Annotated in this window: 55 protein-coding genes, 2 tRNA genes, 3 rRNA genes and 1 pseudogene (2 of these 61 only partly in view); 33 read left to right on the forward strand and 28 right to left on the reverse strand. The window is 52.8% G+C overall.

Annotated elements, in window-relative coordinates; translation table 11 throughout:
• A protein-coding gene (locus SynROS8604_RS13470) for a hypothetical protein (protein WP_186544369.1) crosses the window boundary here: on the forward strand, nucleotides 1-462 show its final stretch. It extends 648 nt beyond the left edge of the window; 462 of the gene's 1110 nt are visible here — the last part of the coding sequence; the start codon falls outside the window, past its left edge; its stop codon occupies nucleotides 460-462.
• Between the two features lie 173 nt (nucleotides 463-635).
• On the opposite strand, the gene SynROS8604_RS13475 is transcribed toward SynROS8604_RS13470, so the two are convergent.
• Nucleotides 636-1277 (reverse strand): hypothetical protein, encoded by a 642-nt coding sequence (locus SynROS8604_RS13475; RefSeq protein WP_186544370.1) that lies wholly within the window; start codon nucleotides 1275-1277, stop codon nucleotides 636-638.
• A 115-nt stretch (nucleotides 1278-1392) separates the two neighbouring features.
• Between SynROS8604_RS13475 and SynROS8604_RS13480 the strand changes: the two genes are divergently transcribed.
• Together SynROS8604_RS13480 and SynROS8604_RS13485 are read left to right on the forward strand one after the other, a co-directional pair.
• Nucleotides 1393-1857, forward strand: a complete 465-nt coding sequence (locus tag SynROS8604_RS13480) for a hypothetical protein (protein ID WP_186544371.1) — start codon at nucleotides 1393-1395, stop codon at nucleotides 1855-1857.
• A gap of 76 nt (nucleotides 1858-1933) precedes the next feature.
• A complete protein-coding gene (locus SynROS8604_RS13485) occupies nucleotides 1934-2269 on the forward strand; it encodes a tetratricopeptide repeat protein (protein WP_255445075.1) in 336 nt (111 codons plus the stop codon).
• Between the two features lie 619 nt (nucleotides 2270-2888).
• On the opposite strand, the gene SynROS8604_RS13490 is transcribed toward SynROS8604_RS13485, so the two are convergent.
• Entirely contained in the window at nucleotides 2889-3296 is a 408-nt protein-coding gene (locus SynROS8604_RS13490; protein ID WP_186544373.1) for a hypothetical protein, read from the reverse strand.
• 282 nt (nucleotides 3297-3578) lie between these two features.
• Nucleotides 3579-4268 (reverse strand): hypothetical protein, encoded by a 690-nt coding sequence (locus SynROS8604_RS13495; RefSeq protein WP_186544374.1) that lies wholly within the window; start codon nucleotides 4266-4268, stop codon nucleotides 3579-3581.
• 305 nt (nucleotides 4269-4573) lie between these two features.
• Here SynROS8604_RS13495 and SynROS8604_RS13500 point away from each other — a divergent pair, with 305 nt between their 5' ends.
• From SynROS8604_RS13500 to SynROS8604_RS13510, 3 genes are all read left to right on the forward strand, one after another.
• Nucleotides 4574-5038, forward strand: a complete 465-nt coding sequence (locus SynROS8604_RS13500; RefSeq protein WP_186544375.1) for a hypothetical protein — start codon at nucleotides 4574-4576, stop codon at nucleotides 5036-5038.
• A 958-nt stretch (nucleotides 5039-5996) separates the two neighbouring features.
• Complete coding sequence (locus tag SynROS8604_RS13505; protein WP_186544376.1) at nucleotides 5997-6578, forward strand: hypothetical protein; 582 nt, start codon at nucleotides 5997-5999, stop codon at nucleotides 6576-6578.
• Between the two features lie 97 nt (nucleotides 6579-6675).
• Nucleotides 6676-7134, forward strand: coding sequence for a hypothetical protein (locus tag SynROS8604_RS13510; protein WP_186544377.1), 459 nt, complete (start codon nucleotides 6676-6678; stop codon nucleotides 7132-7134).
• On the opposite strand, the gene SynROS8604_RS13515 is transcribed toward SynROS8604_RS13510, so the two are convergent.
• The gene (locus tag SynROS8604_RS13515) at nucleotides 7135-8151 is read right to left on the reverse strand and encodes a site-specific integrase (RefSeq protein WP_186545992.1); all 1017 of its coding nucleotides are present in this window, start codon (nucleotides 8149-8151) and stop codon (nucleotides 7135-7137) included.
• 224 nt (nucleotides 8152-8375) lie between these two features.
• Here SynROS8604_RS13515 and SynROS8604_RS13520 point away from each other — a divergent pair.
• Nucleotides 8376-8651: pseudogene (locus SynROS8604_RS13520) on the forward strand (phospholipase D-like domain-containing protein); the annotation flags it as partial.
• 20 nt (nucleotides 8652-8671) lie between these two features.
• Here SynROS8604_RS13520 and SynROS8604_RS13525 read toward each other — a convergent pair.
• Nucleotides 8672-10108, reverse strand: a complete 1437-nt coding sequence (locus SynROS8604_RS13525; RefSeq protein WP_186544378.1) for an MFS transporter — start codon at nucleotides 10106-10108, stop codon at nucleotides 8672-8674.
• An 84-nt stretch (nucleotides 10109-10192) separates the two neighbouring features.
• Between SynROS8604_RS13525 and SynROS8604_RS13530 the strand changes: the two genes are divergently transcribed.
• Entirely contained in the window at nucleotides 10193-10603 is a 411-nt protein-coding gene (locus tag SynROS8604_RS13530) for a hypothetical protein (protein WP_186544379.1), read from the forward strand.
• A gap of 175 nt (nucleotides 10604-10778) precedes the next feature.
• Nucleotides 10779-12437, forward strand: a complete 1659-nt coding sequence (locus SynROS8604_RS13535; protein ID WP_186544380.1) for an alpha-D-glucose phosphate-specific phosphoglucomutase — start codon at nucleotides 10779-10781, stop codon at nucleotides 12435-12437.
• A gap of 17 nt (nucleotides 12438-12454) precedes the next feature.
• Here SynROS8604_RS13535 and SynROS8604_RS13540 read toward each other — a convergent pair whose 3' ends face one another.
• From SynROS8604_RS13540 to SynROS8604_RS13550, 3 genes are read right to left on the reverse strand one after another with little or no spacing between them, the layout of a single operon-like run.
• Nucleotides 12455-12736 (reverse strand): hypothetical protein, encoded by a 282-nt coding sequence (locus SynROS8604_RS13540; RefSeq protein WP_186544381.1) that lies wholly within the window; start codon nucleotides 12734-12736, stop codon nucleotides 12455-12457.
• Nucleotides 12733-16146, reverse strand: coding sequence for an efflux RND transporter permease subunit (locus tag SynROS8604_RS13545; protein WP_186544382.1), 3414 nt, complete (start codon nucleotides 16144-16146; stop codon nucleotides 12733-12735). Before SynROS8604_RS13545 ends, SynROS8604_RS13540 begins: the two co-directional genes overlap by 4 nt.
• Before the next feature lie 9 nt (nucleotides 16147-16155).
• Complete coding sequence (locus tag SynROS8604_RS13550; protein WP_186544383.1) at nucleotides 16156-17295, reverse strand: efflux RND transporter periplasmic adaptor subunit; 1140 nt, start codon at nucleotides 17293-17295, stop codon at nucleotides 16156-16158.
• A gap of 104 nt (nucleotides 17296-17399) precedes the next feature.
• Between SynROS8604_RS13550 and SynROS8604_RS13555 the strand changes: the two genes are divergently transcribed.
• Entirely contained in the window at nucleotides 17400-19598 is a 2199-nt protein-coding gene (locus tag SynROS8604_RS13555) for an AAA family ATPase (protein ID WP_186544384.1), read from the forward strand.
• Nucleotides 19599-19652: 54 nt separating this feature from the next.
• Here the strand turns inward: SynROS8604_RS13555 and SynROS8604_RS13560 are convergent, their stop codons facing one another.
• The 3 genes from SynROS8604_RS13560 to SynROS8604_RS13570 form a co-directional block, all read right to left on the reverse strand.
• Nucleotides 19653-20306, reverse strand: coding sequence for an alpha/beta hydrolase (locus SynROS8604_RS13560; RefSeq protein ID WP_186544385.1), 654 nt, complete (start codon nucleotides 20304-20306; stop codon nucleotides 19653-19655).
• Between the two features lie 156 nt (nucleotides 20307-20462).
• A complete protein-coding gene (locus SynROS8604_RS13565) occupies nucleotides 20463-20942 on the reverse strand; it encodes a thymidylate synthase (RefSeq protein WP_222930112.1) in 480 nt (159 codons plus the stop codon).
• A 46-nt stretch (nucleotides 20943-20988) separates the two neighbouring features.
• On the reverse strand, nucleotides 20989-21645 hold the full coding sequence (locus SynROS8604_RS13570) for a 4'-phosphopantetheinyl transferase superfamily protein (protein WP_255445076.1): 657 nt from the start codon (nucleotides 21643-21645) through the stop codon (nucleotides 20989-20991).
• Here SynROS8604_RS13570 and bcp point away from each other — a divergent pair.
• Complete coding sequence (gene bcp, locus SynROS8604_RS13575; RefSeq protein WP_186545993.1) at nucleotides 21644-22111, forward strand: thioredoxin-dependent thiol peroxidase; 468 nt, start codon at nucleotides 21644-21646, stop codon at nucleotides 22109-22111. The genes SynROS8604_RS13570 and bcp overlap by 2 nt on opposite strands.
• Here the strand turns inward: bcp and SynROS8604_RS13580 are convergent.
• On the reverse strand, nucleotides 22104-22802 hold the full coding sequence (locus SynROS8604_RS13580) for a type III pantothenate kinase (RefSeq protein ID WP_186544388.1): 699 nt from the start codon (nucleotides 22800-22802) through the stop codon (nucleotides 22104-22106). The genes bcp and SynROS8604_RS13580 overlap by 8 nt on opposite strands.
• Complete coding sequence (locus SynROS8604_RS13585; RefSeq protein WP_255445077.1) at nucleotides 22792-23601, reverse strand: phosphoadenylyl-sulfate reductase; 810 nt, start codon at nucleotides 23599-23601, stop codon at nucleotides 22792-22794. Before SynROS8604_RS13585 ends, SynROS8604_RS13580 begins: the two co-directional genes overlap by 11 nt.
• Before the next feature lie 48 nt (nucleotides 23602-23649).
• On the opposite strand from SynROS8604_RS13585, the gene SynROS8604_RS13590 reads away from it, so the two are divergent.
• Genes SynROS8604_RS13590 through SynROS8604_RS13615 form a run of 6 tightly spaced genes read left to right on the forward strand, consistent with a single transcriptional unit; the run spans nucleotide 23650 to nucleotide 29956 of the window.
• Nucleotides 23650-24798, forward strand: a complete 1149-nt coding sequence (locus SynROS8604_RS13590) for an NAD(P)/FAD-dependent oxidoreductase (protein ID WP_186544389.1) — start codon at nucleotides 23650-23652, stop codon at nucleotides 24796-24798.
• Entirely contained in the window at nucleotides 24795-26495 is a 1701-nt protein-coding gene (hflX, locus tag SynROS8604_RS13595) for a GTPase HflX (protein ID WP_186544390.1), read from the forward strand. Before SynROS8604_RS13590 ends, hflX begins: the two co-directional genes overlap by 4 nt.
• A gap of 24 nt (nucleotides 26496-26519) precedes the next feature.
• Nucleotides 26520-26660 (forward strand): hypothetical protein, encoded by a 141-nt coding sequence (locus SynROS8604_RS13600; protein ID WP_186544391.1) that lies wholly within the window; start codon nucleotides 26520-26522, stop codon nucleotides 26658-26660.
• Between the two features lie 5 nt (nucleotides 26661-26665).
• A complete protein-coding gene (locus tag SynROS8604_RS13605) occupies nucleotides 26666-28069 on the forward strand; it encodes a TrkH family potassium uptake protein (protein ID WP_186544392.1) in 1404 nt (467 codons plus the stop codon).
• Nucleotides 28070-28093: 24 nt separating this feature from the next.
• Nucleotides 28094-28798, forward strand: a complete 705-nt coding sequence (locus SynROS8604_RS13610) for a TrkA family potassium uptake protein (RefSeq protein ID WP_038014555.1) — start codon at nucleotides 28094-28096, stop codon at nucleotides 28796-28798.
• 3 nt (nucleotides 28799-28801) lie between these two features.
• Entirely contained in the window at nucleotides 28802-29956 is a 1155-nt protein-coding gene (locus SynROS8604_RS13615) for an anhydro-N-acetylmuramic acid kinase (protein ID WP_186544393.1), read from the forward strand.
• A gap of 167 nt (nucleotides 29957-30123) precedes the next feature.
• Here SynROS8604_RS13615 and SynROS8604_RS13620 read toward each other — a convergent pair whose 3' ends face one another.
• Entirely contained in the window at nucleotides 30124-30435 is a 312-nt protein-coding gene (locus SynROS8604_RS13620) for a hypothetical protein (protein ID WP_115070359.1), read from the reverse strand.
• Nucleotides 30436-30572: 137 nt separating this feature from the next.
• On the opposite strand from SynROS8604_RS13620, the gene SynROS8604_RS13625 reads away from it, so the two are divergent.
• The gene (locus SynROS8604_RS13625) at nucleotides 30573-30920 is read left to right on the forward strand and encodes a hypothetical protein (RefSeq protein ID WP_186544394.1); all 348 of its coding nucleotides are present in this window, start codon (nucleotides 30573-30575) and stop codon (nucleotides 30918-30920) included.
• A 69-nt stretch (nucleotides 30921-30989) separates the two neighbouring features.
• Entirely contained in the window at nucleotides 30990-31217 is a 228-nt protein-coding gene (locus tag SynROS8604_RS13630) for a hypothetical protein (protein ID WP_006854525.1), read from the forward strand.
• Here SynROS8604_RS13630 and SynROS8604_RS13635 read toward each other — a convergent pair.
• Nucleotides 31195-31398, reverse strand: coding sequence for a hypothetical protein (locus SynROS8604_RS13635; RefSeq protein ID WP_186544395.1), 204 nt, complete (start codon nucleotides 31396-31398; stop codon nucleotides 31195-31197). The genes SynROS8604_RS13630 and SynROS8604_RS13635 overlap by 23 nt on opposite strands.
• A gap of 75 nt (nucleotides 31399-31473) precedes the next feature.
• Between SynROS8604_RS13635 and SynROS8604_RS13640 the strand changes: the two genes are divergently transcribed.
• Together SynROS8604_RS13640 and SynROS8604_RS13645 are read left to right on the forward strand one after the other, a co-directional pair.
• Nucleotides 31474-33198 (forward strand): ATP-binding cassette domain-containing protein, encoded by a 1725-nt coding sequence (locus SynROS8604_RS13640; protein ID WP_186544396.1) that lies wholly within the window; start codon nucleotides 31474-31476, stop codon nucleotides 33196-33198.
• Between the two features lie 117 nt (nucleotides 33199-33315).
• Entirely contained in the window at nucleotides 33316-33501 is a 186-nt protein-coding gene (locus SynROS8604_RS13645) for a hypothetical protein (protein ID WP_186544397.1), read from the forward strand.
• Nucleotides 33502-33520: 19 nt separating this feature from the next.
• On the opposite strand, the gene SynROS8604_RS13650 is transcribed toward SynROS8604_RS13645, so the two are convergent.
• Complete coding sequence (locus SynROS8604_RS13650; protein ID WP_186544398.1) at nucleotides 33521-34642, reverse strand: trypsin-like peptidase domain-containing protein; 1122 nt, start codon at nucleotides 34640-34642, stop codon at nucleotides 33521-33523.
• Nucleotides 34643-34830: 188 nt separating this feature from the next.
• Here SynROS8604_RS13650 and SynROS8604_RS13655 point away from each other — a divergent pair, with 188 nt between their 5' ends.
• The 8 genes from SynROS8604_RS13655 to SynROS8604_RS13690 all read left to right on the forward strand — a co-directional run bounded on the left by SynROS8604_RS13655 (nucleotide 34831) and on the right by SynROS8604_RS13690 (nucleotide 40641).
• Nucleotides 34831-35088: a DUF2973 domain-containing protein gene (locus SynROS8604_RS13655; RefSeq protein ID WP_186545995.1), complete on the forward strand. Its 258-nt coding sequence runs from the start codon at nucleotides 34831-34833 to the stop codon at nucleotides 35086-35088.
• A gap of 58 nt (nucleotides 35089-35146) precedes the next feature.
• Entirely contained in the window at nucleotides 35147-35530 is a 384-nt protein-coding gene (locus tag SynROS8604_RS13660) for a hypothetical protein (protein ID WP_006854531.1), read from the forward strand.
• Nucleotides 35531-35758: 228 nt separating this feature from the next.
• Complete coding sequence (gene hrpB, locus SynROS8604_RS13665; RefSeq protein WP_186544399.1) at nucleotides 35759-38317, forward strand: ATP-dependent helicase HrpB; 2559 nt, start codon at nucleotides 35759-35761, stop codon at nucleotides 38315-38317.
• An 89-nt stretch (nucleotides 38318-38406) separates the two neighbouring features.
• Nucleotides 38407-38550 carry a chlorophyll a/b-binding protein gene (locus SynROS8604_RS13670; RefSeq protein ID WP_006854534.1) on the forward strand — a complete coding sequence of 48 codons (144 nt, stop codon included), beginning with the start codon at nucleotides 38407-38409 and terminating at the stop codon, nucleotides 38548-38550.
• A gap of 106 nt (nucleotides 38551-38656) precedes the next feature.
• Nucleotides 38657-38839 (forward strand): hypothetical protein, encoded by a 183-nt coding sequence (locus tag SynROS8604_RS13675; RefSeq protein ID WP_186546108.1) that lies wholly within the window; start codon nucleotides 38657-38659, stop codon nucleotides 38837-38839.
• Nucleotides 38829-40001, forward strand: a complete 1173-nt coding sequence (xseA, locus tag SynROS8604_RS13680) for an exodeoxyribonuclease VII large subunit (RefSeq protein ID WP_186544400.1) — start codon at nucleotides 38829-38831, stop codon at nucleotides 39999-40001. The genes SynROS8604_RS13675 and xseA overlap by 11 nt, the downstream gene beginning before the upstream one ends.
• Before the next feature lie 5 nt (nucleotides 40002-40006).
• Nucleotides 40007-40288 (forward strand): exodeoxyribonuclease VII small subunit, encoded by a 282-nt coding sequence (gene xseB, locus SynROS8604_RS13685; protein WP_186544401.1) that lies wholly within the window; start codon nucleotides 40007-40009, stop codon nucleotides 40286-40288.
• On the forward strand, nucleotides 40285-40641 hold the full coding sequence (locus SynROS8604_RS13690) for a DUF2834 domain-containing protein (protein ID WP_186544402.1): 357 nt from the start codon (nucleotides 40285-40287) through the stop codon (nucleotides 40639-40641). Before xseB ends, SynROS8604_RS13690 begins: the two co-directional genes overlap by 4 nt.
• Nucleotides 40642-40644: 3 nt before the next feature.
• Here the strand turns inward: SynROS8604_RS13690 and SynROS8604_RS13695 are convergent, their stop codons facing one another.
• From SynROS8604_RS13695 to SynROS8604_RS13745, 11 genes are all read right to left on the reverse strand, one after another.
• The gene (locus SynROS8604_RS13695) at nucleotides 40645-40995 is read right to left on the reverse strand and encodes a hypothetical protein (RefSeq protein WP_186544403.1); all 351 of its coding nucleotides are present in this window, start codon (nucleotides 40993-40995) and stop codon (nucleotides 40645-40647) included.
• Nucleotides 40996-41045: 50 nt separating this feature from the next.
• Nucleotides 41046-41978, reverse strand: a complete 933-nt coding sequence (locus SynROS8604_RS13700; protein WP_186544404.1) for a YihY/virulence factor BrkB family protein — start codon at nucleotides 41976-41978, stop codon at nucleotides 41046-41048.
• Nucleotides 41979-42075: 97 nt separating this feature from the next.
• Nucleotides 42076-42192, reverse strand: a 5S ribosomal RNA gene (gene rrf, locus SynROS8604_RS13705).
• 115 nt (nucleotides 42193-42307) lie between these two features.
• Nucleotides 42308-45173 (reverse strand): 23S ribosomal RNA (locus SynROS8604_RS13710).
• 444 nt (nucleotides 45174-45617) lie between these two features.
• Nucleotides 45618-45690, reverse strand: a tRNA-Ala gene (locus SynROS8604_RS13715).
• Nucleotides 45691-45699: 9 nt separating this feature from the next.
• A tRNA-Ile gene (locus SynROS8604_RS13720) sits at nucleotides 45700-45773 on the reverse strand.
• A 184-nt stretch (nucleotides 45774-45957) separates the two neighbouring features.
• Nucleotides 45958-47442 (reverse strand): 16S ribosomal RNA (locus SynROS8604_RS13725).
• Together the 16S, 23S and 5S rRNA genes with 2 tRNA genes alongside form the textbook arrangement of a ribosomal RNA operon.
• A 606-nt stretch (nucleotides 47443-48048) precedes the next feature.
• Nucleotides 48049-48849: an inositol monophosphatase family protein gene (locus SynROS8604_RS13730; protein ID WP_186544405.1), complete on the reverse strand. Its 801-nt coding sequence runs from the start codon at nucleotides 48847-48849 to the stop codon at nucleotides 48049-48051.
• 5 nt (nucleotides 48850-48854) lie between these two features.
• Nucleotides 48855-50453 carry a TolC family protein gene (locus SynROS8604_RS13735; RefSeq protein WP_186545996.1) on the reverse strand — a complete coding sequence of 533 codons (1599 nt, stop codon included), beginning with the start codon at nucleotides 50451-50453 and terminating at the stop codon, nucleotides 48855-48857.
• Nucleotides 50454-50594: 141 nt separating this feature from the next.
• Entirely contained in the window at nucleotides 50595-51992 is a 1398-nt protein-coding gene (locus SynROS8604_RS13740) for a TIGR03279 family radical SAM protein (RefSeq protein WP_186544406.1), read from the reverse strand.
• Between the two features lie 22 nt (nucleotides 51993-52014).
• On the reverse strand, nucleotides 52015-52866 hold the full coding sequence (locus tag SynROS8604_RS13745; protein ID WP_186544407.1) for an undecaprenyl-diphosphate phosphatase: 852 nt from the start codon (nucleotides 52864-52866) through the stop codon (nucleotides 52015-52017).
• Between the two features lie 126 nt (nucleotides 52867-52992).
• Here SynROS8604_RS13745 and SynROS8604_RS13750 point away from each other — a divergent pair, with 126 nt between their 5' ends.
• The 3 genes from SynROS8604_RS13750 to nadB all read left to right on the forward strand — a co-directional run bounded on the left by SynROS8604_RS13750 (nucleotide 52993) and on the right by nadB (nucleotide 55957).
• Nucleotides 52993-53739 carry a DUF3120 domain-containing protein gene (locus SynROS8604_RS13750; protein WP_370586518.1) on the forward strand — a complete coding sequence of 249 codons (747 nt, stop codon included), beginning with the start codon at nucleotides 52993-52995 and terminating at the stop codon, nucleotides 53737-53739.
• Nucleotides 53740-53851: 112 nt separating this feature from the next.
• Nucleotides 53852-54229 (forward strand): photosystem II complex extrinsic protein PsbU, encoded by a 378-nt coding sequence (gene psbU, locus SynROS8604_RS13755; protein WP_186544408.1) that lies wholly within the window; start codon nucleotides 53852-53854, stop codon nucleotides 54227-54229.
• Nucleotides 54230-54277: 48 nt separating this feature from the next.
• Complete coding sequence (gene nadB, locus SynROS8604_RS13760) at nucleotides 54278-55957, forward strand: L-aspartate oxidase (RefSeq protein WP_186544409.1); 1680 nt, start codon at nucleotides 54278-54280, stop codon at nucleotides 55955-55957.
• Nucleotides 55958-55973: 16 nt separating this feature from the next.
• Here nadB and SynROS8604_RS13765 read toward each other — a convergent pair whose 3' ends face one another.
• Entirely contained in the window at nucleotides 55974-56915 is a 942-nt protein-coding gene (locus tag SynROS8604_RS13765) for a vitamin K epoxide reductase family protein (RefSeq protein WP_186544410.1), read from the reverse strand.
• A 113-nt stretch (nucleotides 56916-57028) separates the two neighbouring features.
• On the opposite strand from SynROS8604_RS13765, the gene rimO reads away from it, so the two are divergent.
• On the forward strand, nucleotides 57029-57671 hold the 5' end (the start) of the coding sequence (gene rimO / locus SynROS8604_RS13770; protein WP_186544411.1) for a 30S ribosomal protein S12 methylthiotransferase RimO. The gene runs 755 nt beyond the window's last position; only the first 643 of its 1398 coding nucleotides appear in the window; its start codon is at nucleotides 57029-57031; the stop codon falls past the right edge of the window.

Consider the following 57671-nt stretch of genomic DNA (forward strand, 5'->3'; position numbering starts at 1 on the left):
ATCGGACTATTGCTGACATTAATAGCAGCCATTCCGTCATACGCAGTCAACTTTGCTTTCGATGAATACAGAATGCACTCCTCTGTAATATCTTGCGAACACAAGGCAAACAGTGAAGATGGTTGGACACTATTTTGCACAGACCATCAAAGTAATTCTTCGATGCAATGTGACCCTAATCCTGCCAGTGCAAAGCCAGGTATTTGCAAAGATGCACAAAAGCTCAATCTTCTGAAGCCTCATACATGGGGAGTGCTTATTGCACCATCTACGGATACTTTTGGCAAGACTCCCAATACACAAGAAACTTGCATTATCAAAAAAAATCAACCAAATATTTACGTTACTGGGACATATATTGGCTTAAATTCAAAGACTTATGTCATGGGAACAAGCGCGGTAGGGGACCATTGCTCAGCGGATTGGGAGATAAGCAAAGTCAAACCTGATCCCTATCATTAATTAAGGCCGTTTATATTTTTTTTGTATCTCAATGAAAGCGCTTTGACAGTCCAAGAGCGTCACCACCTGGGCTGAAAACGCTGCAAGAACGGATTAATCAGGTCCTGGAAAGCAGTTGAAAGTTCACTGATCAATCAGGGGCAACAGATCCCTTACAACGCTCCTATCGAAAATCAGCGAATAACACTATCGTGGTCGAACAGTGAAATAAGCCTGACATAATTCGGAATCTGCAGCGTCACGACACGACCAGAGCAATATGCGCTTCTTTTTGACTGAGATTGAGAAGTATAGCTTTCAGGAGAATTATCATCCACACTTGAAATTTTTCCCGACAGATTAAAAAGGAACGGAGAGTCTTGTTTTCTTGGAGCGGTGTAAATCCAAAACTTGCGAACTAATTCAACACTAATATTATTCTTGATAGAGCTTATTTGCATAGCTCCTTTAGAAAGAAGCCGATCTAAGTCGCCCTCCAAAATCTCAGCGGGCTCATTATGATTTGCATTCATAAAGGCAACTTTATCCTCACAAGAGCTTTGTATGACAGCAGATTCGTCGCTACTTCCATCCTTAAAAGCATAGTGCTGACCAGCCTCAATGGTCTTATCAGCTTCGTACCACAAAACTTTTCCCGCTCCACCCATGAAGCCAAAAACACCCTCCATCTGTCTATCCAATTCACTCGCTCGGGACGGATGAATAAACTCAAGTATTATAAATCTTTTATGAAAACCAGAAAAGAGGAAACCCCCACAAGCAGCGACAAAAAGAATAGCTAAGAAAAGCCAAAATTTCTCCTTAAAGCGACCCATCTTTTATAAAAAAGAAAAACTCGAAATCGAAGCCTAACACCAAACAAGCCAAAATCCTGATTACGAGCATCACAGATGAAACAATCAACACAGAAAATACGTAGTAAATTCTTTCATGCTGAATAAAGCTCTAACACTTGTCCTTGCTGCCTGTTATTTATTTTCCCAAGAGGTCCATGCAAAAGAGGTATTATCTGATGATAACTTTGTGCAAAGCAATGCAAAGCTAGCAAGCGGCTTTCTAAGAAATAGTTTTGGCAACAAGGAAAAGCAAATCAAGAAAGATTGCCAATCGAAAAGTTGCGATATCATCAGCAAAAGGCTAACAATTCATATTGCATCGAACTTGGAATTGAAGGATACAATGTCTGAGCCAATGACTGAGAACGACCATACAATATTCAATAACGCTATAAAGCTGCTAAATAAAGGTAATCTCAAGGAAGTGCTCAGAATAGCCAATGAAGAAGGGAATGCATACACGAGAAGCAAACTTTACATGGCTTTGGTAATGAGGTCCTTCAAACAAAAAAAACTGGAAACAATCCTTCAACATTATAGAAAAGATATTAGAGAGTAAAAACAAAAAAAAGGTCACCAACCAACTAAGGATTGAGGGGAATACTATTGCTACTATCAATTCACTTTGGGCAAAAGTGTACGCAATGCGCGTCGGAATAAACCTCAAATTAGGTAATAATATAGCATCTATGAATGACATCAATAAAGCAATCCGACTTGACCCAAATGACCATTGGTTCTATAATTTGCGAGGGGGTATACATATGGAATCAGGAAATTACAAAGAAGCGCTGAATGACATCAATAAAGCAATCCGACTTGACCCAAATGACTATACGTCCTATCATATCAGGCGAGGGATTATACATATAGACTCAGGAAATTACAAAGAAGCGCTGAATGATTTAAATGAAGCCATTCGCATCAACCCAAGCTTTTCCGCTAGATACGAAACACACCCTTTTTTTTAAACTACAAACTTGGCAATTACAAAGCGGAACTAAAAGACCTCAATAGATATATCCAGCTGAAACCAAATAACGGACTATCATATTCGAAAAGAGCAGAAATCAGAAAACAATTCAAAGACTTTAATGGAGCATGTGCAGACATTGAGATTGCTCAAAATCTTGGGGTCCAGATTAATACCAGAGAATTCAGCTCAAGATGGAAATTTCTACCGAGCAACCTTACCGGCAATAGTGGAGATGATTGGGCATGGTGCAAAAATATTAACCGCAACTAAACCAGGATAAGCCGAATAGAAAGAAAAAATATATTGGCACAATACACAAGATATGTTGCGCAACATCCATCCATAGGTCGTTATCCTAGTGCAAAACCTGCAATAAACAACACTTACAACCGTCTATTATGAAGTCGAAATGATTAAAAGACCGAATACATCGTAAAAGCGTGGAGACTTACATAATTGATCAAGTCTTTGAATGATGTAAAAATGAAATGGAAAGAATTCAAGCTGTTAACAAAAAGAGTCGTCTAAGACACCTCAAATGACCTGCAGGAGAGTTGTGATTGAATGCATACAAAGACTACCTAAGATGGAAACCTCATGGACCTTTTCTTTCCCTAATCAGGGGTAGCAGACTCCATCACCGCTTCCATCTGCTCTTGTGTGAACGGGGCGTCAGGAAGGTATTCGTTGATCAGACCTTGTACGTCATCCCATTTCGGATAGCAGACATCTCTTGCTGCCAGTACGTCATCCCAAGTGAAGGTCTCCTTCCCTTGATGCTCACGATATTCGCAAGAGCAGGTTGCCCTGGTTTGGAGTGCCAGCACCAAAGCAAATGTTTCTGGTTCCTTCGCTCGTTGTGGGTTCTGGCGGGTTTCGTTATCTAAAAACTTGCCAAGATAATATTCACAGTAACGGTTCCACTCATCACGATTGGGAACTGATTTAGGAACCAGTTCTTCTGCTGTTGAAGGAAGTGCTGCTGCCAGCAGAAGCGGGATCAGCAGGAGATGCCTGAACACTGGAGTGACGGTTGATTGATTGACCGATCAAAAACATTGCATAACGCAAAGAACATTTAATCAAATTTAGTTTAAAGACAAGCAAGACCACACAGCATTAAAATACACACGTTTAATCCTATGAAAAAACATTTAGCACATGGAAGCAATATTGGACATTTAAATAAAATTCAGATCACCAAAATTAGTTTCCATGATTTACTCTCAAAACAACAGCACAGCAGAAATCCTTTGAATCGTGCAAAGACTTAATCAATCAGAAATATTTCCATGAAAACTGATTTAAAATTCTGAAGAGTTGGTTCTTACATTATCAAGTATAGAAATTGTATAAGGTGTTGGCTTTGCCCATATACCGGCAAGAAAACTCCAACATGTGTATTTTGAACAATACTTAGTGTATGTATAGGGAGGAGATACATGATAGACAGTGTCCCCTTCTATCATCTCATATTTTTCTCGAATTGCCTCCAAAAATGCTCTTCTCTGAGAAGGATCTGGGATTGCAAAGTCAACACTGCTTGCCATATATCCGGAAGGAGAACGAGCATTTTCTCGAAATTGAACACTATCCGGATTCATTTTTATGCCTCCGACAGTATAATTGCAGTCTATATCACTTAACCTCTTCACTTCTCCTGAAACAAATGGTTCAGGATTTGAGTAATTAATACCATTTCCAAGGCAACTAAATCGTTCCCTCCACTCAGGAATGCTGGTCAATTCATCCCAGCGAAGATCCCCAACAATTCGCATATATCCATCGCTTCTAGGTTTTGAAATTTGTCTCTTAGTACTAATAATTGGTTGATTCGATTTATCACTATTACTAGAGGAACTAGATTTTACGTTGTCACCACTCAGGAATGCTTCAGCATAATCGTCTTGACTGCAACCAGCAGTCAAAGCGACAGAAATAAGTATCAAGAAGAACTTCGCTTTCATCTCACCAGCGAAAATATTGATTACCATAACATGAATACCAAAGTATATCCAACCAAGAATGCTTGGAACCCAAGTGATGATCTCTCATCACAATTGTCTTGAATATTGACCCTGCTTTTAGTGTGATCATGGAGTTCTTCTTTGTGTTAAGTCAGAGTAAAGATTGATCTATACACTGCTATGCGACGCCATATCGACCACCTGGACTTTCATCAGAATGTCATTTAGACTACTATCAATGGTCCTGTCAAAACGTTCAAAAGCGAAATAGACGTGAATCTCCAATTATCTCTCTAAGAACAATGAAAACGAAAACTCATTGAAGTCAACAAATGTTTCTTATTCCTCTATTTATTTTAAATATAATGATATGGGATTTCATCCAAACCAATCCACTTGAAAATCTTTTTTCGAGTGTAGAGGCAAATAAACAAACACCTAGTATATCTCTGAGTCCATTTATTCCAGAAAGCAAATGGGATCAATGGCATGAGATTGGACATTATAAGAATATACGTGTCTATTCAACCAAGATAATGGCGAAACTAGTTTCTCGCAGTATCAATACCGAGGAAGATCCCGAAAAAGTTGTCTATCAGATTCAACTTGAAGGGACAGATGTTGGAACCTATGAAGTTCATCATTGGTGTAAGTCATCTGGTACCGAAACACTTATATCAATTGAACATCAATTGTATTCAGAATCTCCTATAACCACCAACTATAGACATAACTACTTAGAACCAACAATCAACATTTTATCAAAAAGATTTTGTAGTTCTCATCTGACCCTTTGACTCATGCCAGGAGTCCAATTGAAGGGCACTGACGACTAGAAAAACGAAACTCTCCTGCTTCTAAGTGAATCAATTAAGACCCTTCCAATGGGAGTCAATTGATATAAGTTTCTTGATCTTCTTTTCTCTTTGTTTTTTTTGATATGCCTTTTCCATTCGTTTGGCAGTATTCTCTTCTTCAATCTTACAAAACTCTTTAAAGGTCAACATGTCTCTTTAACTCCTTATTGGGATATTTAATAAACCATTCGTTTGCATTCTCTAACGACCACTCTAAAAACTTTTGAGCAGAACCAAACTGACTCACGAATACTTGCTTTCTCTCCAACTTCCAAATCAAATCTCTGACGCTTCTGTTGACGTCTACTCTTGGTTGCATAGGAACTCTCCTAGGTATGTGCTAAATAGTTTTGGGTTAACCGATAACCCTAGTGGGTAATTGATAGTTGAATACTCATCTATTGGTTTGGCGAGATGCATTGGCAATCAGACGTTTGATCAATTTGGATTTGCTCATTCCTGTTCTATCTTGTAAATCTTGTACTAAAGGCATCAACGAACAATATTCCTTGTAATTCAAGTAAACCTGTATAGAGAACCGTCTCTGCTTCATGCTGACTGCCTTAAGAAACTGTTGATGTGCTTTATAGGTTAAATCGTTGATATCTCAAGAGAAGTCTGCTTTAAAGGGTTGATTTCGCTACACTCAATCAACTGATCACTTCGTGATCAATCTCTTTAATGAATTCAATTAAACTATATAAAATATAAATTTGAATATAGTATTTTGCTTTCCCTTTGCAAAGTTATCCTAGTCGATTTTAGAGTATTTGTCAACCCCTTAGGTGATATGCATAGAGATAATCTGTCAAACCTTTCCAAGGTTATTTATACATCTTGAGGTTTACAAAATTAGAAAATTGTGCTATGCTTAGGAAGAAAGTTATTCAATATAGGAATGAACATAGAACACAGGTATCTAAATAAAATTTCGGCGCACCTATACAACTTCAGAGATAAAGGCACCACCTACCAACTGCGCTGCCCTTACTGCCAATCAACAGGTAGAACCAAAAAAGGAAAATGCATCACCGATGCCACAGCAAAGGGTTACTTCTACAGCAAGAACGGTTGCCTCAACTTCAAATGCCATAAATGCGGCACCGGTAGACAATTTCACAATTTCCTAAAAGATCATTTTCCCAATGTCTATCTTGATTACGTCAAAGAAAGAGAACTTCATGGCACAACAGGTAAAGGGACCAACTGTCCAACATTTGCAAATGCTCTTGAAAGCATTGGAGGTTTGCAGTTTGAGAAACCAATTTTCAATAAAAACGAAAACGATGACAGCATTAGCACTACTGCAAGAGAGTCATCAGATTCTTCTAAAGAAGAAGGATGCGGCAAACCACCCAAAGTTCAGAAACTGCAACCCATGCGCTCACCTCAGCAGCAATCAGGACACCAGGGACCCATCAACCATCTGATCAAGCAGAAGCATGAGCGTGCTCGTAGACGCAGAGGTGATCTTTGGTGATCAACCCCAGAAGGGGTTGACAAACTAGTAGTACAGGTGTACTGTACGTGTGCCGACAAGGTCGGCGGCAAATCACATAATCAAACGCATAAAAAACATGAGTGACACTTATTGCATTTTTGAGTCAGAAGTACCCCTTGCTCGCACCATAAGCAAGCAAAAATTAGACCAACATCTTCTAGCAGCACCGCACCAGGAGATCCTGACAGAGATCGCAGAAAACTTTCAAGGTGGAATAAACAACCCCAATACAGGATATATTTTTTGCGCTAAAGAGCAACTTTTCTTTGACTCAAAGGAAATCCTGGAAAAAGCGGACGACGACCTTGATTGCTTCTACGAAGACATGTTGGATTTCACTGTAGACGAAAACAAAGTCATTTGGAACGTATGGATAGAAAATACAGAATGCACTATTCCGAAATATACTTCCTGGTTGATCAACAAAGAATTTGGTGCCAATGCCAATGTTTTAGTTGAAGAGCGTTATATGTCACTATACGATTGTTCTAAGAACTACTGCTCAGTGAAACCCTCTACAAAGATTATTTGGTAGTCACCAATTCGGAAGTAGCACTCTCCCGGTTGGTTTGGCATAAGTATTCAGTAATTGTTCAGTCCTATGTCCTGCTACTGCCGCCAAATCTGCAGGTGAATTCCCTAATGCAAGGGCATGGGATAGAAATGTATGTCTTTGTGAATACAAGCGCCTTATAGGCAGTCCTAGACGTCTTAGAGAACGTTTCCATACGTGCTCTAGTCCAGAGTCATACAAATGCCGATGCGTTCTTGGTGTAATGAATACCAATCCACTCTTAGTATTCATTGCCAGTTCTTGCATTCTTAAACGATGCTGCCTCAGCATCTCAACCACCTGAGGATTGATCGGCACGACCCTGCTCTTACCTGTCTTGGTACTGCCCCAAATTCTTCTATGGGTTGCAGTGCCATCTCTCTTTAGTGTCTTACTAATCAAAACCTCACCCTCATCCAATCGAACGGCATCCCAAGTCAATCCAATCAGTTCTGAGTTCCTGAGACCTGTACTCATCCAAAAGAAAAAACAGGGATAGAACCATTCCTCATTTGACTTCAGATCCTCCAACACCTGTTGGATTTCCTTTTTACTGAGCACTTCTTGATGAACACAACGATGAGGCACCTTCACATGGACTTTATGTAGTGCCTTGTTCTTGGGTTGGACACTACGGATGGTGCTCAAAATCGTGGACTGTGTTGATGCTGCAAGTCCTCTCTGCTCCATCCACTCAATAAAAAAATCGACATCCTGCTTGCTCTTAATCGAACAACCAAACCTCAGGACCGTTCGATAGGTATGGGTCACCCTTGCCTGATTCTTTTTTTCCATTAATTGCCTCAACGCCTCTAATAAATCAAGATCCTTTCCATCCACTAGCGGTCGGTAGCGATTCAACGTCGGATCAAGTCCACCTTGATGAGCATCGCTCCAGATCTCTGCTGAAATAGATAGTGCCCTTGCCCTGGCAACAGGGTCATCGAACCTACCCAGACGATTAATGAAATGATCCTTCCCGTCCAGACGGACTCTCACTTGCAAGGCACCATTGTTATTCCTCAGGGTTGGTGCTTTCCTCAAGATCCAGATCCATCACTGAAAACTGGCTTAAAGCTGACCCCTGCCAAAAGCCAATTTCACTTAGTGCTCTGTAGCTTTACTCGATCTCAACCAGTTCAATCAGTGAGACCGGCTTGAACTCTGGCTTTGAGTGCCTGAGCATCCCTGAGAAACCAAACTGAGAGGCACATCTCAAGGATGTCCATCACAAGTTCGCCGTGATCGACAACAAAACAGTGATCACAGGATCCTTCAACTGGTCACCCTCTGCCGCCCACATCAACGACGAAACCCTGCTGGTCATTGAGTCACCACAACTTGCAGCACATTTCACCCGTGAGATGGATCGAATGTGGCGAGGAGCTGAACTGGGGATCACAGCTCGAATGCAGCGCAAGCTCGATCGACAAACAAGAAAATGCGGGAGCGGAGTCCAGCGCAAGGAGACAAGCACCAGCACTGGTGCAAAAGGATAAAACTTGTTTGGCTTTGACGCTTAGTCCAGAGCACCTTGCATGACATCACCAACGCTGAACTGCACATTCTTGCGGAACCCAGCAACATCTAATCGGTGCATTAGCAAAGCCGCCGCGAGGAAGCCGATCATCTGCAAGCCAAAGACACCGCCATAGGCGGCGAACATATCGCCACCATTCCATGTTTTAAACAGCGTAAGAAGCCCACCACCACTGATCGTGGCAATTCCCCGGGAGTAGGCATACAACGCCCCCCAGATCCCGAGCAATAAGCCCACCCTTCCTGGCTCCACAAAGCTAAACATCAACGTGAAGCTTGCATGAATGCAGATTCCAAGCGACACACCAAAAAGGGTTAATGAAAAATACAAACTTTCAAACGACTGCCATGGCGCCGACAGCAACATCAGAGCGAGGGAAATCGAAGCAAAAACCGCCCCAAACTGGGCCGTACGAATGTTGCCAATCCTGTGGACTAACTGAAAACCACTGAGGCCAAGTCCAACAAAAAAGCCCACTGCCAAGAAGGCATTCAGTGCCGTTGTGGCACAGATACTCATGTCAAAGACCGCGGCGCCATAGGGCTCAAGCACCGCGTCATTGAGAAACATGCTGAAGGTGAAAAGGCACAAAGCACCCGTAAATCGTCCGAACTGAGGAATCGATCGCAAACGACCAAGCAATTCAAGCAACGTCAGGGATTCACGCCCGTCCCTGGAGTTGTCTGCCACATCCTGATCGACCACATCTAGAGATTCGGTTTCCTGATTTGGCAGATCAAGTCGCTCCAAACCAAAGACTGACAACACACCAAGACCAAACAGCAGCAGGGGAGTCACCACAATCAGCTGTTCGAGTCCAGCGATGACGGCAGCTTGACCGGCCTCCCAACCACAAGCAGCACCAAAGATCCGATTCACAAGAGCGGTTCCTAACAGAACCCCAAGCAGCCGCATGCCCCAAACCACAGACAACACACGGGGACGCTCGCGGTCCGTCGTGAGATCAACGATCAGAGCAGAGAAGGCCGTTCCCCCCGCCGCAACGGCTGTACCGATGGCGATGGAAATCAAGGTCAGAAGTCCCATCCAGGCAGCAAAGAAAGGCTGCTCTGCTGAGGGCATGGTTCTGGCGAGTTGCAGCACCACCCATCCCGCGCCTCCAAACAGCAACGACAAGGCAAGCGAACTCAACACGATGAAAGGGGTTCGCCGCAATCGCCCCGGAGGGATTCGATCCGAACGATCACCGAACCAAGCCCGGCTGAACCCCATCAGTTGCTGGGCCCCGAAGGCCAGAGCCGTCAATGCAGCAGAGACGCCAATCTCAGTAATCAGGAGACGATTCAGGAGCCCAAGAATGAGAACCCCGAGGATGCCAAGGCTGAGCTGAAACAAGCCCAGACGCAGACCTAGACGCACGACACGCACAACTGACAAGGGCTTGAGCCAATCCATCCATTCACCGAGATGGTACGCACAGCGCAAAGGACGGCTTGGCAGCGTGCGTCCATGCGCTTGTTCTGGCGCCAGAATGCTCCTATGACTTCCCTTATGCCCGCGCGACTCTCGCCACTCCTTGTTGGCTTAGCGATCCTGGCGCCTAGTGCGGTTCGCGCACAATTGAAATACGTAGCGTTTCCGACCAAGGATGAATTGAGGTCCCTGCAGCTACTGGCTTACGCCTGCTCACGGGAAAACACGGTGGACACCTGCACGCGCACGCGTGAAATCGCCAATCCACTGATGGACCATCCACGCCTTCCAGCAGCCTGTAAAGACACGGTGTGGGAGCTGATGCAAGAAGCCAAGCCAGCCACAACCAACAGCTCTCAACGCCGCGACAGCATTGACAGCCCCGCACGCCGGCTCACCGTGGTCTGCGCTGATCCTGAAAAACCCAACAAACCAAGCAATCCATCTTCAGGAGGATCTCCAGCCAATCAAACCTGAAGCAGGATTGGCGCCCTGAGCAAGGGATGCTCACGAAGCGCATGGACAAATTCAGGCTCTTTGTTCAGGGGCCGGGCAACCGAGCTTCCTATCAATAGCTGTGATAACTGGTCTGATCGAGAGCCATGAACCCCCATCAACAGGCTTAGGTTTTGGGGAACGATGCTGCCTCGTCATGACCCCTTCAATGCCGACGGAACCCACCCAGCGGCAGGTGCAACTCGAGGCGCCTTTCACCGACCAAAAGCCAGGCACCTCTGGTCTGCGCAAAAGCAGCCAACAGTTTGAACAGCCCCACTACTTAGAGAGTTTCATCGAAGCCTCCTTCCGTACCCTCCCGGGAATGAAGGGCGGAACCCTGGTGCTCGGAGGAGATGGCCGCTACGGGAACCTCCGCGCCATCGATGTGATCCTGCGCATGGGTGCGGCCCACGGATTGCAGAAAGTGATTGTCACCACAGGCGGCATCCTCTCCACACCTGCCGCTTCAAACCTCATTCGACAACGTCAAGCCATCGGCGGGATCATCCTTTCCGCCAGCCACAACCCCGGTGGCCCTGATGGTGACTTCGGCGTCAAGGTGAACGGAGCCAACGGCGGCCCCACTCCTGCGTCCTTTACGGATGCGGTCTACGACTGCAGCAAAACCCTCACGGGGTATTCGATCGTGGATGCGCCTGCCATCAGCCTTCAGGAGCCAGGACAGCACAGCATCGGTGAGATGCAGGTCGAAGTCATCGATGGCGTCGATGACTTCGTGGCGTTGATGAGGACATTGTTTGACTTCGAGAGCATTAGCGCTCTGATTCGCAACGACTTCCCCTTGGCCTTTGATGCCATGCATGCGGTCACGGGGCCCTATGCCAAAAAATTGCTGGAAGAGGTCTTAGGAGCACCGGCTGGCAGCGTCCGCCATGGGACGCCCTTGGAAGATTTTGGAGGCGGGCATCCCGATCCCAACCTCACCTACGCCCATGAACTCGCCGACCTCCTGATGGAAGGTGATGCCTATCAATTCGGTGCTGCCTGTGATGGCGATGGCGACCGCAACATGATTCTGGGCAGGCGTTGCTTTGTGAACCCAAGCGACAGCCTGGCCGTCCTAACGGCCAACGCCACCCTTGCCCCTGGCTATGCCTCAGGCCTCGCGGGGGTTGCACGGTCCATGCCCACCAGTGCTGCCGTGGATGTGGTGGCCAAAGACTTGGGAATCAAATGCTTTGAGACGCCGACCGGCTGGAAATTCTTCGGGAACCTTCTCGATGCGGGCGACATCACGCTCTGCGGCGAAGAAAGCTTCGGAACAGGCAGCAACCACGTGCGCGAAAAGGATGGGCTGTGGGCCGTCCTGTTTTGGCTCCAGATTTTGGCAAAGCGACGCTGCAGTGTCGCCGAGATCATGAGCGAACATTGGAACCGTTACGGGCGTCACTATTACTCGCGCCATGACTACGAAGCCGTTGCGAGCGACGCAGCGCATGGGCTTTATGACCGCCTGGAAGCCATGCTTCCAAATCTCATCGGTCAACCTTTCGCGGGCCGAACCATCAGTGCCGCTGACAACTTCAGCTACACCGATCCCGTCGACCAATCCGTCACCAAAGGGCAGGGGCTGCGCATCCTGCTGGACGATGGAAGCCGGGTGGTGCTGCGCCTCTCCGGCACAGGGACCAAGGGAGCCACATTGAGGGTGTATCTCGAGAGCTATGTCCCCACCACAGGTGACCTCGCTCAGGATCCCCAAGTCGCACTAGGCGACATGATCCAAGCCATCAATCAGCTCGCAGAGATCACAGAACGCACCGGTATGGAGCGCCCAACCGTGATTACCTGATTGAGATCAGGCGTGGGTTATTTCTTCAGTGACCCACGCCTGCCTCGATGGGCATTGGGATGGCGATACACGGGATCAACAGCTTCTTCCTGGAGTTGACGGGTGGATTCAATGGCAAAACCAGCGAGTCCAGAGGATGCAATCACCATTAAGTAGAACAATCGCAGCCTGGTGAGATCAATCTCAGCCGGGGTGTTCTCAATTAAAACCTTCAAGAAATAGGCAATTGCACAGCCGATTGAGAGTCCAATCGCAATTGCCACCAACACTCTTGAACCACTAAATGTCTTTTTGTTCATGAGTTCAGCTGAGGATCAGAAGCAGGCTTGGCATCGGCCTGACCCAGAAGCGATTTCATCACCACATAAAACACAGGAACAACCAAAGTGGAAAGGAAGGTTGCCACCAAGAGACCACCAAACACCACCAAACCCAAGGAAGATTGACTTTGTGCTCCAGCTCCACTTGCCAACATCAATGGCAAAAATCCTGTGAGGGACGAAATCGCTGTCATCAAAATCGGTCTTAAACGGGATTGAGCAGCAAAGCGAGCAGCTTCAAGGGCCGAAGTGCCCTCTGCCATTTTTTGGTTTGCGAGATCTACAATCAAAATTGCATTACCGCCCGCCAAGCCGATGAGCATCACCAGACCAACTTGAGCATAAATATTGAGGACCTGACCAGCCGCGCCAAGGAACACCAAGGCCCCAAGCAAAGCCGTTGGGACGGTCAACAAAATGATGATTGGATCTGAGTAACTCTCATACTGCGCTGAAAGCACCAAGAACACCGCCAAAATCCCAAGCGCAAAAATCACCACGGCCAAGGACCCAGCCTTCACTTCTTCTCTTGAAATACCAGTCCAGTCAAATCCCAACCCCTGCAGATTGGCATCTTTGAAGATGGTCTTCATCGCTGTAATCGCCTGACCTGAGCTTTTGCCAACGGCAGGTGTTCCATCAATCTTGATCGAACGATAGAGATTGAAGTGAGGGATCACACTTGGGCCATTGGTGGGCTTCACAGTGAAAAACTCTGACAAGGGAATTTGTTCCCCTTTCATGCTCTTCACATAAACAGCTGAAAGCTGCTCAGGAGAAGCCCGATTAACATCATCAGCCTGCACATAGACGCGTCGAACCTTTCCCTCTTGGAAGGTGTCATTGACATAGGCACCACCAAAATTAACGCTGAAAGATTGCATAGCGGAGCCAAAATCAACCCCTAGAGACGCCATCTTCTCGCGATTCACCTTGATTTCGATCTGGGGTGATTCTGGCGAGAACAGTGTGTACACACGATTTAGGATTGGATTGGAATTACCGGCCTGCATGATCTGCCCCGCAGAGCCAAAGAATTGGTTCAATCCATAGGCGCCACTGCTTTGATCCAACAATTGGAATTCAAAACCACCACCAGCGCCATAACCAGGAATCGAAGGAGGCTCCACCACAAACACCCGACCACCATCAATCGACATCAACAATTTTTTGTTCAAGCGTTCAACAATCGCCGCCACAGAGTGCTCACTTCCTTGGCGCTCATCCCAATGCTTCGTTCCAAAGAAGAACAGTCCCTTATTCGGAGCGTTTCCATCCAAACTGGCCCCACTAAACAAGGCGGCAGCAGAAATATCATCTTCAGATCGCAAAACCTCGGCCACCTTGCGGTTGATTGCAAGGGTCGTCTCATTCGAAACACCATCAGGAGCCTGCACAAAACCGATCGCGTAACCCTGGTCTTCGATCGGAACAAATCCTCCTGGGATGCGCGTAAAAGCAAAGCCAGTCAGCAGGATCCCAGCGGCAAGAGCCGTCATCACGATCGGGCGAGCCTTTAGAACCTGATCAAGAATTTTCGAATAGCGCTTTTCAAAACCCGCGTAAAAGCGATTGAAGTGAATAAAGATCTGAGGAATGAACCAGCCAACAACAAGACCAATCAGCGTGAACAAGATCACAGGAATGAGATTGGTCGCCCCCACGAGAATCAAACCCACAACGGCTCCACCCGCAGCTCCAGGCATCCGCAAGGGAATCGATGTGAGCTTCATTGCAACGAAGCCAATCAAGGCACCAACAACCACTGGGATCAGAACCAATCCGGCGCCATTGCCAGCGCTCAAAAGGCCGTAGGCAAAACCAAGAAACACACCAGCTGTGGCGTATTGCTGTTTGCTCAGCGGTTTTGTGTCCTTCTCCAGCAAAAGCGCCGCAAGCATTGGCGAGAACGTCAGGGCGTTGAAGGTTGAGATCCCAATCGAGAACAGGATCGTGGCAGCAAACTGCTTGTAGATCGTTCCTGTTGCTCCGGGAAAAAACAACACAGGAAGGAAAACAGCCATCTTCACCAATGACGTCGCAATCACAGCACTGAAGAGTTCATCCATGGTGGCCATGGCCGCCTGCACAGATGTCATCCCTTCTGCTTTTTTTGCTGAAGTGTCTTCAACCACCGTGATCGCATCGTCAACGACCAAACCCGTTGCAAGAACAAGACCAAACAAGGTGAGCTGATTGAGGGAGAAGCCGAAGGCCAGCACGAGCGCAAACGTACCAATCAAAGCCACAGGGATAGCGATTGCAGGAACGAGCGTTGCTTTCCAGTTCTGAAGGAATAAAAACAGAATCAAGACCACCAGAATCACAGCATCCCGCAGGGAATTGGTTACCCCTTTGATGGACTGGTTGATGAAGTCAGTGGTGTCATAAATCACCTGAGTGTTAAGACCAACAGGAAGCGTCTGTTCAAATGTCTCGATCACCTCCTTCACGCCGTTAGACACCTGAATGGCGTTACTTCCTGAGAGCTGATAAACAGCCACACCAACAGAAGGCGTGCCTTTAAGGTCCATTGCGTCGATCCCGTAGGCCTCTCCGCCCAAGCTCACGCGACCAACGTCTTTAAGCTTGATCAAACCACCAGCATCAGTCGTTTTTAAAATAATATTTTCGAATTCAGCTTCTGTCGTTAAACGTCCCTGCAACTGCACAGTAAATGTGTATTGCTGACCTTCGGGAGCGGGAGAACCTCCGATCTTGCCCGCCGGGATTAACCGATTTTGACTTTGAAGTTGCTGAACAACATCAGTGGACGTAAGCCCATTGGCTGCAAGCTTTTCCGGGTCAAGCCACAACCTAAAGGCAACTTTACGGTTGCCAAAATAAGTAACTTCTCCAACACCAGGAACACGCTTGATATTGTCCGTAAGATTTTTATCTAAATAGCCACTAATTGTTTCAACGCTGTATTCAGTCTTGGAAGGATCCGTATTGACGAAGTTATAAACAAGCAGAATCGAATTTGAGGCTTTGTTTACGGTGACCCCAGCCTTACGAACCTCCTCAGGCAATTGGGGCTCAGCCAACGAAACTCTATTTTGGACATTAACTTGATTAATATTCCCGTCAGTTCCACTATTAAAAGAAACGGAGACAGAGCTCACTCCATCAGACGAGCTGTTGGAGGTAATGAAGTCCATATTCTCCACACCATTGATCTGCTGCTCAAGAACAGTGGTCACACCCTGCTCAACAGAAACAGCGTCAGCTCCTACATAGGTGGCCTGTACCTTGACCGTTGGAGGAGCAATGTCAGGAAGATTCTCAATCGGGAGGATTGGAATTGCGATCAATCCCACAATCACAATCAAAAGACTGCAAACCGTACTAAGAACCGGTCGCGTAATAAAATTATTCGATGCAGACATGAATCAACCTCAGTTCGCAGCTGCAGCAGGTTGTGACCCCGCGCGCTGTGTTTTCACCTGAATCGGCATTCCATGCTTGAGATTGAGGAGATTGGTTGTAATCACCTTCTGATTGAGCTTCAGCCCTTTTGTAACCGGATAACGGTTGTTCTGAACCTCACCTATATTGACCGGTGTTTGAAGTGCAAACATAGCATTTTCAGGCAATTTACCCTTTTCGATGCCTTTACTAATCCGCTCAATATCAGCCTTACCTGGATTCGCCTTTAAGTCGGAGAAGGTCCCTACACGAAAAACAAAACTTTGTCCTGACGTTTGTGTTACCGCCGCAAATGGAACTGAAATCTGTTGGCCTGATTTCAATTGAACCCTGGTCCGAAGACGCTGACCACTCCGCAACTTGCCATCCGCGTTGTCAAACAAAGCCTTCACCAAAAGGCCCTGGGTTTGAGGATTCACTTGCGGATCAATCGACTCAATCTGACTCGTCGCTAAGGGCTTAACCGTGCCAGGCACGCTCAAAATGACGGGTTGACCGATGGCGAGACGATCGCCGTAAGCCGCCGGAACCTCAACCTTCGCCTCAAGAATATTGTTTTGAACAACACTCGTGAAGGGCTGGTTTTGTGACACCACATCCCCAACCTTCACCTGCACATTGGCCACGGTCCCTGCTGTTGGGGAGCGCAAATTGCTGTAGCTGAGCTCTGCTTCTAGAGCTTTAACTTTTTCAAGGGCCGCGATGTAGCGCGTGCGATATGAGTCTCGCTGACGAAGCGAAGCAGCCCCCGCTTTTGCGAGAAACTCTTCGCGTTCCCAATCAACTTTGGCTGTTTCCGCTTTCGCCCGTTGTTCTGCCAACGCTGCCCGTGCCTGAACCTGGTCCAACACGACGAGCAACTGACCCGCTTCAATACGATCGCCCTGAGACACTTTGAGCTCAGTGACACGACCGGACGTTTGCGAGGCTAGCTCAACCAACTCATTGGCCTCGAGCGTGCTCACCGTATCGATATCGTCGGTAAAAAGTGCTTCAAGAACCGATGCTTGCTGGACCGGTAGGGCGGGTGTCTTTTCATCAGAGCCTCCACAAGCACTAACGGAAATGGCTGTTAGGAGCACAGGCAGCAGTGGACGAAAACGCAGCACAAATCCTGTGACGAACGAGATGATTATGTACGAATATGCTCTCGGTTTTGGTTCGGATCAGGCAAGAATCCACACACGAAGACCATTGAGGGGAGATTGGTCGGTTGGTTGAAGATCTGTTCAGCCACCGCGGCAATGAGCTAAGGCGGCGTCAGGCGCCCTTAGCTGACCGTTTGAGGCCCACATCCCTCGAGGAATTTGCCGGCCAAAATGCGATCCTCGCCGAAGGCCGTTTGCTGCGCCGGGCGATCGCCGCAGACCGAGTGGGGAACCTGATCCTTCATGGACCACCTGGCGTCGGAAAGACCACCCTGGCCAGCATTATTGCAACCCACACCCGGGCACAGTTCAGCAGCCTGAATGCTGTTCTCGCCGGCGTTAAGGACCTACGTGAACAAGTGGATGCCGCCAAGGTGCGATTGGAAAAGCATGGTTTGCGAACCATCCTGTTCATCGATGAAGTGCATCGCTTCAACAGTGCTCAACAGGATGCGCTCCTCCCTTGGGTTGAGAACGGCACTCTCACCCTGATCGGGGCCACCACGGAAAACCCTTATTTCGAAGTCAACAAAGCCCTCGTGAGTCGGTCGCGTCTGTTTCGACTTCAAAGCCTGGAAGCCAACGATCTACGTCAATTGCTCCATCGGGCCCTGCACGACAAAGAACGGGGCTATGGCAAGCGTTCGATCACGATCACTCCCGATGCCGAAGCCCACATGGTGGATGTGGCCAACGGTGATGCGCGCAGCCTTCTTAACGCCCTCGAGCTGGCGGTGGAAAGCACAACGTCGAGCGATCCAGAGGCCACGATCGAGATTGATTTGACCATCGCCGAGGAGTCGATTCAAGAGCGAGCTGTGCTCTACGACAAACAGGGAGATGCCCACTTCGACACCATTAGCGCCTTCATCAAATCGCTGAGGGGCTCCGATGCGGACGCGGCCCTGTTTTGGCTGGCTCGAATGTTAGAGGCAGGGGAAAACCCAAGGTTCATCTTTCGACGGATGTTGATTTCAGCGGGAGAGGACATCGGTCTGGCCGATCCCCAAGCGGTGGTCGTTGTCGAAGCCTGCGCAGCCGCCTTCGAACGCATCGGCCTGCCAGAAGGGCTTTACCCGCTTGCCCAGGCAGCCCTTTATCTGGCCTGCGCCGAAAAAAGCAACAGCACGATGGGACTGTTCGAAGCCATCCGGCTTGTGCGCAAAACTCAGAACCAGAACGTGCCAAGCCACCTCCGCGATGCCCATCGCGATGGTGAAGCCTTCGGAGACGGAAAGGGGTATCGCTACCCCCACGCCTACCAAGAGCATTGGATCGCACAGAATTACCTTCCCGATGCGCTGCAGGGAGAGGTCTTTTGGACACCGAGCAAGCAGGGATGGGAGGGGGAACGGCGAGGAAGGATGCTCGAACGTCGGGCTGCTCAGCTCGCCGTCGCAGCAGAGGTGGCCCAAACCCACCCGCTGCTTCTTAGTAGTGGTCCTGACCTGCCTGAAATGGAGCGCTGGCTGCATCGACAGCTCGCCCAAAACGATGGGCGTTTGCAAGATCTGCAGCAGCGACTCTGGACCGCAGCAACCTTTCAACGCACCGACAGGGTGCTGGTCCTCGGGGGACGATCCCTGCTCTGGGCCCTCGGTCCACTCAATGCGGTGCAAGAAGGGAGCGTCACCATCCTGTGCAGCAGCGCTGAAGAGCAGACCCGACTTGAAGCACAGGTGGATCTGCTGGATCCGCTCCATCGCCCCCAACTCCTCACGGGAGGGGCCAAGGCGCTGGAGGAGCTTCCTCAAGAGTGGCAATTCGAAGTTGTGGGTGGGCGATTCAGCAGTGAAGATCGCGATTGGATCGAATCTCCAGAGTTTTGGCAGCAACTTAAATTGAAGCTCTCACCAACGGCGCAGCTGCACGTCCTTCTCAGCCAAACAGCGATCGGTCCAGCGGCAGCGCTCTCAGATCAATGCCCGGAATCCAGCGAAGCTCTATCGGAACTGATCGAAAAGGAGCAACAGTGGCTGGTCCACCAGCAGCTTGACCAGCTCGTACAAATGCAGCTCGAACAACTCTCTCAATCCGTCATCACGGAGCAATGGCAGGAATCCCTATCCCTCCCCATTGATGAACGCCTTCTGAAACGCTGGCTAGGAGAGGACCGTCCCTATCGATCTCTGCTCAATCGCTGCAGCCAGCCCGAGACCGTGCTCAGCACCCTTCAGCAGCTCCTACAAACAAAACGGGGCGGGACACTGCCACAACCCCTGATCCATCAGCGGTTGGCCTGCACGATGTCGTCATCCTCGTAACAACAAAAAAAAGCCCCGGCATTGCCGAGGCTTGTATTGGCCGAAGCCGTTCGATCACCAGAGGCCGCGAACAGGAGCGTTGTAGGTAGCGCGAGGAGCGGGAGCAGCAGGAAGGATCTGCTTGGCTTGCACACAAGCGGGCAGGAAGACGTACCAAGACATCAGTGAAGTGGCCTGGGCGCCATCAAGACCGTCCTTACAGACCATCTGGGAACCATCAGAAGCACCGTTGTCAGCCAGAGCGAAGTCAACGGGGAGGGCATTCAGGATGCCGGCAGAAGAGATCTGGCCGTCAGCCGCGTCCATGATGATGGCGGAACGGAGAGCCACAACGGCTGTCTCCTGCTTCCTCCAGTAGGGGTAGTAGCTCTTGGTCTGTTCCTGCAGGAAGGCAACGCCGTCGCTGGAGTAGAGGAAACGGGAAACGCCCACGAGGTCAACCTCGTAAGAGCGGGTCATGCCTTCTTGGATTTCTTCTGCGGTCCAACCGGAATTGTTGATTCCACCTTGGAGGCCGCGATCGGTGATTTCACCGTCAGCAAAGAAGGTTTTGAAAGCTGAAGACTTGGTGGACCAGACAGCACCACCGGTTTTCCAGCGCACAGGGCGCTCAGCGGCTTCGGCGGCAACAGCCAGAGTTGTGAGAGAAGCGGCGGCGAGAACGCCAGCTGCAAGACGGGTAAACACGGACGATGAAAAATTAGACATCAATTAAACGCTAGTCACAGAAAAATAAATTGCCAACAAAAACGATGCTCAACCCTGAGAAACATCCCAATCACGCACGAATGGGACCAAAGCCGCATACGCATCAAATCAAGACTCACGATTCTCGCCCTATTGGTGCTTTAAAGCGGTCAATACTCAGACCTCTGGGATCTCAAACGCCCTCCATCCTTCGGGGCAGGCAGCAGATTTCTGCTCAGAAGAAACAGGCGACACACCTCGACATTGCAGTCGAACAAGCTTGGATCCATTGAAATGGACGATCGCAACGTAGCTTTCACGTCCACGCTTGGGGGTCAGCCATAGGCGCGTGCTGCGGCCTTTTGTCTCAACACGAACATCCAAGGCCTCATCGCTGCTCAACCCGAGATCAACGAGTGATGACGCAAATTGTCCCCAGTAAAAGCTGGCGAGCTGACCGCGAACGAAGGCTGTCAGCAAGGTTTCGGCTTGGCGACGTTGATTCAAGGTTGCTTCTTGATCATCCAGCAGCTGCACAACACGCGCATCCGATGGCAGGCCAGGGGCCCCGGGAGAAAACACCCGCTTTTGGCTGGTCGCGATCAAACCCAAACCAGCCAAAAGAAGGGCTGCCACCACGGTGGGAATCGATCGCATCCAAACTTGCGTCACGCCAAAGAGGATCCCGATCCCGATTGAGATTTCAACCTAGGCAGACCCTTGCGCCAATCAAATTCTGTTCGCAAGCTGACACGATCGCCAGGCCCCAGGGCCCCAGTTGGCGACAGTGCGCTGCGATCTGAAGACCACAGCCCCGATGGCTTGCACTCAACTCATCGGCCGCAACCACCCAGTGCGACAGATCCTGAGCCAAAGATCCCTGTTGCCACTTAATCGCAGCTTCCTTGATCAACCAATACTTCAAAACAGTCTGGTGAAAGGCTTGGTGGGGAAGGCCTCTCAGACGACGCTGCTCGCTCGCTGCGTAGTAACGGCTCATCAGTGCTTCCGAAGCGAACGGACGATCCAATCGCTCTAAATCAACCCCAACAGGGGCAGAAGACCAGGCCATCAACGCCGATCCCTTGCTGTGGCTGAGGCTGACAAATCCCCAACCGGAATGAAGCGATGGCGGCGCACCTGGAGGCGCATGCAAGGGGATCTCCTGCGGGGCAACTCCCCATAAATCACTTAGGCAAGAACGCATCCAGGCACGGGAGCCAAGAAAACGCTGCTGACGTGTCTTGCCCAAGTCGCAGGCCCAGGCTTGTTCCTGATCCGACATGCAAAGGCCCCTTGAGGAAGCCGGTCCAAGCCACAGCACGGTTACGCTTCCGCTCCGGTTGAGGCCTTCCTCCATGACTCTGCAGATCGGCGATCTCGCGCCTGATTTCACACTTCCTGACCAAAATGGAGAACCTGTGCAGCTGTCCTCCTTGCGGGGGCAGCGCGTGGTGATCTATTTCTATCCCAAAGACGCCACCCCTGGTTGCACGAAAGAAGCCTGTAACTTCCGAGATCGCTGGTCGTCCTTCAAGGACCATGGAATTCACGTCTTAGGAATCAGCAAGGACAACGCGGCCTCCCATACGCGCTTCATCACCAAGCAGGAGTTGCCCTTCACGCTGTTGAGTGATGCAGAACCGTGCCCAGTGGCCAGCAGTTTTGAAAGTTATGGACTGAAAAAATTCATGGGTCGCGAATCCATGGGAATGATGCGACACACCTTCGTCATCGATGCCGAAGGACGGTTGGAATTGATTTACAGAAAAGTGAAATCTGATTCCATGGCCGATCAAGTTCTCAGTGACCTCGGCATCAGCTGACCAGCTCGACCATCGTCTCCATCACCAAGTTCGGTGCATGAAACACCTCCATCCCCAACTGCTCCTGAAGGTTCAGGAGCAGTTGGGGAGCATCTCCTCCACAAAGCCAAATCGGCCAAGGGCTTTGGGCATGAGCTTGACGGATGAGACCCACCAAACTTTGTTGCGCGCCAGAGCGCATCGCCGCTTGGGTCTCGAAAGGGAAAGGCTTCGCGTCTTCGGGATCGAGGCCCACGGGCGAGGTCACGTTTAAACCTGCTGTGGCCTCAGCCATCGCGCGCAATTGCAAGCCATAACCAGCCGCTAATAGCCCACCAGAAAACGATCCCGTCGCAGAGATTCTGGTGAGGCTGAGAACCGTGCCTGCATCCACCACAAGAACGCCGACACGCGTTTCATTGGCACGCCAAGCGCCCCATCCAGCGAGCGCTCGATCGATTCCTAACCAAGGGGGACTCCCCTGAAGAGGGATGTCAGCCAAGTTCAAGCGTCGGCTGGACTGCAAACAAGGATGGTCTGGGATCGGCCCGACAGCTGCCCAGGCCATGAGATCGCTAGGAGAATCCAACGCCTCTGGGGCCGCAACCTCATGCTGATAGACCCAGCGAGACGTGCCGCTCTGCTCTGCCCAGTGCCAGCGGCTGTTTCCAATCAGCAGGCAGCGGGATGGGAAATCCTCGCTAGATGCCATCACCCATAACACCTGGCAAGTGGATGCCGCATTCCTGCTTCAAACCAGCAAAGCGCGTGTCTCGCCCCGTCGCCTCCAGCCCATCAGGGCCACTGGAATGCCAATCTCCAACGGTCGAATACCCCTTTTCAAACAAGGGATGCTGAGGAAGATCGTTCTCCTGCATGTAATAGAAGACATCTCGTGAGGTCCACTCCAAAAGGGGTCTCAGGGACAACCGACCGCGAATCGGATCGAGCGCCGTCATTCCCCGGCGAATGTCCGTCTGTGGACGGCGCACACCACTGGCCCAACAAGACACCTGAAGACGATGCATCGCCTCTTCGAGGGGTTCAACCTTACGGATCTTGAGGTACAACTCCATGTCTTCAACAACGCCTGATTCCCAAAGGCGGCCATGAAGCGCCTCCATCCGAGCTGCGGAGGATGGGGACTGCGCGATGTGGAGATTGAGATCGAAGCGTTGGCGCAGATCCTCGGCGTAGCGATAGGTCTCCGCAGGGAGATAGCCGGTATCCACCCAAATCACTGGAATGTCTCCGCCTCGATCCATCCCGCTCAACAAATGGAGCAACACAGAGGATTGGATGCCGAAGCTCGTAGTTAGGGCAAAACCCGAGCCAAATTGCTCATGCGCCCAGAGCAATCTTGCGCGCGCATCCAACGGCTCAAGCTGCTGACGCGATTGTTGCAGTTCCCCCGCATCAGCCTTAGGGCCAGCGGCAACGACAGGCTGGTTCTCGGAGGTGGAGACATCCCTCATCTCTCCATCTTCCAACGCCGAGGGGCATGGTGTCATGTCTATGGTTTCAAAAACCCTCCTGAAGTTCTGACTTCTGACACCACCATGCACAACGATCCAATCATTGTTGTGGGAGGTGGTTTTGCAGGTCTGACAACAGCTTTAGCGCTCAGTAACCAACGGCCTCGGCCTCCGTTATTGCTGATTGAACCGCGCCATCAATTTCTCTTTTTACCCCTTCTCTACGAACTCCTCAGCGGCGAAATGAAGAGCTGGGAGGTGGCTCCAAGCTACGAAAGCCTTCTCCAAGGGCGGCGCATACCCCACCTGGATGATCGGGTGACATCGATCAATACGGCCCACAAATCTCTACAAACGAGCCGCGGCCAAGTCCTTAAATACAGCCAGCTCGTGCTCGCCACTGGCTCTGAGCCAGACGACTTTGGAATTACAGGCGTCAAGGAGCATGCCCTGACCTTCCATTCTCTTGCGGATCTCCCTCTCCTTAAAGAACGCGTTCACAGCCTCCGCAACCGAGCCTCAAAAGACGGGGCACTGGTCATCGTTGGAGCGGGAGCAACAGGCGTTGAATTGGCTTGCAAACTCAGCGACATGCTGGATGGATCAGCCAGCATTCATCTCGTTGAATTGGGGGACAGCGTTCTCGCAAGATCCCGAGCCTTCAATCGCGAACAAGCACGAAAGGCCCTGGATCAACGGGGTGTCCATCGTCACCTCAACACGCGCGTGACCTCCCTATCGGCCAATGCCGTCCAGCTACTGAAAAATGATCGTCCTCAATCTCTCAACCACGACGGCTTGATCTGGACGGCAGGGACCAAACCGGTGCTGCCCCCCCTGACCCCCACCCCTCCCCGTGAGCGAGGACTGCTCTGTGTTGATGAAGGGTTGCAGCTAACGACGGACCCGAATGTGCTGGTCCTCGGGGATGTCGCTTGTCATCACGATGCAGAGACCCCTTGGCCCCGCTCTGCGCAAGCAGCACTTCAGCAAGGAACGGCGGCAGCCAGGACGCTTCAGGCGATTCGAATGGACAAGCCTGTCCCCGGTTTTCACTTTCAGGATCTTGGAGAGATGCTCAGTCTTGGCATCGGGGGTGCTTCGATTACGGGGATGGGACTCACCCTCGCCGGTCCTCTTGCCTACCGGATGCGGCGACTCACATACCTTGCCCGAATGCCTGGACTCTCCTTGGGCTTGAGGTCAGCAGGCGCCTGGCTGGTTCATTCTTGAAGCAGGCTCACCTAGCAGGCCGAACCAATGGCCTACGCCCATCACTGCATCGACAGCTTGAGCGTCTCAGTCAGAGGAGGCACCCCGGCCTGAGCGGCGCCGATCCGCTCACATTGGAGCGACTGTCTGAGCTGGTGCTGGAGTTCAAACAGCCCTTGCACTTGATCGTCGATGAGCGGGGACTCTGCCGACTTCTCTGGGTTGGGCCCCTCAGCGAATCGGATCAACTGCGCAGCCATCTACCTGGAGGGCCACGACGGATCAAGCGACGCTGGAGGTTGATCAGCAGCCTGCAAGGCAAGGCGGGGACGGACCTGAAGCCCGATGGCAGAGATGCCGTCGTCGCCCTTGACCTCAAGCCCGACACCTGGCTTCGCTTTCAGGCATCGCCCTCCACAGGGGGAGGGCATCTGGCTTCGCTTTGGCAACCAGATCCAGGAGATCGTTCCGGCTGGCATCAAGCGGCCCTTGGCACGCTCAAAGAGCTATGCGACCGTCCAGCCCCAGCCACTGCAAAGGGCCTTGATTCCCCTGGACCAACAACGGCTCCCGCGGACGTGCAAGAGCGGGTCTTGCTGCTCATCCTCACCGGTGCTGACGCCCAGCGGAGCGAAAGGGATCTGGCTGAATTGGAGGGGCTCGTTCGTAGTGCAGGTGCACTGCCCGTTGCTTTCTGCCGGCAGCGGCAGGGACAACCCAACCCTCAAACCCTCTGGGGCACGGGGAAACTACAAGAGGCGGCGCTCGAAGCGAGACGCCATCAAGCCACCCTCGTGATCACAGATCGGGAACTCTCTCCCGTTCAAGCCAGGAATCTGGAGTTACTCATCGACTGCCCAGTCATGGATCGCAGTGAGTTGATCCTGGACATTTTTGCCCAGCGAGCGGCGAGCGCGGCTGGACGCCTTCAAGTGGAGCTCGCTCAATTGCGCTACCGACTCCCAAGGTTGAAGGGCCGCGGCCTCAGCCTCTCGCGTCAAGGGGGAGGCATTGGCACGCGCGGACCTGGTGAAACCCAATTGGAAAAGGATCGGCGAGCCATCAGCCGTCGCATTGAACATCTCGGGCGTTCCCTACTCCAGCTAGGCGCCCATCGCGCCCGCTTGCGCGACCGCAGGGACGGCGTCCCTCGCGTCGCCCTTGTTGGTTATACGAATGCTGGCAAATCATCTCTTTTAAATGCGCTGTGCTGCCGCAATCCAGGGCTTGAGGTGTTAGCGGAGAACAAGTTATTCGCCACCCTTGACCCCACCACGCGAAGACTCAGCCTTCCCCAAACATCAGCGGCCCCGAAGGAGGTGCTGATCACCGACACCGTGGGGTTCATTCGTGAACTTCCCAAACCACTGCTGGAAGCTTTCCGAGCCACGTTGGAAGAAACACGCGAGGCCGATCTTTTACTGCTGGTCGTGGATCTCGCAGACCCCGACTGGCAATCACAACTGGAGGCCGTCCAGCAACTGTTGGATGGCCTCAGCTGTGACCAACTGCGCAAAGTGGTGGCCAATCAAATCGACCGTTGCGAGGCTTCAGCAATCGAGGCAATTCGCACTCTCGAGCCAGATGTGATCTACCTATCAGCCAGGGAGGGTACGGGATTGAAAGGTCTGCGAAACTGGCTGGAAAAGCAGTTCTGGGACGACGCAACTACCCCTGAACCCTTCACCCAACAGACGGCATTACCCGACCATGGCTGATCTAAACCATGGCTGATCTCAATCATGGCTGAGCTCATCGATCGTCATCAGCAGGCCAAACCCCTCCTCCCCCTGGCCCCTCGGCGCTTGGCCGTACGACGCCCTGGCCAAATGCTGATGCTCAAGAGTCCTGCCTGGATGGTCCTGCCACCGGGAGGCAGTTGAACGCCATGCCAATTCCTTACGCCATTCACCGCACTCAGGCCTGGTACCGCCGCCTCACGATCCCCCAATTCACCGTTGTGACAGGGCTGCTTGTGATCGCAGCCGGCACCTTGCTTCTCGATACCCCACTCTGTTCAAGTCCGAGAGTGGGCTTGTGGGAAGCCTTCTTCACTGCCTCATCAGCCGTCACCGTGACGGGGCTTTCGGTCATCGACATCCGCGAAGATCTGACCCGCCCCGGCCAGATCGTGCTGGCGATGATGATCATGGTTGGGGGCCTGGGATTGATGGCGGTCACCACGTTCCTGCAAGGCTTTGTGGTTCGCGGTACCGCTCTTCGGCGGCGCCTCGATCGTGGTCAAACCCTCGATGAGTTTGGGGTAGGGGGCGTAGGCAGCACCTTTCGAGGAATTGCGCTCACTGCTGTGGTGCTGATCTTGGGTGGAGCATTCCTGCTCTATGTCTTTGGCTTCACAGACATTGCTCCTGGAGGCGAACGGCTTTGGGCAGCTCTCTTTCACAGCATTTCGGCCTACAACAACGCCGGTTTTGGCCTCTGGAGCGACAGTCTTGAGACCTACCGAACCAACAGCACGGTGAACGCCGTGATCATGGTGTTGGTGGTTCTGGGCGGTCTGGGATGGCGTGTCACCAATGACCTATGGAGCAATCGCCAACGGCTTAGACGGCGTCATCTCAGCCTGCACACGCGCCTCGTGCTGCGCACCTCTGGTCTTCTCATCCTGATCGGGACCTTGGGATTAATGCTGACGGAATCACTCTCGAGGGGCCATGCGCTCACAGGGATGGGGTTGGGCGAACGCTTAATGAGCGCCCTTTTTGAATCGGTGAGTTCAAGAACCGCTGGATTCACGACGGTGCCCCTGTCTTTGAACAGCATTTCCGATTCAGGCCTGTTGTTGGTGATGACCCTGATGTTCATCGGTGCGAGTCCAGGCGGAACCGGTGGTGGGATCAAAACCACAACGGTGGCAGCCCTCATGGCCGCTACCCGTTCCACCCTGCGCGGTCACAACGATGTGGTGATTCGCCATCGACAGATCTCCGACAAAGTCGTGTTGCGCGCTTTGAGCATCACCGTTGCCTCCCTGCTGTTTGTGCTGGGGATGGCTCTGTTGTTGGCATTAAGCAGCAATCTCAGTGGAGAAGAACCCTTCACCTTCCTTGAGCTGGTTTTCACCTGCATCTCCGCCTTTGCCACCGTTGGTTTGGATCTAGGCGTCACGCGCCAACTGGCGCCTTTTGGTCAGTTTGTGCTTGTGATGGGCATGTTTGTGGGACGGCTGGGCATCCTTTTGCTTTTAAGCGCCATTTGGGAGAGTTTTAACCGAGGGCATCTGCAGCGCGAGAATCGCGTTGGTTATCCCCGCGAGGATCTCTATGTCTGATCACCGATCCCAGGGAGCAGTGCAGTGAGGGAGTGGTGGCATTGGTCCCAGGCCAACCAGGCAGAGCCTTCAAGCTTCGGAATTGTGGGGTTGGGGCGTTTTGGGAGTGCTGTCTGCAAAGAACTGATGCAAAACGGTGCTGAAGTTCTTGCTGTCGACCGCTCCTCAAAGGCCATCGAGGAACTCCGCCAACTCGAGCCATCGATCGAAGCTCGCATTGTGGACTGCACCGATGAAGAAGCGCTTCGTGAGGCGGGGATCCTCGATATGGAGACCGTGGTCGTGGCCATCAGCGAACCCATCGAAGCCAGCATCACGGCCACCCTGATTGCCAAAGACAGTGAAGGAAGCAAGGTTCGTCGCGTGATTGCACGAGCCACCAGCGACTTGCACGAAAAAATGCTGAAGCGCGTGGGAGCCGATCGGGTGGTGTTCCCCTCCCGAATGCAGGGAGAACGCCTGGGCGTGGAATTGGTACGACCCAATCTGATGGAGCGACTGGAGCTCGATAAGCATCATTCGATTGAAGAGATCAAGGTGCCAGGCCGATTTGTGGGGCGCTCGCTTCGAGACCTCAACCTGCGCAAGAATTTTCGGGTGAACGTTCTTGCGGCAGGTCCCGCAAAAGAGCTCATGGTCAACCCACCGGCATCCCATGTCCTTCAAGACGGGCATGTCCTCGTGGTGATGGGTTTAACCGACGATCTCCAAGAGCTGCCAAAAACCTGAACCATGCGTGTTCTCGGTCTGATGAGCGGCACAAGCGCCGATGGCGTGGATGCTGTCCTGGTCGAGCTCTCGGGGGCCGCCGACCATCCCCATTGGACCCTGCTGCGGTCAGCATCGCTGGACTACCCAACCTCCATGCGTCAACGGATCTTGGCCGTAGGGCAAGGCGAAGCCACCACCGCGTCCTCTCTCCTCGATCTTTCCGAAGCCATCACCAAGATTCAGGCCGCAGCAGCTCATCAGTGCGATCCAGAAGGGCAAGCAGAGCTGGTGGGTTGTCATGGCCAAACCCTTTGGCATCGTCCGCCAGAAAGCAGCGAAACGGGCGAACGTCTGCACGGAACGAGCTGGCAAATGTTGCAAGGCCCCCTGCTGGCACAGCTGCTGAATCGCCCTGTGATCTTCGACTTTCGGGCTGCTGATCTGGCCCTCGGAGGTCAAGGAGCACCCCTGGTTCCCAAAGCGGATGCAGCCCTTTTGGGACGAACCAATGGCTGGAGAGCCTTGCTCAATCTGGGTGGCATCGCCAATCTCACTCTCATTCCACCTGGCACAGGCCCTGATCGGCTCCAACCCGTTAGGGGCTGGGATTGCGGGCCCGCCAATAGCTTGATCGACCTGGGGATGGAGCAATTCAGCCAAGGGAAGCAAAGCTGCGACCAGGGCGGCCGCCTTGCGGCGGAGGGTCACTGCGATGAAGCGTTGATTCTCCGCTGGCTCGCTGAGCCTTACTTCCAGCTCAGTCCTCCCAAGTCCACGGGACGTGAATTGTTTGGGCGCGCTGACCTAACGAGACGCCTTCAGGACATGCAGGGACAAGCCATTGCCAATCAAATCGCAACGCTCACAGCCTTCTCAGCCGCTGTCGTAGCGCAGGACTTACACAAGCTCTCCGACCAGAACCATCCCCTCCCCATCGAGCTTTTGGTCGCTGGCGGTGGCAGCAAAAACCGCACCTTGATGCGAGAACTCAACAGACGCTGCCGGGGACTGAGACTTCGTCGTAGCGACGAGCTAAAACTTCCCAGCCAAAGCCGAGAAGCCATGGTGTTTGCTCTTTTGGCGTGGTGGCATCACTTGGGATTCCCAGGAAATGCGCCAGCGATTACGGGTGCACAGCATGAGGCCGTCCTCGGAGTACGGGTCAATCCAGCATGAGTTCGTAGCCGCCCAGCCAGGACAGCAGACCAATCAAGAGAGCAGACCAATCAAAAGCAGCCCTACACAAGCCGTAGCCGCAAACGGCCTGGGCGTTTGGATGAAGTGATTCAGGCTTAAAAATTCGGGCCTGAATTGATTCAGACCTGAGTTAATTCGGACCTGAGTTAATTCGGACGGTGAAGCCTGACCCGACGCGGTGCGCCCCGTAGCCGACCGGTTTGCTTCGACTCAAGAGCGTTGCGCAATTGCTCTGTTGACGACTGATGCGCGTCCGCACGAGGCGCTGCAACCTGCCTGTCACCTCCCTGCTCGTATCGCTGAACCCCTTGCTGAATTAACACCTTGGCCATGTTGCTGACCGTGCGCGATTCATCCTCAGCCAAGGCCGTCAAGCGGAGGCAAAGTTCTTCGGGGAGCACCACCTGAATGCGCGGTGACTTTGGCTTCCCACTGGATGAATTTTGGCGAGTGGCCACGACCCAGAAAGAGGCAGAGCTACTTAAAAGTGTACAGAGATGCGCAAGGGTAGTATCCAGCACTATGCTGCTGTCATTGATCAGATCCCTGATCCAACTTCAGGCCAGGCCCTCGGCCGCCCCATCCCAGGAGTGCCATGACCCATTCCAAAAGCCCAGACGTCAGCCCCCCCCAGCTACCAAGCCGTGGCAAGCCGGTCACGCGTAAAACAAACCGTCAAGGAGACGAGCGTCGCAAGAAACGGCGCCCAAGCCGAACCCCTGAGAACAGCGAAGTGCTGGTCTCAGCTGTCATCAGCACCTACCTGCTCACGCACCTCCATCACGTGCTCCAACGCGCTGAATACGGCGCCGTTCAAGATGGACGCCGCTCACAAGCTGCCAACTACGCCCAGCTACGCAAAGTGCTTTGCATGGATGCCCGCAGCATGGAAGACGCTTCAGCCTCAGGCCTGAAGGCAACGGAGCTCGACCAAGCTGCCTAGGCAGCGGCTTCGCAATGGGATGGCAGTTCGCGATGGTGTGAATAAGGTTTCGTCAGAAGCATCACGATCATGTCCAACGCAGCGGCTCTCTACGCACGCATTGAGAATGATCGAGACCTGAGCAAGGGGTTATTCAGACAGGCGCTTCAAAATCCCTCAGGAGCCCTCGACTCCATCTGCGAAATCGGCAATCAACTCAACTTGCCTGTCACGCTTCAAGAGGTGAAGGATCACCTCAATAGCCTCGATGACGAGATCACAAAGCAATGGCTGATCAAGGCGAGGGGAGGGCTTTGAGCGCAGCGGCTTCCGTCGCGTTGTTGGACGGCATGGATTGACCAGAGGGCGCTAACGCTGGCTTAGGAGCCGAGCGTTCGCGCACCCCTCCGCCTCCGGCCCAACTGAAAAACAACCAATAACTAATCACGGCCAGACCGGCTGCCACCACAAGGGCCGTGACCTGCTCCAGTCGTCGCATTGAGCCTGCTCCCAGCTCGAGCAGTCTGCCTGGAAACCCCGACGCGGGATGATGGGTTTTCCCTGCCTCCCCTCCGTGCTGCGACTTGAGCGAGTCGGCAAGATTTATCCCACCGGAGAAGTTCTACGGGATGTGACCTGGGAGGTCAAACCCGGAGACCGGATCGGCCTCGTTGGAGTGAATGGGGCAGGGAAGTCAACCCAGCTTCGGCTGATCGCTGGCATGGAAGAGGCCAGCAGTGGCCAAATCGTGAAGCAGGGCGAGCCAAGGATCGCTTACCTGCAGCAGGAATTCGATGTAGACCCCAGCCGCACGGTGCGAGAAGAGCTGTTTCAAGCCTTTGGTGAGGCCGCCATCGTGCTGGGCAAACAAAAAAAAGTTGAATTGGAGATGGGCTCAGACCGAGCTGCGGCAGACCCCGATCACCTCGATGAGCTCATTCACGAACTAGGGCGACTGCAGACCCGATTTGAAGGCCTGCATGGCTACGAACTCGATGCACGCATCGACAAACTTCTCCCCACCATCGGGTTCAAGCTCGAGGAGGCAGACCGGCTGGTTTCGGACTACTCCGGCGGCTGGCAAATGCGCTTGGCTCTGGGAAAAATCCTCCTGCAAGACCCTGATCTGCTGCTTTTAGACGAGCCAACGAACCATCTCGACGTCGAAACGATTCAGTGGCTCGAGGGGTATCTCATCGAACAAAAGGCGGCCCTGGTCGTCATCAGTCATGACCGGACATTTCTGGATCGTGTGTGTAATCAAATTGTGAGCACAGAGCGAGGCGTATCAAGGGCTTACTGGGGAAATTACACTTCACACCTGGAGCAAAAAGCACTCGAGCAAGAAGCCTCACAAGCCGCTTTTGAACGGCAGCAAAAAGAGATCGCAACCCAACAGGCCTACATCGATCGCTTCCGCGCGAGTGCGACGCGCAGCACCCAGGCAAAAAGCCGGGAGAAGCAGCTGGACAAGGTGGAGCGGGTTGAGGCCCCGATTGAGTCAGTGAGTGGTCCCAGCTTCCGCTTCCCTCCAGCACCACGATCCGGTGCTCAGGTGGCTGTCATCGAGAACATGACGCACAGCTACGGGGAAAACATTCTTTTCATGGATGCTGAGCTCGAAATCGAGAGAGGGGATCGGATCGCCTTTGTCGGTCCCAACGGAGCCGGGAAATCCACCCTGCTGCGCTTGATCATGGGGGTCGAAACGCCTGATGAAGGGTCAGCAAAGCTCGGGGAACACAACATCGTCGCTAGCTATTTCGAACAAAACCAGGCAGAAGCCCTTGATCTCAGCAAGACGGTGATCGAGACCATGTTCGAAGCCGTTCCTGATTGGACGCAAACACAGGTGCGTTCATTGCTTGGGAGTTTCTGTTTCAGCAACGACAGTGTTTTTAAAGATGTCGGCCAGCTGAGTGGTGGGGAGAAAGCACGCCTGGCTCTTGCACTGATGTTGCTGAGCCCTTGCAATTTGCTAGTGCTCGATGAGCCCACAAACCATCTCGACATCCCTGCCAAACAGATGCTTGAAGACGCACTATGCGCCTACGAAGGAGCCGCTTTATTGGTATCGCATGACCGTTACTTCATCTCACGTGTGGCCAACCGGATCGTGGAGATTCGCGATGGCGAACTCGTGATTTATCGCGGAAATTATGCTTACTACCAAGATAAAAAGGCCGAAGAAAAAGCCGAAGTAGAGGCAAAACAGCTGATCGCAGAGAAAGAAGCCAAACGAAAAGCAAACAACGAAAAGCAAAAACAGCGCGCTTCCCGTAAAAAGAACGCGGAATAGCAAGGCTTCTCGGCAATCGCAAGACGAAACTTCACACTTGGTTAGGCAGGAAGACTCATTTCCCTTTACCAGTCCAAACGGTGTGGATAGGCTGACATCACTGATCCCCGGTCGGCCATGAACAGCACCCATTCACTTCATGTCACTGCCGCAGGAACACCTTTAGCCATGGCTGAAAACACTGAGCATGGGCAGACGTGGGATGCGGTTGAGACCTACTTCGAGTGCATCACAACATGCTCCCTCGACGATGGGGAATGCATCACACGCTGCGTAGAACAGCTCAAAGACACAGATAGCTAAGTTTCAAACGAAGAGATGATTATTGACGCAAAGATGTCATCTCAACAGGTGTAATTGAAAGCGTAATCCGTTCACCAGAACGCATCACGTCAAGTTTTAGAGGTCGATCAACCCCGTGGCGATCAATCGCCGAAACAACCTCAGCAGGATTGCTAATCGATTGACCTCCGATCGACACGATCACATCATCGACGCGCAGGTTTCCCCGATCGGCGGGGCCACCAGGTACGACGGATCGGATCACGGCTCCAGGAGGAGCCGTCATTCCTGGCCTGGGGGCAGGAACCGTTGAAAGGCCCACACCGACCATCGGATGGCTGGCCCTTCCCTGCTTGACGAGCTGACTGGCAATCGACCGTGCCCTGTTGATGGGGATTGCAAAACCGAGGCCGGCCCCTGGTCCTGAACGGATAAGGGTATTGATTCCAATCACTTCGCCACGGGCGTTCAACAACGGGCCACCCGAATTACCAGGGTTAATCGCAGCGTCTGTCTGGATGAGATCAAGACGCTTTCCAGAAATTCCCAATTGCGACATGTTGCGATTGAGATTGCTGACGATGCCCATCGTCACAGTGTTTTCAAGACCAAAGGGATTTCCCACAGCGATCGCCCAATCCCCCACTTGAAGACGATCGGAGTTGCCCAAGGGAGCCGTGGGCCATGGCCCCTTTGTTTCCAACTGCACAACGGCCAAGTCGGTCAGCGAGTCTTGACCAATCACCCGACCAGCAACGCGCCTGCCATCAGGCAGTCCCACCATCACCCGATCCGCATTCTCCACCACATGCGCGTTGGTCAAAACCAAACCTTGTTCATCAAAGATCACTCCGCTGCCCTGCCCACGCTCGACCCTTGAACGCGGAGCCGCTTGAGCTTGCAGCCCAAAGAAACGACGCAGGAATGGATCCGCCACCAAGCTCCGCGGAAGCCCACTCCCACCTGCCGTCCGGACAGTTCGCTGCGTGTCAAGCGTGACCACAGCCGGTCCACTGCGGGCGACAGCTTGGGCAACAAACGACGTAGGAGCGACGGCCGGCAAGGCAGCGGAGGCAACGGCTCGCGGCGGCTGGACCAACATCCCTGGGAATGCCAACGCACCAGCACAAACCAATGGGAGCAAAGGATTAGACACCGCCATGGACGCGATTTCTTAATTAAATTCAGTCACCGTGACCGTAGGCATTGAATCCCTAGAAAGACAGACCCATTTCCAACGATTTCATGACTGGATGCGACCAGGGTTCTGCCAATCAGCATCCGTTCATCCAAAAAGAGCGATGATGGATGGGATGGTTCGGCCCATCTCCGATTTCCGCGGTGATTGCCATGCTCAGCAGCCTATTTCCCCTGATCTATGGACTGATCTTCATCGTCCTCCTCTGGCAAGCCTTTCGCGTGATGGGACGCGGGTTCAGTGCTGCTGGCAAACCGCTGGTCGCTGAGAACGTCGACCGAACAGGACGCCTCACGATTCATCCAGAACTCCTGGACGGAGAGGGACGCCTCACTGAAGAGGATCTTTTGACTGTGCGTTTTGGCGGCGATAGTGAATCACCCAATCCCACTTCGAAGCCCGGTGAATAGGTTGGGTTAATGGCAACTGCTTGAGTTGTCCGATTGACTCGTAGAGAGGGACTCCTAGGTGGACCAACGAACACGGATTGTGGCTGCGGTAATCAAATCCGTGAAACTGCCGCCCCGCTTTCGCTTAAGGCTTTTGAAAGAAGATCCTGTTCGGCTCGAGCTCAGCCTGACTCCTGCCTACGGGAAAGACCCCATTCAGGTGGGACTGGTGGAATCGTTGGATTTGGTAGCGCGCCGCGATCGGGAAGGGCGCATTCCACGCGACCTACAAGGCACCTGGGACTGGACCGTGCGTCATGGCGATGTCAGCACGGGCGGCTGGAACCCTTATCTCAAGGAGGCACTTCAAACCATGTTCGAGACAGGACTTCCCGCCATCGTTTACGAAGAGCTCACGGGGGAGGAATACCACCCGGTTGACGGTGCACGGCACATTCGCTGACCGCCGCTGACCGCTGGCTTGGAGAAGTTGTGAAGCACTGCAACCAGGGGGCGAGATTCCTTCCGGAGCTCCGCTAAAACTGGATTGCATTCGGCCTTAAGGTTTTCTTCATGGCCTCGATTCCCGTTCGCTTTGGTCCTTTTGTGCGCCTCTTGGCTGCCTTCGGGGCCCTCAGCAGCATTTTGCTCCTTGGGATGATCAATTTCTTCAGCTGAAGGTCGAAATTCATTGGGCGAGTTCCCGATTGATCCCTTACTGCCAAGACTGCGAGCCAGTCTTGTTCCAGGTGCCACGGTTTTATTGCAATCACCACCGGGTGCCGGCAAGACAACCCGGGTACCCTTGGCACTGCTTGGAGAGATTGCCGGGACGCAGCCTCTGAGCGGACGCACCTTGATGCTTGAGCCCAGGCGGCTAGCGGCAAGGGCCGCTGCCACCAGGATTGCGATCAGCCTGCAGGAACCACTTGGGGAGCGTGTGGGGTATTCCGTGCGCCACGAGCAAAAGCGCTCCTCACGGACGCGAATTGAAGCGATGACGGACGGACTCTTCCTCCGTCGACTCCAAAACGATCCCGAGCTCACAGGGATCAACTGCGTGATCTTTGATGAATTCCATGAGCGCAGCCGAAACAGTGAGTTAGCGCTTGCCTTGGTTCGGGAAGCCCAGGAGCTACTCAGGCCAGATCTTTGCCTGCTGCTGATGTCGGCAACGCTCGATCTCACCAACCTGCGCGCCCAATTGCCCCATGCCCAAGTCCTCACGAGCGAAGGGAAGGCCTTCCCTGTGGAGACGCAACACCTCTCGCCTCGACCAAATGAACGGCTCGAGGGACATGTCTTGCGTGCGATTGAGCAGGAGATGAGCCTCTTGGTCAGCGCACAAGGCGGTGGCAATCATCCACCCTCTGTCTTGGTTTTCCTGCCTGGAGTCCGAGAGATCGAACGTTGCCGGCAGCGTTTACTCACATCAAGCCTGCTGAGCCAGTGGGAGGTGATCGCCCTGCATAGCAGGCAATCACTGGCTGAGCAGGGGCGGGCCCTGAAGCCTTGCGACCGCACACAGGCAGGACGCGTGATCTTGGCAACGTCCATCGCTGAAAGTTCCCTCACCCTGGATGGTGTGCGCCTCGTGATCGATTGCGGACTGACGCGTCACACCCAATTTGACCCTGGAAGCGGAATGGAGGGACTGATCACCGTGCCAGCGAGTCAGGCCAGTGCTGATCAGCGACGCGGCCGTGCTGGACGCCAAAGCGCCGGTCGTTGCATCAGGCTTTGGTCCCCTGCGGAACAGCAACGACGGCCCGCTCACGACATTCCTGAATTGCAGCGCGCTGATCCCCAACCCACCGTGCTGGATCTCGCACTCTGGGGGGCTGGTTTAGGCGAATCCTTGCCTTGGATCGAGCCCCCTCCGAGAGCCGCGCTTCAGGAAGGCCAACGGCAACTGCTTGCGCTTGGAGCGCTGAATCCAGACGGACGCCCCACGGACACCGGGCAGCAATTGGCTCGGTTTGGTGCCCATCCACGCCTTGGATTGCTCCTTCTGCAAGCGCGGGCCTTGGAGCGACCACAAGTTGGAGCCGATCTCGCCGCCATCCTCAGTGAGCGAGATCTGCTCAGCCAGCACAATCACGGCAGCGATCTTTGGGCTCGCATGCTGTTGCTTCGCGATCAGAGGAGCTCATCGCGGGTTTCAGGGGATCGTGCAGCAGCCGATCGCCTCAGAACAGTCCTCGATCAGAGCCGACGATGGCTCCAACAACTCGGTCAATTTGACCAGGAGCAAGACCCCCAAGGTATGGAGGCCACAGACGAGCAACTTGCAGCGCAGCTGGTTGCAACAGCTTTTCCAGAATGGGTTGCCATGGCTCGTCCAGGTCAACGGGGACAATTTTTACTTCGCCAAGGCCGCGGTGCGGTTCTGCAGGTCAGCGATCCGCTCGATGGCGCTGAAGCCCTCGCGATTGCCCAGCTTGACCTAGGCGACACGCGGGCCAAGATCCGACTAGCACTCCCGCTGACACTCCAATGGGTTAAGGAGCTTGCAGATCAGAACGGTCACTGGCAAGAACGGGTGCTTTGGGATGAGCAAACCAAACGGGTCAGAGCGGAACGGGTCTTGCAGCTTGGTGCGCTGGAGCTCGAGAGACAGGTCCAACAACAGGCCTCTTGCGAGCAAAGTCGTGAAGTCTTGGTCAAGCAACTCAGCAAGGAAGGCCTGTCGGCACTGCCCTGGAGCCAACGTACGGAGCAACTTCGTAGTCGTCTCGCTTTAGCCCACCAACAGTTAGGAGCCCCATGGCCACAACGCAGTCTCCAATATCTGGAAAAGAATCCCAACGTCTGGATTGGAGACATCCTGATGGGGTGCAGGGGCTGGGACGACGTCAAGGAAGAGCAACTGATCGAAGCCCTCTGGGGTGATCTCGCCTGGTCGAACCGGCAGCAACTCGATCAGCTCCTACCAACCCACATCAACATCCCCTCGGGGCGCCATGCAGCCCTGCGCTATCAAAATGACGACATTGTCCTGTCGGTCAAGCTGCAAGAAATGTTTGGCTGCCTGGAGGGACCTGCTGTTTTGAATGGCCAACTCCCCGTGACGATTGAATTGTTATCGCCAGCAGGCCGTCCACTCCAACGCACGCGAGACCTGGCTGGGTTTTGGCATGGGAGCTATCAACAAGTGCGCAAAGAAATGCGCGGCCGCTACCCAAAGCATCCCTGGCCAGAGGATCCAGCCAAAGCCGAGCCCACGGCCAAAAGGAAAGCCCGATCCTGAAGCGCTTCTCCGACCCCGATAAACGTATCCGATGAAACAGTCAAGAGAACGCTACGGTTTGTTACGATGGAGAGGTATCGGAGTTTCACATGTCTGACAACGCACCTCGCTTTGGTTTTGTAAATTTCGCTGAAACATGGAATGGCCGCCTGGCCATGCTCGGTTTCGTCATCGGTCTGGGCACCGAGCTTCTCACCGGTCAGGGCATTTTGACCCAAGTCGGCCTCGGCTGATTCAGCTAAGGCTGGACTTTGTTTCTAGTGATCAGCCCCATCAAATAATTGGTGGGGCTTTTTTGTGGCAAGCACCCTTTAGGCCAGACTGATCGGATTCGCGTCGTTGGCAATGCTTCCCTTCTTTGCTAGCAATCGCCGTGAGGGAGCCAGGCTGTTGAGCAGCATGCTGGTGTTCCTCGCTATCGGATTGACACAGGTTCAGCAGATGTGGGGCATCATCCTGACCATCGTCTCTGGCATCGTGAGCATTTACTGGGGATTGGCATACCAACGTCTTGAGCGCTGAATCGATTCCCACCTATTCCGTTCGCGAACTCAACAACGCGATCGGGGTTTTATTGGAACGGGGGTTTGCCCCTCGGTTTGTGATCCAAGCAACAGCGTCTAGGCCTCAAGTTAAAAAAGGCCATCTCTGGCTCACATTGAGCGATGGTGAGGCGAGCATCACGGCTGTGGCCTGGGCCTCAAAATTAAAGCAATTGGACTTTGTCCCCGCCGACGGTGACGGAGTCACCGTGATTGGCAAGCTGAATTTCTGGTCTGCACGAGCAAGCCTGGCTGTGCAGGTTCTCGATATCAGGCCCAGCCTGACCACTGTGCTGAGGCGGTTTGAGACGGTCAAGGCACAATTGCTCGAAGAGGGCATCATTGATCCCAGCCGGCGACGCACGTTGCCGCCGTACCCCAAGCGGATCGCCGTTCTAACTAGCGTTCCGAGCTCAGCCCTCGCAGACATGTTGCGTACAGCAGAAGAGCGCTGGCCCTTAAGTGAGCTTGTTGTTGTGCCGATTCCCGTCCAGGGGGATGTGGCGCCGATCATTTGCGGAGTGCTCAGTCGCCTCGCGCAACAGCATCAGCAGCTCGGATTGGACGCGATCGTGATCGCCCGTGGAGGGGGGAGTCGAGAAGATTTGATGGTCTTCGATGATGCGGACGTTTGCCGCAGTTTGGCCACCTTCCCACTTCCCGTCGTCACAGGAATCGGGCATGAAGATGACCTCACCGTTGCAGATCTCGTAGCAGACCATCGAACGGCAACGCCGACAGCTGCCATGGTCACCCTGATGCCGAGCAAGGAGTCTGCACGACAAACAATCATTCAAAGACGCAACCGCCTGAGCGAATCCAAACGCTGGCGGTTAGAGCAAGCCAGCGCACGACTGAAAGACCGACAACTGCTGCTCCAGGCCCTGAGGCCTGCTGTCGGCGTCCAACGTCGCCGAGATCAGTGGCAACAGCGCCAGCAATTGTTATGGGCACTCTCCCCCCAAAGATGGCTCAATAGGGGCTTTGCAATGCTCAACACAACGAAGGGGCACCCCCTGCAAAGCGTTTATGACATCAGCCCCAATGAACAGGTACAAATCCGCCTCAAGGATGGTGTGATTCAGGCCGTCGCCAAAACCATCCAAGCGGATGCAACCTCTGACGCAAAAGCATCTCTTTAACTGCCATGCCACGCAAAAAATCTGAGCCCTCAACCACATCGGAACAAGACACTTGGAGAGAGGATGCTTCGAAGCTCAGCTATGAAGAAGCTCTGCAGGCTCTTGATGTGCTGCTTGGGCAATTACAAGACGATTCCATTCCCCTAGCCGAGCTACAGAGAAATCACGCTCGGGCTTCGATTTACCTAGATCGCTGTGACTTGCTTCTCAGCCAAGTGGAGCAATCAGTAAGGCAACTCGATCCAAATACCATGGAAGAACGAATTCTCGACCCGAGCCAACCATGAATAAATCTCTTCCATGGGTTTACCTATTGCTGGCCATCCTTGGAGCCATCCTCCCTTGGCAAGCAAATCTCGAATTTATGCAAATGAATCCTGGTGGTGGATTTAATCTTCAGGCATTTATCCAAGATGCCAATATCAATGCTGCATCCCGCTCGTTAAATAGGGACCTTTTAATTGCTGCATCAGCCTTTAGCATCTGGATCATTAGCGAAGGCAGAAAGCTACAGATCAAGGGCTGGTGGATTGCTTTGATTGTAAGCGTCAGTATTTCCTTTGCTTGCGGTGGTCCACTCTTCCTCTATTTACGGGAACGCAAGCTAATAGAGATCAATTCTGAACAAGATAATAATTGAACGTTAAGGATCTACATCCTCAGCTTTGACATCGATCGTCACATCGCTCGCAGGCAAGGAATCATCAACCGCTTTCGAAGAGGAGGCTCCAGATTTCTGGGAAGGGAGCGGAGATCCGCAAGCAGGGCATTGAGCATCGAGTGTCATAGTGCTCAAACCACAGGCCTCACATGTTCTGACCCGGCTCTGCAACACCTTCCAACCGATCCAGCCCAAACCACCTAAGAGCACGGGTAGAGCAAGCAGGGTGATGAGGAGGCCTCCTGCCAAATCCAGCAAAACACGACCTGCTGCCGTAGGCAGCAGCAGCAGAGCCAACAGAAGCAACCAAAGGAGTGGAGGGAAACGTCTCATGAATCAACACTCCAAACGAACGATGCATTCATAATCGCTCCTTTTTGCCTTCAAGCATGACTCGATCTGTTCGGATCCCTGCCATGCCTGACAGAAGCCTTCGCAAGTTCAACACTCCAACATTGTCCAAAATAAATCACAACACCCACCATCCAAACCCATAAGGTAAGAACAAGAACACTCCCGATCACGCCATAGGCCTGAAAACGAGCGCCTAGAGAAAGAATGCTTCGGCTGACGGCAAGATTAAGAACGGTAAGACAAAAACCAATCAATAATGCGCCTGGTATGAGCGGCTTAAAAGGAACTCGACGACTCGGGAGCAAAAATTGAAGCAATAAAGCTGCAGCAGAGAATCCCAGGAATGGAACCATCAACCGACCAAATTGCAGGACCGGGATACGAGAAAGGAATCCACCAAGCCAAGGGATCGCCAGCGATAGCTCAGTTAAAGCAGCCGTTGGAATCATTCGCACATTGGCGCTGAGCTGATCAAGAACAATTAAAAGTCCTATTAATATCACCACAAAGAAGGCTTCAAGCCGATTACGAATAAACTGAGCCGCTTGAAGCTTGAAAGGCAAGTTTCGTTGTTGCGAAGCGATTACACCATCCCATAGCCGTTCAGATCCACGTTGCAAGGTGAGATAAACATTGCCAGCAGTCAGTAACAACACTCCAGCACCTAACAAACCAGCACCAAAGCCCTGACGGACTAACTGCATCAGCGTATTTTGCACAATCACCACTGCCGATGGAGGCAAAACCCCGCTTGCATAAGCAATAATCTGCCTCTCTAATACCTCTTGACGACCAAGAAACCATGAGGCAATCGATAACGAAATCAGCAGAATAGGGAAGATCGACTGCAGTGTGTAATAAGCAAAAGCAGCACTCAAGTCAACGCAATCACATTTCGCCCAACGAAGGCAGGCAAACCAAAGGGTACGAATCAACCGCCGCAGCGGCCTATGTTTAGCCATGGCAATTGAGTGAACCAATCAGGACCAAAGTAACGCGAAAATGGGCACAAAAAAAGCCACCCCTTCAAGGGATGGCTTTCTTCGTTTGAATGTTTTTACCTGGCATCGAGCTATTTTCTCAGGGGGCTACCCCCCAAATATCGTCGCCGCTGCTGCGTTTCACAACCGAGTTCGAGATGGATCGGAGTGGGACCACAGCGCTATGGACACCAGGATAGAAACATTGCCAAGGGTTGAACCCTGAGAACTGCATAGTTTCATCATCTCTACTTTCGTTTTGATGATGACATCTGGATTGAATAAAGTCTTTTTCAGGCAAGAACCAAGTGTTGGTCAAGCCCTCGGTCTATTAGTACTCCTCCGCTGCATCCATTACTGAACTTCGACGTAGAGCCTATCAACGGGTGTTCTTCCCGTGACCTTACTGGGTTACCCCATGGGAATACTCATCTTGAGGTGGGCTTCCCACTTAGATGCTTTCAGCGGTTATCCACTCCGCACATGGCTACCCAGCGTTTACCGTTGGCACGATAACTGGTACACCAGAGGTGCGTTCCTCCCGGTCCTCTCGTACTAGGGAGAAATCCTCTCAATATTCCTACGCATACACCGGATATGGACCGAACTGTCTCACGACGTTCTGAACCCAGCTCGCGTACCGCTTTAATGGGCGAACAGCCCAACCCTTGGGACCGACTTCAGCCCCAGGTTGCGATGAGCCGACATCGAGGTGCCAAACCTCCCCGTCGATGTGAACTCTTGGGGGAGATCAGCCTGTTATCCCTAGAGTAACTTTTATCCGTTGAGCGACGGCCCTTCCACTCAGAACCGTCGGATCACTAAAGCCGACTTTCGTCCCTGTTCGACTTGTAGGTCTCACAGTCAAGCTTCCTTCTGCTTTTGCACTCGTCGGCTGATTTCCAACCAGCCTGAGGAAACCTTTGCGCGCCTCCGTTACCTTTTAGGAGGCGACCGCCCCAGTCAAACTGCCCACCTGATACTGTCCGCTCCCCGGATAACGGGTGAACGTTAGAACCCTAGCTCTGAAAGAGTGGTATCTCACCATTGACTCCCTAGTACCCACGAGCACTAGATCAACGTCTCCCACCTATCCTGCGCATTCAGAGCCCGGGCACAATACCAAGCTACAGTAAAGCTTCATAGGGTCTTTCTGTCCGGGTGTATGTAGTCCGCATCTTCACAGACAATTCTATTTCGCCGAGCCTCTCTCCGAGACAGCGCCCTGATCGTTACGCCTTTCGTGCGGGTCGGAACTTACCCGACAAGGAATTTCGCTACCTTAGGACCGTTATAGTTACGGCCGCCGTTCACCGGGGCTTCAGTCGCCAGCTTCGCTTACGCTGACCGGCTTCCTTAACCTTCCGGCACTGGGCAGGCGTCAGCCCCCATACATCGTCTTGCGACTTAGCGGAGACCTGTGTTTTTGGTAAACAGTCGCCAGGGCCTCTTCACTGCGACCACATTGCTGTGGCACCCCTTCTCCCGAAGTTACGGGGCCATTTTGCCGAGTTCCTTAGAGAGAGTTACCTCGCGCACCTCGGTATTCTCTACCACCCCACCTGTGTCGGTTTCGGGTACTGGCAGTTATGCCTTAACGGGTATAGAGCTTTTCTTGGAAGCATGACATCACCAACTTCGCTGCCGTAGCAGCTCGTACTCACGCCTCAGCTCGGATCGTTTTCGCCGATCCTCAACGCCTCGAACGCTTGAACCAGTAACCAACATCTGGCTTGGCTAGCCTTCTCCGTCCCTCTTCCCAAAACATAACCGGTACAGGAATGTTGACCTGTTATCCATCGACTACGCCTTTCGGCCTCGCCTTAGGTCCAGACTAACCCTCCGCGGACGAGCCTGCCGGAGGAACCCTTAGGGTTTCGGTGCATGGGATTCTCACCCATGTTTTCGCTACTCAAGCCGACATTCTCACTTCTATGCAGTCCACGCCCGCTCACGCTAACGCTTCGCCCCACATAGAACGCTCCCCTACCATAAATCCGCAGCTTCGGTACAACACTTAGCCCCATTCATTTTCGGCGCAGGATCGCTCGACCAGTGAGCTATTACGCACTCCTTTGAGGATGGCTGCTTCTAGGCAAACCTCCTGGTTGTCTGGGCAATCCCACCTCCTTTATCACTTAGTGTTGATTTGGGGACCTTAGCTGGCGGTCTGGGCTGTTTCCCTCTCGACCATGGAGCTTATCCCCCACAGTCTGACTGCCTCGCTACACACAGGGTATTCAGAGTTCATCTCGATTTGGTACCGCTCTCGCAGCCCGCACCGAAATGGTGGCTTTACCCCCCTGCTGGAGCACGAGACGCTACGCCTCAACGTATTTCGGGGAGAACCAGCTAGCTCCGGGTTCGATTGGCATTTCACCCCTAACCACAGCTCATCCGCTGATTTTTCAACATCAGTCGGTTCGGACCTCCACTTGGTATCACCCAAGCTTCATCCTGGCCATGGTTAGATCACCCGGGTTCGGGTCTATAAACACTGACAAACGCCCTATTCAGACTCGCTTTCGCTATGGCTCCACCATTTCCGGTTTAACCCGCCAATGCCTATAAGTCGCCGGCTCATTCTTCAACAGGCACACGGTCACCCTATGAGTAGGGCTCCCATTGCTTGTAGGCTCACGGTTTCATGTTCTATTTCACTCCCCTCCCGGGGTTCTTTTCACCTTTCCCTCGCGGTACTGTTTCGCTATCGGTCACACAGGAGTACTTAGCCTTACGAGGTGGTCCTCGCTGATTCACACGGAATTTCACGTGCTCCGTGCTACTCGGGATACAGCTAGGTCAGTTCAGTTTTCGTGTACGGGGCTTTCACCCTCTGTGGCGTGTCTTTCAAACACTTCCACTAACATTCCTGATCCACGTTGCTGTCCCACAACCCCAATGGTCGAAACCATTGGTTTAGGCTCTTCCCCGTTCGCTCGCCGCTACTTAGGGAGTCGTTTTTACTTTCCTTTCCTCCAGCTACTAAGATGTTTCAGTTCGCTGGGTTGGCTCGCGCCAGCCTATAGATTCAGCTGGCCGTTCTAGGGGTTGCCCCATTCGGAAATTCCCGGATCAAAGCGTGTTTCCAGCTCCCCGAGACTTATCGCAGGTAACCACGTCCTTCATCGCCTCTGTGTGCCAAGGTATCCGCCGTGAGCCCTTTGTAGCTTGACCAATGTATCTCCAGCACGCTTGCTGTTGTTGAAACAGATTTTTCTAATTTCTAAAGTCAGACACTAAAAATAGCACCTAAAACTAGAAATTAAAATCAAACTCTCAAATGCTCGACACATTTGAAAGAACATACTGGAGTCTCGGCTCTTGCTTTAGAATTAACATCACTCCTTCATGCGTTAACACAAAAAATGATGCATCCATAAAGATGCTTTATTCTTTCCAGACTTAAACTATGCAGTTGTCAAGGTTCGGCTAGACATCAAAACAATGCATTGATCTCTCAATACATTGCATCGAGCCCAGCATCCTATCAATCAAATCATGGAATTATTTCCATGCCTTAAAATGACAAGAAGCTAGGGTCATCTAGCGGACAAATCTAAATCACAATCCATACGAGTTCATACTCCAGGTTTTGGAGATGGGGATTTTGGTAGTCAGTGGAGGTTAGGAGACTCGAACTCCTGACATCCTGCTTGCAAAGCAGGCGCTCTACCAACTGAGCTAAACCCCCTACACCGAATGGGCCATCCTGGACTTGAACCAGGGACCTCACCCTTATCAGGGGTGCGCTCTAACCACCTGAGCTAATGGCCCAGGAGTCTCATCCCTAATGGGTTGTGAACTAGACAAAGTTTAGGAACTAAAAATCTCCACTAAGCAGACAACCATTGCTGGAACTCTCTTAGCTTCAAAGTTGAGGTACCGATCGACCTAAGGTGACAGGATTTTGGCCTAAGAATAAATAACTCAGACATCAAAATCGTTGTTTGTCTCCCTGTTAGGAGGTGATCCAGCCGCACCTTCCGGTACGGCTACCTTGTTACGACTTCACCCCAGTCATCAGCCCCACCTTCGACGTCCTCCTCCACAAGGGTTGGAGTAACGGCTTCGGGCGTGGCCAACTTCCATGGTGTGACGGGCGGTGTGTACAAGGCCCGGGAACGTATTCACCGCAGTATGCTGACCTGCGATTACTAGCGATTCCTGCTTCACGTAGGCGAGTTGCAGCCTACGATCTGAACTGAGCCACGGTTTATGGGATTTGCTTGTCCTCGCGAACTTGCTGCCCTTTGTCCGTAGCATTGTAGTACGTGTGTAGCCCAGGATGTAAGGGGCATGATGACTTGACGTCATCCACGCCTTCCTCCGGTTTATCACCGGCGGTCTCTCTAGAGTGCCCAACTAAATGCTGGCAACTAAAGACGTGGGTTGCGCTCGTTGCGGGACTTAACCCAACATCTCACGACACGAGCTGACGACAGCCATGCACCACCTGTCACTGCGCTCCCGAAGGCACTCTCAAGTTTCCAAGAGATTCGCAGGATGTCAAACCCTGGTAAGGTTCTTCGCGTTGCATCGAATTAAACCACATACTCCACCGCTTGTGCGGGCCCCCGTCAATTCCTTTGAGTTTCACACTTGCGTGCGTACTCCCCAGGCGGAACACTTAACGCGTTGGCTACGACACCGGAGGGGTCGATTCCCCCGACACCTAGTGTTCATCGTTTACGGCCAGGACTACAGGGGTATCTAATCCCTTTCGCTCCCCTGGCTTTCGTCCATGAGCGTCAGTGATGGCCCAGCAGAGCGCCTTCGCCACTGGTGTTCTTCCCGATATCTACGCATTTCACCGCTACACCGGGAATTCCCTCTGCCCCTACCACACTCAAGCCCAACAGTTTCCACTGCCATGATGGAGTTAAGCTCCACTTTTTAACAGCAGACTTGAAGGGCCGCCTGCGGACGCTTTACGCCCAATAATTCCGGATAACGCTTGCCACTCCCGTATTACCGCGGCTGCTGGCACGGAATTAGCCGTGGCTTATTCATCAAGTACCGTCAGATCTTCTTCCTTGATAAAAGAGGTTTACAGCCCAGAGGCCTTCATCCCTCACGCGGCGTTGCTCCGTCAGGCTTTCGCCCATTGCGGAAAATTCCCCACTGCTGCCTCCCGTAGGAGTCTGGGCCGTGTCTCAGTCCCAGTGTGGCTGATCATCCTCTCAGACCAGCTACTGATCGATGCCTTGGTGAGCTCTTACCTCACCAACTAGCTAATCAGACGCGGGCTCATCCTCAGGCGAAATTCATTTCACCTCTCGGCATATGGGGTATTAGCGGCCGTTTCCAACCGTTATCCCCCTCCTGAGGGCAGATTCCCACGCGTTACTCACCCGTCCGCCACTAACCCGAAGGTTCGTTCGACTTGCATGTGTTAAGCACGCCGCCAGCGTTCATCCTGAGCCAGGATCAAACTCTCCGTTGTAGATCAATCCCTTTTGGCTTTCACCTCAGATTGACTTGCTTCACCCACATCCCAGCACTGGCGTACTGGTTGCAGTTGTCGCCCCCTTCCTCTGACAGAAGGATTCACAAGAGTGCAAATTTAGAATTTCTTCCTCGTTTGACTTTCCGGGATCTCAGATCCGGTCGTTGCTCCACATTGCGCACACCGACAACTCAAAAGTTCGTGAAAACTTTCAAGTTGTAAGCACAATGCTTCTCTGCAACTAAAATTTTGTTGACGGGACCTCACACCTTTATCGCACTATCATTTAGCCAGACTAAAAACCTTGCGGCCTTCAGTTCAAACTAAACGCGATAAAAGCGTCAGTTCCTAAACTTTTAAATTGTCCAGGTTCTGGCTTTGCGTCCCCTTTCAGAGACGTGCCGCCTGCGGTCTCGCGACCGCTTGTGAAACCTACAACATCGTGGGATCGCTCCCTCAATCTCGTAAGCACCCGCTGAACACTTCAAGCTTTCGCTCTTCGCGTCCCTCGGCTGCGCTTCGGAGCAGTGCTCCCCTGCGCAGTCCAAAACCATAACCCATTCACTGCCCTTTCTGCAAGACTTGAGCCAAAAGGAACAAAGCTCACCCTTTCAGCAGAGACTGTCCCCAAGGCGCCAAGCGCTCCAGCTGCTTCTGAGAGCCAGCCGCGACGACAGGGAAGCCCATCTCCGAGAGATCGCATCCTGGTTGCAAATGAGCTGGCTGAGGGCCTAGCCAAATCAGTGGGCAGCCCAGTTCGGTCAGCACGAGCCAAGCTGCTGCTAGATCCCAAATTTTGGGAGTGGCCTCGAGCGCACCGGCGGTTTGCCCCATCGCCACACTCACCAAATTGAGGCTTGCAACACCCAAGAGACGAATTTTTCCAGGGAAGGACTGGTCAGGTCTTTTCTGAAGAACGCGAATGGATCGACTGCAAAGCGAGACGCAAGCACTACCAGCCGCAACCCTGCTCTCAGGAGTCAAACGTTTGTTATTCCGCCAAGCCCCCTTCCCTCGAATCGCCACGATCCTCTGACGCAAGGAAGGAATGTCGAGAAACGCCTCCGATGGCTCACCATCCACAAAGCGTGCGATCGAGATAGCCCAGTAGGGAATCCCAGCCGCAAAATTGGTGGTTCCATCCAATGGATCAACCACCCAGTAAGCCCTGGACGACGGACACTCCTGGCTTCCCTCTTCGCTGAGCACCCCCTCACCAGGAGCAATCTCTTCTAATCCCTGAACAAAGGCAGCATCGCTCCAGCGATCACAGGCGGTGATCAAACTTCCATCAGGTTTGATGTCGGACACGATGTGTCCAAAATCATTGCGCTGACGTTCAGCAACTTGATCGATCAACCGATGCACTCGATCAAGTTGCTGAGATGTAAGCGGGTTAGACACCCCGTTTAACCCTGAACGATAGGAACAGGCGCTTCACAAGGAGGACGATTGGGTTGCGACTCAATCGGAATATCAAGATCGACCTGATTTGGCTTCGTAGCCGGCAAATTCAGAGCTGGGCAAGCAAGAACTTGATCAAGCCCAGTACGACGGCGCAGTTGAGCAATACTGATGTTGTAGTCCGTGATCGCGTTGGCGTATCGGACCTCGGCATTTGTGAGATCACGCTGAGTATCCACAACTTCTCTTTGAGTAGTTACACCAGCTTGAAAGCGGAGGCGCGCTAGTCGCAGCGACTCAGCCGATGAGAGTACCTCAGTGGAAGTGGTATGAATGTTTTGGGAAGATTCACGAAGGTTATAAAAACTATCTTCTACTTCAGAACGAATGCGATCGCGCTCAGACGCAAAGTTAAATTTGCTCTCTTCTGCACGCTGCTTATTTCGGCGGTATTGGGCACGGGCACGCCCACCATCAAAAATGGCCCATGTTGCATTGAGTCCGACTGCGTTGCTGTAATTCCAGTTGTAATCAGCCATATCGATGGAGCCAGTTCGGTTGGCTTGGCCTTGATTCTTGCTCGTATTGAAATTATTAAAAATGCTCAATACCGGTTGAACAGCAGCTAAAGCAGCATTAGCGTTGCTGTTATTAATTGAGATATCGAGGATGAATTGATCCAGTTCTTCCCGAAACGCATAGGCCGCGATAATGCTTTCTTGAAGGGATGGTTGCCAAATCCCGATTACTCGAGAGGGATTCGCCGCGGTAGGGGTGACATCTTGTGGAAGATCGAGAAGAGCCGCCAAGGATCTACGAGCTCGGGCCTGCCCCCCAAGACCGTCTGTAAGGACCTGGCGGTCTCTAGACAATTGTGTTTGAGCTTCTAAGACTTCTAATTTAGTTGCGACTCCAGCCTGATAACGCGCACGAGCATCGCGCAAGCTCAAAAGCGAAGCACGCACTGACTCCTGGCCAATTCGTACTTGTTCATCCTGACGCTGGAGCTGGAAATAACTTGTTGAGGATTGCAGCCTCAGCTCTCTCAACGCAATCAGATAGGCGTCACTGGCCTTCTCAAAATTGTCTCGTGCAGCTGAAATTTGTGGAACCCTCACAGGATCGATCAAGTTCCACTGCACCTGGGCAGAAAAACTGGCTGACCAGCGACTTGTGTAGGTGTTGGGTTGTCGTATCGGATCCCCGGTTTCGGGGATAACAGAATTTGCACCAATAAAATCTGGATTTCGATATTGCTCACCCTCCAGATATTGAGGCAGTCCATTTGCTGTGAGGTTTACAGTGGGATACCACGCTGAAATTGCAGCGAGCACTGCGGATTTGGCCTGTTCAACCTGACTTGCAGCAGCCTTCAAACTGGGATTATTGACTTCAACAAGTCGCTCAACCTCCGCGAGAGTTAGTGGGCGTAATTCGCGAATCGTGACCTGGGAAGGAAGATCGGGTAGAGCAAGACTGTCAGGTGATTTCAGCGCATCCAAGTCCTCAGGAAGCGTTGTCGCAGCGGGCGCCATGACCGATGGATCTGCCTTGGGACGTGATCCTTTGAGGTCGATGGCATTTGGAAGCGTCGACTGATCCATCAATGAGGATTCAGCTGTTGCGAATTCATCTTCCGCAACCTGAGCGAGGGCAGTGGATGCAGCCAAGGCAGGCAAACAACCTGCAACGAAGACGATATGAGCAGCTATCCGGAACACAACAAAACCATTATTTTCTGGATTTTATATGCTTTTTTCTAGTGAGCCGAGTGTGTAGGCCACGATCTCAGCTGCTCCATGCACGATTCGGATCGGAACCGGCAAGGTCGCTCGTAATTGATCCAAGGTCATGTCGTCCAAGAACACCGGATCGCCTTGGCGGAGCATGACGGAAGGCAGCAAAAGCTGATCACCAAGGTCCTGATCCAACAGGCCATCAAGGAGGTCTTGTCCAGTTAGCAAACCAGTAACAACCTGATCTTGCCCCCAGTAGGGGCTTGGGAGGCCATGCAAGCTGAGCTGAACTCCCTCCACCGCATTGAGCCTCTGCAAGACAGGCTCCAGGGCATTGGCAACCAAGCGTCCCACCACCCAGCTGCTTCTCACTGGTGTCTCAACAGACTGGGGAAGATTGTTGGTGGCCTCATCCAGCGAAGCGAGAAACGCCCGGATACTGCCAACCCCATTTTCCTGCTGCGGAAAGTCTTCGTAGCTCGCGCGTGAGGGCAACGACAACCCCGCAATCAAGTACCACTCGTCTGAAAGCCAAGCAAAATTGCTCTCAAATTTGAGCTGAAACTCCTTCTGAAGAGGTTCCACCGCGGCAATCACCTTCCTGGCATCCACTGGAGTGACCGCACGTAAGCCATCAGATGCCGGCCGGAACCGAGTCAGGCCAACCGGAACAACGGCGACAGAGAGCACTGCAGGCCAGTCACCGCTGGCAAATTGTGCCAAGTCCTGAATGGTGCGCAGCAGAGCCTCTCCATCGTTTTGATCGGGGCACACCACCACTTGCGCGTGGATCTGCAAATCGCGTTCGGAGAACCAAGTCAGTTGCTGCATCAGCTGACCGGCGCGTGGATTCTGCAAAAGGCTCGAGCGCAGGTCAGGGTCCGTGGCATGGACAGAAACGAATAACGGCGACAGACGCTGTTGTTCAATCCTTTGCCAATCGGAATCACTGAGATTCGTCAGGGTGAGGTATGAGCCATAGAGAAAACTCAAGCGATAGTCGTCGTCCTTGAGATAAAGGCTGCTGCGATGGCCAGGTGGCTGCTGATCGATGAAGCAAAAGGCACAGGCGTTGCTGCACTGACGCAATCCATCGAACAAGGCTTCTGTAAATGCCAGCCCTAGGCCGTCGTCCTCATCCTTTTCCAGATCCACCTGATGGAGCGCCCCTGCTGCATCGCGAATCTCTAAATGCAACTCTTCTTCAACAATCAAATAGCGGTAATCGATCAGATCGCGAGGGCGAACACCATTGATGCTCAACAGCTGATCGCCCGGCTCAAAGCCAAGGTCCTCTCCGATCGATCCCGGCTCGACCGATGCCACCACAGCCGGTGAGGGCTGGCGAGAGGCACGATCCGGATCAAGAGCCGCAACAGCAACACCGGCAGAAGGTTCATTCCACACGGGGGGGCACGGTCAACTTCGTTCAGTTTGATGCCGAACCAGACCACCAGACCAGAAGAAGCACACCAAACAGCAACCGGTACACCACAAAAACCCAGGTGCTGTGGCTCTGGAGATACTTAATGAGCCAGTCGATGGCAAGCCAGGACACCACTGCCGCAGAGCAGATCCCCACGAAAACAGGCAATACCCCCCCCGCGCTGGGCTCTGAGAAGGCGTCTTTCAGTTCCACCAATCCTGCAATCGTGATGGCAGGAATCCCTAACAGAAAGGAGAAGCGCGCTGCATCTGCGCGCTTCCATCCATCAAAAAGGGATGCCGTGAGCGTGCTTCCCGAACGAGAAACGCCAGGGATCAGCGCCAGAACCTGGGCTAAGCCCACCACCAATCCATCGCGTCCTTCCACCTGAGTGAGCTGCTTCAGGCGTGGCCCCAGCCGTTCAGCGAGACCCAAGAGAAGCGCCATCACAATCGACACCACGGCAATGGCCGGGACACTTCGCAATGGAGAACTTGCGTAGCCAGGCCAAAACAACTTGATGCACAAGCCTGCAATCAAAATGGGCACGGTGCCGATCGCCATCGCAATCCCAAGCCGCGCCTCAGGCTCACGCCATTGACCGCGGCGAAACGCTCCACTGATGCCTTTCAGCACTCCGGCCAAATCCTCTCGGAAGTAGGCAATGACAGCCACGATGCTGCCCAGCTGAATCACAGCAGTCACCGAAACGCCAGGGTCACCCCATCCGGCAAGAACAGGGACCACCTTGAGGTGGGCCGTACTGCTAATCGGCAAAAATTCCGTTAGCCCCTGGACGACACCAAGCACAAAATCACGCCAGCAAGCTTCAAGCAGTCCTGGATCTGTCGTCAAAGCGCTCTTTTCGATGAAGGCAATACGACTATGTATGAGCAACCGGCCTTCGGACCTAGATCCCGAAGATGGGTTCAAATCTTCTAATCTTCGAATTCTTTCACTGCCTTATCCGGGAGAGCCCTTTTGCTGAGTGGTCTGATTCAGACGCCAACAACGGAGAAGAAGACCCTGGTTATTTCCCAGGTTCCATCGGTTTCGTTTCCTCGCTCGTTGTCCATTTGGGCATCGGCGTTGGTTGTTCTGCCAGTCTTCCTCCAGGCACCCTGGGTTCGCTTTCATCCCTTTAGCTCCTGCCTCTTCACCGCAGTCCTACTGACAACGGGGATCGTGGCCGTGCAGGTTGGCAATCCTGCTTGGAAGCGAGCGGGAACCCTGCTGGTGGGGTTCAGCGGCAGTTGGCTGGCTGGCACCCTGTTCTGGGGATGGCTGCGCATGCATCCGGTGTGGCATTTACCCATAGAGGCCATTGCTCTACCGCTCGCCATTGGCGGGCTGAAGAGTCGTTGGAAACTGAGCTGTTCCTTTTATTTAGCCTCACTCCTGGGCACCGCCTTCACCGATATCACCATGGCACTGACTGGGGTCATGTCGTTTTGGCCAGAGGTTGTTCAAGCCACATCGAGCGAAGCCCCCTATCTACTTAGCGAAGCAGCAAAGCTGGTTTTGCAGCCTGTTTCTCTCTTGGTCCTGTTTGCAGCCGCAGGGCTGATCCTCTGGTTGTCAAAACAGTTTTGGAAGCAATCAGCCAGGCCTTCAGAGCAACAAGAGGCTTGGAGAGTGGCCGCTGCTGTCCTTTCCACCACTTTATTTATCGATGCTTTGTTTCTTTTGCTCTCCCTCTCAGTCCCAAGCCTGAGCGGTCTGATCTGAAACGAACTGCGAACGCCTGACTGCCCTGAGGCAGTAAAAGGGTTCTGCACTTGTATGGTTTCCGTACCGGCGCTGCCGGAAGTTATATTCCGAATCCCGACGGAGAGTTCAGATGAAGCGCCTGTTGTCCTGGCTGACGGGCTTGGTTGTGATCGCTGGCCTACTGATAGGCCTTCTCGTTCCCCCCAGTGTTTCTGCCGCTGAGATCAGAAATGTCGCAGACGACAAACTCGCCGAACGTGGCGACAAGGTTGATCTAAACAATTCTTCTGTGCGCCGCTTTCAGCAATTTCCTGGGATGTACCCCACCTTCGCGGGAAAAATTGTTCTCGGAGGTCCCTACGAAAACGTCGATGACGTTTTAGAGCTCGACCTTTCAGAACGTCAAAAAGAATTGTTCGAGAAATACCGCGACAATTTTGTGGTCACAGCTCCATCGATTGCTCTCAACGAGGGCTTCGATCGCATCAACGACGGTCAGTACCGTTAACGCTGATCCAAGCTTGAACCGCCAGGTGCACTGGCGGTTTTTGCTCCCATGAGCAGCCACTCAACCTCTATCGATCAGATTGCGCCTGGGCCCTGGGATGTGATCGTGATTGGCGCCGGTGCTGCCGGACTGATGACATGTTTGGAGCTTCCAGCGGGGCTTCGGGTCCTGCTCCTCAATCGAAACACGAGTAGGCGATCGTCGAGTCGCTGGGCTCAAGGAGGAATCGCGGCCGTCACCCGTTCCAACGACAACGCTGGAAGCCACGGCGAAGACACCGTGAGAGCAGGAGCTGGGCTATGTGATGGCGATGCAGTGCGCCTGTTGGTTGATGAGGCCCCGCAAAGCGTGCTCAGACTTCAAGAGCTCGGCATGGAGTTTGATCGCAACCCGGATGGATCCCTCGCGACCACCCTGGAGGCGGCCCACAGTCATCGAAGGGTTCTGCATGTGCAGGACCGTACGGGCAAAGCCTTGGTCGATGTCTTGCGAGAACGCGTGGATGCTCGTCCTGGCTTGCAGCATCGCCGAGGAGTACGGGTCACCCAGCTGTGGGTGCAAGACAATCGCTGCTGTGGCGTCCAGGTACTCGAAGGCCCCAGGCTTCACTGGATTCCTGCCCGTGCTGTGGTCTTAGCCACCGGCGGTGGCGGGCACCTTTACACCAATACGACCAACCCAGCACAGGCCTGCGGCGAAGGTGTTGCGCTGGCCTGGCAAGCGGGAGCGGCCATCGAAGATCTGGAATTCATTCAGTTCCATCCCACAGCCCTCAAGCTTGAACATGCACCCTGCTTCTTGATCTCTGAGGCCGTCCGCGGAGAGGGGGCTCTCCTTGTCGACGCCCTGGGACAAAGCCCCGTCCAAGAACTACCTGGAAAAGACTTAGCCCCAAGAGATCAGGTCAGTCGCGCTCTGGTTCGTCGCATGCAGGCCCAGGGCGTCGCTCATATGGGCCTGGACCTCACCCCCATCGACGCTGAAACGTTGCAACGGCGGTTCCCCAACATCCTTGAACGCTGCCACAACTTTGGAATCAACCCAGAACAACAGCCCATTCCAGTGGCTCCAGCAGCCCACTATTGGATGGGAGGTGTCGCCACCGATTTGAAAGCGACAACCAGCCTTCAAGGCCTTTATGCCGTTGGCGAAGTGGCCTGCACTGGTCTGCATGGAGCCAATCGCCTCGCCAGCAACTCTTTAATGGAATGCCTTGTCTTCGCAAGGCAATTGCGTGACATCGACCTTAGCGATCCACTCTCAAAAGCCACCACCGAGGAACGACGCAAGGAAACACCATCAGACAACGTTCAGGATCATCAAGCGTTCAGCGAACAAGAGCTAAGCCAATCCATCCAGTGGCTGAGATCAGAGTGCTGGCGTGTGGCCGGCGTTGACCGATCAGCTCATGGCATGAGGGACGTGTTGACAACGCTGCAGAAAGCAACGCCAATCTTGGAAGCGATGACTCCCCTCAAGTTGATGCAGCAACAACATCCTGAGCGGAGCACCCTTCTCGATGAAAGCAGGCGGGCAGAGCTGAACCTGATGTTGGATCTGCTTCATCGCCAGCAAGCGAGTTCTTTGCTGTTGGAGGCTTGCTTGTTCCGAAAGGAAAGCAGGGGCGGACACTTCCGTAATGACACCCCAGCCCCCTTACCTCAATGGTGCCGGCATAGCCGCCAAATAAAAGGCCAAGCCATCGGAACGAGAGCAGTGACCTCTTAGGGGTTGGTTCTTGTGTTTAGAAGTCTTTGGGGCCCTGATATCCAGACAGACGAGCGAGATCTGGAAGCTTTTTCACACCAGAGTCCAGCTCTCCGTTGATCTCCCAGGTTGGGAATCCCTCAATGCCCTTGCTCTGGCAAAGCTTGGCTTCGTTGTTTTGACCTGTTGGGGCACATTCAACAACTTTGAGGGTTTTTGCAGCTTCCTTCCCAAACATCTCCTTCTGTTCGTGGCAATGGGGGCACCAATAGGCGCTGTACATGACTGCTCCAGAGGCCGTGAGGTGTTCTGCAAGAGAGATTTTGGCTGGGTTGCTCTCCGAAACAACCGCTGGAGCTGCACCAGGGCCTGTTGCGGCGGCATCCGGACGGGCAGGATCCAGCACGGAAGCCCAAATCAGGCCACCAAGCAACACGGCAAGAGCGAGAAGGAAACCTCGAAACAACAGTTGGGAGGGGTCGTCCCATCCACCTCCAACCAATGACAACACCAACAAGCAGAGGGAGAGCAGAGCCGAAAGAACGCAGAAAAAACAGAAGGCCTGGATCTTGATCACCATCAGACCCACGAGCACCAGGCTGAACACAGCCATCACAAGGGAGACCGTGAACAAGCCCCACCAGGTGCGACGAGACAAGTCAGCTTTGTTCTCCGACAAACCTGGGAGCAAAGGCACAACCGCCATGACCAGGACTGCGAGATACCCGATCAAGCCTGCAAAAGAGAGGGGAATGCTGAACCCATCTCCCTGAAACAACGTGCCCCAGGGACTATTCAGGACCTTGTCGCAACCACCCGCGCCCATCGGGCAGGTGAGATCCCCCAGCACTCCCCAAAACTTCAGGGTGATCGAACCCGTATCGATCACGCCGACCGTGGCCAAAACGGCCATCACAATTCGGACCCATTTCGAACCTTGGTCCTGCCGGCGTCGGCTGGTGAGACGCTGAGTTGCCATCAAAGGCGATCAATTACACCTAATTTTGGCAGCAAAGCGTGAGCAATTCAGCGTTGAAGCATGGGTGTCATCCGTTCATCCGCTCCTAAAGTGAGGGATTGCAGGGTCATGCCATGGCCGGGGACGCCAAAACAGGCAACAGCCTTTCGGAACGGCCCACCGTGGCCTTCGCCCATCTGGGCTGCGAGAAAAATCGCGTGGATACAGAGCACATGCTCGGACTTCTCGCTGAGGCCGGCTATGGGGTGAGCAGCGATGAAAACGACGCCAACCTGGTGGTGGTGAATACCTGCAGCTTCATTCAAGACGCCCGCGAAGAATCCGTACGGACCCTTGTGGGACTTGCAGAGCAAGGCAAGAAGCTGATCATTGCCGGATGCTTGGCCCAGCATTTTCAGGACGAGCTTCTGGAGTCGATACCAGAGGCAAAAGCGATCGTGGGCACCGGTGACTATCAGCACATTGTGGAGGTGCTGCAGCAGGTAGAAGCCGGTGAGCGGGTGAACCGCGTCAGTGAGACGCCAACGTTTGTGGCCGACGAAAACCTGCCTCGTTACCGCACCACTGGTGAAGCCGTTGCCTACTTGAAAGTTGCTGAGGGCTGCGACTACCGCTGCGCGTTTTGCATCATTCCCCATCTGCGCGGAAATCAACGCTCAAGAACGATCGAATCAATCGTGGCTGAAGCCCATCAGCTGGCAGCACAAGGGGTTCAAGAATTGATCCTGATCAGTCAGATCACCACCAATTACGGAT

This window comes from Synechococcus sp. ROS8604, assembly GCF_014279655.1.
Taxonomy (GTDB): domain Bacteria; phylum Cyanobacteriota; class Cyanobacteriia; order PCC-6307; family Cyanobiaceae; genus Synechococcus_C.

Coding starts and splice junctions, on each gene's coding strand:
- SynROS8604_RS13475 (WP_186544370.1), bottom strand. CDS start 1,277: ATGGGTCGCTTTAAGGAGAAATTTTGGCTTTTCTTAGCTATTCTTTTT.
- SynROS8604_RS13480 (WP_186544371.1), top strand. CDS start 1,393: ATGCTGAATAAAGCTCTAACACTTGTCCTTGCTGCCTGTTATTTATTT.
- SynROS8604_RS13495 (WP_186544374.1), bottom strand. CDS start 4,268: ATGGTAATCAATATTTTCGCTGGTGAGATGAAAGCGAAGTTCTTCTTG.
- SynROS8604_RS13500 (WP_186544375.1), top strand. CDS start 4,574: ATGTTTCTTATTCCTCTATTTATTTTAAATATAATGATATGGGATTTC.
- SynROS8604_RS13505 (WP_186544376.1), top strand. CDS start 5,997: ATGAACATAGAACACAGGTATCTAAATAAAATTTCGGCGCACCTATAC.
- SynROS8604_RS13510 (WP_186544377.1), top strand. CDS start 6,676: ATGAGTGACACTTATTGCATTTTTGAGTCAGAAGTACCCCTTGCTCGC.
- SynROS8604_RS13525 (WP_186544378.1), bottom strand. CDS start 10,108: ATGGATTGGCTCAAGCCCTTGTCAGTTGTGCGTGTCGTGCGTCTAGGT.
- SynROS8604_RS13530 (WP_186544379.1), top strand. CDS start 10,193: ATGACTTCCCTTATGCCCGCGCGACTCTCGCCACTCCTTGTTGGCTTA.
- SynROS8604_RS13535 (WP_186544380.1), top strand. CDS start 10,779: ATGACCCCTTCAATGCCGACGGAACCCACCCAGCGGCAGGTGCAACTC.
- SynROS8604_RS13540 (WP_186544381.1), bottom strand. CDS start 12,736: ATGAACAAAAAGACATTTAGTGGTTCAAGAGTGTTGGTGGCAATTGCG.
- SynROS8604_RS13545 (WP_186544382.1), bottom strand. CDS start 16,146: ATGTCTGCATCGAATAATTTTATTACGCGACCGGTTCTTAGTACGGTT.
- SynROS8604_RS13560 (WP_186544385.1), bottom strand. CDS start 20,306: ATGTCTAATTTTTCATCGTCCGTGTTTACCCGTCTTGCAGCTGGCGTT.
- SynROS8604_RS13565 (WP_222930112.1), bottom strand. CDS start 20,942: ATGCGATCGATTCCCACCGTGGTGGCAGCCCTTCTTTTGGCTGGTTTG.
- bcp (WP_186545993.1), top strand. CDS start 21,644: ATGACTCTGCAGATCGGCGATCTCGCGCCTGATTTCACACTTCCTGAC.
- SynROS8604_RS13570 (WP_255445076.1), bottom strand. CDS start 21,645: ATGGAGGAAGGCCTCAACCGGAGCGGAAGCGTAACCGTGCTGTGGCTT.
- SynROS8604_RS13580 (WP_186544388.1), bottom strand. CDS start 22,802: ATGGCATCTAGCGAGGATTTCCCATCCCGCTGCCTGCTGATTGGAAAC.
- SynROS8604_RS13585 (WP_255445077.1), bottom strand. CDS start 23,601: ATGACACCATGCCCCTCGGCGTTGGAAGATGGAGAGATGAGGGATGTC.
- SynROS8604_RS13590 (WP_186544389.1), top strand. CDS start 23,650: ATGCACAACGATCCAATCATTGTTGTGGGAGGTGGTTTTGCAGGTCTG.
- SynROS8604_RS13600 (WP_186544391.1), top strand. CDS start 26,520: ATGGCTGAGCTCATCGATCGTCATCAGCAGGCCAAACCCCTCCTCCCC.
- SynROS8604_RS13605 (WP_186544392.1), top strand. CDS start 26,666: ATGCCAATTCCTTACGCCATTCACCGCACTCAGGCCTGGTACCGCCGC.
- SynROS8604_RS13615 (WP_186544393.1), top strand. CDS start 28,802: ATGCGTGTTCTCGGTCTGATGAGCGGCACAAGCGCCGATGGCGTGGAT.
- SynROS8604_RS13625 (WP_186544394.1), top strand. CDS start 30,573: ATGACCCATTCCAAAAGCCCAGACGTCAGCCCCCCCCAGCTACCAAGC.
- SynROS8604_RS13630 (WP_006854525.1), top strand. CDS start 30,990: ATGTCCAACGCAGCGGCTCTCTACGCACGCATTGAGAATGATCGAGAC.
- SynROS8604_RS13635 (WP_186544395.1), bottom strand. CDS start 31,398: ATGCGACGACTGGAGCAGGTCACGGCCCTTGTGGTGGCAGCCGGTCTG.
- SynROS8604_RS13645 (WP_186544397.1), top strand. CDS start 33,316: ATGAACAGCACCCATTCACTTCATGTCACTGCCGCAGGAACACCTTTA.
- SynROS8604_RS13650 (WP_186544398.1), bottom strand. CDS start 34,642: ATGGCGGTGTCTAATCCTTTGCTCCCATTGGTTTGTGCTGGTGCGTTG.
- SynROS8604_RS13655 (WP_186545995.1), top strand. CDS start 34,831: ATGCTCAGCAGCCTATTTCCCCTGATCTATGGACTGATCTTCATCGTC.
- SynROS8604_RS13670 (WP_006854534.1), top strand. CDS start 38,407: ATGTCTGACAACGCACCTCGCTTTGGTTTTGTAAATTTCGCTGAAACA.
- xseB (WP_186544401.1), top strand. CDS start 40,007: ATGCCACGCAAAAAATCTGAGCCCTCAACCACATCGGAACAAGACACT.
- SynROS8604_RS13690 (WP_186544402.1), top strand. CDS start 40,285: ATGAATAAATCTCTTCCATGGGTTTACCTATTGCTGGCCATCCTTGGA.
- SynROS8604_RS13695 (WP_186544403.1), bottom strand. CDS start 40,995: ATGAGACGTTTCCCTCCACTCCTTTGGTTGCTTCTGTTGGCTCTGCTG.
- SynROS8604_RS13700 (WP_186544404.1), bottom strand. CDS start 41,978: ATGGCTAAACATAGGCCGCTGCGGCGGTTGATTCGTACCCTTTGGTTT.
- SynROS8604_RS13735 (WP_186545996.1), bottom strand. CDS start 50,453: ATGGATCAGTCGACGCTTCCAAATGCCATCGACCTCAAAGGATCACGT.
- psbU (WP_186544408.1), top strand. CDS start 53,852: ATGAAGCGCCTGTTGTCCTGGCTGACGGGCTTGGTTGTGATCGCTGGC.
- nadB (WP_186544409.1), top strand. CDS start 54,278: ATGAGCAGCCACTCAACCTCTATCGATCAGATTGCGCCTGGGCCCTGG.
- SynROS8604_RS13765 (WP_186544410.1), bottom strand. CDS start 56,915: ATGGCAACTCAGCGTCTCACCAGCCGACGCCGGCAGGACCAAGGTTCG.